Raw genomic sequence first — 44,365 nt, forward strand, 5'->3', positions numbered from 1 at the left:
CATTGGTGCCATCCTCGCCCAAGGCGTAATTCGATGTCTTGATCGGCAGAAAAGGGAACACCGAGTTGCTCAAAAAAGTAGCGAAACTTCCGCCTCGCGCCTTAGCACCAACCCCGGCAGTACTCTGCCGCCACCGTAAACCCACCGACGTAACTCCTGCCCCGCACCTGGCCAGTCCCGCTGATTGACCCGCCGCCGAAGCGTTGAGGCCTGTAACCGACCGGCTCCAAGGTTGAACGTGAAGTCAACGATAGCCGCAAGCCGTCCCTCCGGCTCAATTGCCAGCACCGGACAGTAGCCCAGCGTGGCCTTCAGCGCGTCGGCCATGTCAGCAGCAAGATAGGCCTCGCCCTCTTCAATAGTGATCGGCAGATGCTTGGCATCGCAAAGATGGCCGTAACCGATGGTCCAAAACCCTGCCGGACAGACATACGGATAAGCACGATCAGGGTCTGACTTGGGCACCCGGCAGAACCCCTCGAACCGCTTGGCCAAGTCGATAGCTGCTTGAGGAACCTCAATCACGGCCGAACTTTGTCAAACACGCGACCCAAAAACCAGAAGTTAAGCACCCCGGCCCAGAGCGCCTGGTCGGCTTCAGTCCAGGCGTGCAGAACTGCCGTACCCCAGTCAGCACCGGCAGACAAAGCCGCAGCAAAGGCCGCAGTCTTAGCTGCGCAGTACAGCGCCATGAACCAGTAGGTGATCACTGGGCGCACAGTGCTGGAGAGCGCATCGGCCCAGGCCACCCCAGTTTTCTCGCCCTGAGTGCGCACGGCATCGCGCAGGGTTTCGATTGCGCCGGTGTTCCATGCGCCGTCGGCAGCCGCACCGATCTCGGACATGCGCTGGGCACCACGCAGTTTCTCAAACTCCAACGCTTTGTCCTGCATAGCCAATTCATGGCCACGCTCGCCTTGGCGGTCGAACCATTTCAGGACCTCGGGAGCCAGGCGGAACGCGCCGCCCAGCAATCCACCCAATAGTGTCTCGATCATTGGGGACCCCCCATCAGGCGCAACTTGATGGCAACACCGACCAGAAGCGCGGCCAGCACACCGGTGGTTAGAACCTTGATCGTGGTCTGCCAGGCCGTTCGGCGCGCTTCCCGCCACGCATCGATGAGACCCCGCAGGTCGCGGATGTCGGCGGCGGCGTGGCCGTTTTCAAGGCCAAGGCAGGCCAGTGCGCGCTCGGCTCCGCGTTCGGCAGCGCGGGTGAGCAACTCATCGAGGTCCTCGGGGCGCAGGTTCAGGATGTCAGCGCTGTGGTTGCTGGTGGATTCTTCTGTCATGGGCATCTCCAAAAAGAAAAAGCCCGCACTGGTGTGAACCAGGCGGGCGATTGATGAAACGATTTATTGGCTGACTTAGACTGTTTGCTGCGCTGCAATGATCGGAATCACGCGCCTTACTGGCGGCGACTCCACAGTACTTTTGGCCAGGCCAAAGATGTCTTTGCGCTCCGGAGGCAGATCGCCGTCGATAAAGACCGGCATGCAACCCGTCAGAAACTCAATGGCCGCCGCAAAGAACACCAGGTTGTCCGAATAAGCAGCGTCGCACCCAGCATCCCAAAGCGGTCCTTCCAAAAACATGCAGGAGCCTTTGCACATTTGAAGGACTGGGCAAGACGAGCAGCCTTGGCGCTGGCTCCAGTGAGTGGCGCTTTTCATGCGCACAGCGGACAGGTCTGACAGCTGGCCAATCAGATGGCTTTGGCCATTGGGAGCCAAGGCAGCAGCGCTCACGTTCTGGCAGGTCACGACATTGCCCTTGAGATCCACAGCCAGGTTGTGGCTGCGGTCCATGCCGCACTTTTGTCCCAGCGCAGACGCCGGGCGCTGGTATCGAATCGAATCGATGAAGTCTTGAATCTTCTGGTGGGTGATGTCAAAGCGACTGGCAAGGCCAGTGCGAAGCTCGCCAAATCCTTGCCTGCGAAACTGTGCGTGCTCACCGGTGGTCTTGAAGGTGGCTGCCAGCCCACCTTCATCGTAGGGGTCGATGAAAGCTCCTTCGCCAATCTGAACATCGGCCCCAAAGCGTTCTTGCAGCCACAGTTGCACCGCCGCCCTGCTGGGGTTTTGGCTGCTGATCATCGCGTTGATGCTGATGCGACCCTGCGGATGGAGGCACGCATACAGATCCATGATGGCGGCACGCTGCTCTGGATCATCCAGCGGGTCTGCGCCGCGTGCATGGTAGCCAGGCCCATCGTGGGAGATGCCGACAAAGAAACCCATGCGGTCAAGCCATTCATTGATCTGCGTATTGAGCAGTGAACCATTGGTGATGATGTGAAAACTGGCGGATGGATACAAGTTGCGCAGACGCTCAGCCAAGGGCATCAGCGTCTTGATGTAGACCAGTGGCTCCCCGCCCCAGAACTCAACTTGCTCGGGCGCATGGGTGAGGTTCGCCATAAGTTGGGCGACGAATGCATCCACATCTTGGGGGTTTGATTGCTCCGCATGGGGCACAAATCGCTGACTACAGTAGTTGCACTCGTAGTTGCATGACAAGCCAAGACTGATTTTGAGAGTTTTGATCAGGCCCTTGCGCCCAGGCTGACCCACGCTCACGACAGTGGCGTCCTGGAAGGTCTTCGGCTTGACTTCCAATACCGGGGAGAAATCTCCCCAGGTCAGGCTGCTGGTCTGGTTGTCGTAGCGCAGTTCGCGCTCAGTGTTGTCCGGCGCGATGAGTTTGATCTGAAACTGCGACATCAGAGGTCCTCACTGCGCTGCGCGAAGTATGCCGACTGCAAAGTGCGCATCCGGGTCTTGTGGGCGTGGATGTCGGCGACCGATACAACCTCTCCCATGAACTGGGTAGATGTGTCTTGTGACAGGTTGGTTTGAAATGAATCGAGCCACGTTGGACGTTGATCAGATGGCAGGCTTTGTGCCATCGCCATAACCAGTTGCGACAAGAGGTCGACTTGTTTTTCCAAAGCGGCTAGTGAGTCTTCCGCTTTGACCTGGGATAAGAGTCGCCGCTTGGCTTTGTTTTTGACGCTCAGTGACAAAAGTGCTGATCTTTGCGCGGCCACCCATTGCCGAGGACGCATGAACTCAAGCCCGTCACGAACGATGGGCGTGTGGCTTGCACCCTCGGGAGGAGCCACTATTTGATGGCGCGTGATGAAGAAAATATCCTCGCCATCAAAGGCCACGATGAAAAGGTAGCGTGTGAGATCGGTAACGCCCTTGCGCTCCGCGACACTGGACGCTGCGTCCCTGGCGCTGAACCGCTCAGAATCCCATACCAGTTCGATCTGGTCTTCCAGGCCAAGGTAGCCAACGGCCATATCGGGCTGAGCATAGAGAAGGCGGGCATCCAGCGTGATTGACTGCCCTTTGGAAGAAACCTTCAGACAAACCTCGCTTACGACCTCAAGCGTCAGCGCCTCTGCAAGGGACACTTGGTACTGGGTCGCTTCGAAATCCCCATCGGTTTGAGGCTGCGTAACAACTTGCGCTGCAATATGAATCATAAATTCCCCCTGAAATATTCAGTGGGCCAAGGCATGCGAACCTGGGCCACGATGTGAATGAAGGGCTTTTCGCCCCGGTACGGATGCATGTTGTGCGGAAGGTGCGCCGGAAATATCGCCATCAACCCAGGCCGGGGACACACGTCAAAGGAGTGGCGCATTTCCATCGGCAAGCGCAAGTCCGAGAGATGGCGTGAAGGGTCTTCCATCGTAAAAATCGGGGCAGTGAGGCCATCAGCGTTTTGATTGATGGCTTGCCCGACCAGGCTGGGATTTCCGCTTGGCCAATAGGCCACACCCAGGTCACTCTCACGTGCCTCGGTGTGGGTGTTGATGTGATCAAAGGCGCGCAGCACTACCCCACGCAAGCCCACCTCAATGCCATCTGGCGAGGAGAACCCGCAATAGACCGCTGCAGACTCTTTGATGCGTTGGGTCAGCCACGCAACCGACTCTGATCGGGCTTGATGAAGGTCGTAGAGCCGGAGCTCATGGATCGAACCGGCTTGGGTGTTGCATCCGCTGATGACCACACGTTCAAGTTCAGTGTTGTGGTGATTGACGTCGTCGCCCATGAATTCGGCGAACATCACTGGCGTTGGCCACAGCCATTGCATTGAGCGAGTAGGCCCGCTCATGTCAGCATCCGCAGTTGCAATTGCAATTGCAATTGGTATTTCTGTAAACACGCAGCGTGTTATCCGTGGCTACTTGGATTAGGGCAGTCGTTGTCGTGTATCCAGCAACGCCGTCTCCGATGTTTCCGTTGTACTGAAACGCACTCAAATCTCCAGGTCTGCCACTAACCCCTGCCCACGGAACCCCGCCAGCGCTTGCTGCGTAATTGACGGAGAAATTCGACGGGTTGTAGACGTAGAAATTTGTCCCGTCGTTACCACCCCAAACCCAGGTTGGCTGACCGGATTGCCCCGACCAGTTGTAGGTGCCAGCGCCCGCCGTCGAATTGAGCTTGGATGCGGTAGCTGCGTTACCGGTCACGCTAATCGGCCAGGTGCCCGATGCCCCAGTGCCACCGGGTTGCGGAGGCGTAAAACCGAGTGCGGCAATCACCTGCGCATAGGTTGGCGCTGTGGCATTGATCACGCCCAATGCTGTTCGCGCTGTTGCGGCTGTACCGTCTGAGCCCAGCAAACCAGTGAGATAGTCGTTTAAAGAATCAAGGGCAGTTTTGAACTGCCCTTGAGTTACGGTAGTGCCAGTGAAACTGGCCTTGGATGGAATAGCTGCCATGAATGCCTCCGGTTACTTCCACATGGGCGCGGAGTCTCCTTGGCCCGGCACATAGCCCGGCACAAAGGTGACGATCACGCCGTCTGCGCGTTTGAGATAAATTTTTCCGTCCGCCACGTTGAGTACCAACTCACCCAGCGTGACTTGCGCAGCGGCGGGCACGGCGGCTGCCGTACTGCTGCGCTTGTGCAGGATGGTGTTGGCCATGGTTAGAACGAACCTCCGTCAATCGTGGCGCTGGTGGACAAGGCGTCCGTGATGCCAAAGCCAGAGAGGGTTGTGGGTTTGCCGCTGACGCTGGTCCATGCAGGCGTGACAGTGACAGCCGCACCTATCGCCGTGACCCTGCCTTTTGCATCAACGGTGAAAGGCGACACAGCGGTCGCACTGTTGTTGTACGTGCCAGCGGCCACGCCACTGGCTGCCAAGGTCAGCGCCATGGAAGTTGTGCCTGAGCCGGTGACATCTCCCGAAACGGTGATGTTTTGGTTGGCTGTGATGTAGCCTGGGTTGGTTCCCGCAGTGACTCGTCCGGTGGTATCCACAGTCATGCTGGAATAGGTGCCAGCTGTGACGCCGCTGGCCGTGATCGACAGTGTGCTGCCAGTCTTGGTCAGACCCGTACCGGCAGTGAGTTGGCCCAATCCGTTGAACTGTTGGAACGACAAGTTCGTGGTGCCCAGCGTGATCGGATTCGCTGTGGCAAGCACCCAACCAGATGAGGCGTAGGTCGTACCCTCTTCGATGAAGGAATACATGCCCGCTGTGACCTCACCAGCAGGAGAGTTGTCCGCGTCGCTGGCGCGCGACCAACTGCCAGCGGCCACAACATAAATGCCGTTTTGATTGGCCGTGGTTTGGTCTTTGACCAACACGCGGTCTCCGGCAATCAGGGCAACACCGTCAATAGTCTGCGTACCTGACAAGGTGATGTTGGCCGTGGTGGTCGCACGCACAGACTGTTTGAAGTCCAATCCAGTGATTGCGTTGTCGACATACTGCTTGGTGGCCGCTTGCAAGGCCGCTGTGGGGTCTGCCGCAAGTGTCAATGCGCCAGTGAGCGTGCCACCAGTGAGCGCCAATGCATCGGTAATTCCATAGCCGGACAGCGTAGTCGGTTTGCCGGTCACACTGGTCCAGGCAGGCGTGACTGTGACAGCCGTACCCGTGGCCGTGACCCTACCCTTAGCATCCACGGTGAAAGGCGTGTGGGCAGTGGCGGCATTGTTGTATGTGCCTGCCGTGACTCCACTGCTGGCCAGAGTCAGCGCAATCGCCGTCGTGCCTGAACCTGTGGCATCGCCAGAAACAGTGATATTTTGATTAGCTGTGAGGTAACCTGGATTTGAGCCGCCGGTCACCCGACCCTTGGCGTCCACAGTGACATTTGAGTAACTGCCTGCGCTGACACCACTTGCAGCCAGCGCCAGAATCACTCCGCCAGACAACGTGCCTGTGCCTGTTGCGTCACCGCTGACCGCAAAACTGTCGGCTTTTCTGGCAAAAACGCCCGACCCAGCAGCGGCGGTTACTACGCTGCCGGACTCGCCAATGAACAGCGTCTTGGTCAGTTCTGACCAGGCCAGTTCACCGGTGGCCAGCGTGGGTGGTGTGGCCGTGGTGGCTGATCGTTTGATTTGAATGAGGTTGGGCATAAGGTTCTCCGTTGGTGTTTAGAAATAGCCCGCGTCTAGGGCCAAAGTGGTGGTGTTGGGCAAAGGTCCCGGAGGACCTACAGCGCCTTGGTCTCCCTTGGGGCCTTGAGGTCCAGGAACGGTCAGCGTCACTTCGATTGATGTGCTGACCCATTGCGGCTCCAGGCTCAGGCTGACTTCTGTGGTGGCTGTAATCGTTGTGGTCATGGATCGGCCCCCATTTACTGGCTCACATCGGGCACGACTGGCACGATGAATGTTTCGGTCGATCGCACCGTCCCGCCGCCATGTACTTCCACATCGCAGTACAGATTGGCGGGTGCCGGGAATGTGGCCGACTGCGCCGGATCAACAAGCGAAAGGTAAAAGCGGCCAGGGTTCACGGTCTGGTCAGGGTCAATCGCCGCCGACAGATTGGCAACCAAGCCTCCAACGCTGGTGCGCAGTTGGGATCGAATGGTTTGGTTGGTCAACTGGCTCGGCACACCGTTGATGCGGTAAACGCCAGACAAAGCGAAGGTATCGCCCCGCTTGAACGGGGGCGTTGTTTGTGCAGTCATCTCAATATCCTTGAACGTAGGCGTCCACAGTCCCAGCGGTTGCAGCGCCACTGGCGTTGAAACACTGGATCAGCGGACCCGTGATTGATTTGTCGACCACGCGGGCCGTGGTGGCAGAGCCACCGTCTGAATGCAAAGTGAGACTCACGATCACCACGCTTCGCCAGCCGGTGCCAATCGACAGGCGCGAACCGCCCGAGGCAATCACCACATCGGGCAGGCGAATCGTTTTATCGGGCACATCGATTTGCGCAACCACCGAACCAATCAGGCCCTGCAGATTGCTCTGGTCGACATCGATACGGAATTGGTAGGTCGTTCCTGCGTCAGCCCAAGCCCGACCAGGAAATGGCACATAGGCCACGTCCGAGGACTTCTTCCAAGTGATCTTCCAGGCATACCCACTGACGGTGGCCGCGATAGTCAGACTTCCACTCTCAGTAAATGTGACGCTTCCCGTCCAGAAAATGGCCTGGTACTGAGGTATCAGAAACACGGCTGTGGTGTTGGTCCACAACTGTGCCGTGTCGTTACTCCACATGCGGGATGAATCGGGTGCCACCACCGGCGTCGTGTTGAGCGTGTAGCTTGCAAACACGTTCTCCACCGGCGCGTCACCCAAGTTGCAGGCAATGGCTGTGACGTTCAGGCTTTCATTGCCTGTGGTGTCGACCGCTTTGATCAGAATCTGACCGGCTCCATAGGGAATGGTGACCAGATCCCAGGGCGAAACCGCCAGCAGGCCGGTGTGCAATTCGAGCGCGTCCGACCAGGAACGGCTGCCACCCGGCTGCCAACGCACCCGGTAACCGGCAAGATCGATATCTGAGACTGGCCCCCAGGTGAGGCGCTCGCCGTCCAGGCGCAGCCATGGGACATCTGATGGGGGTGCTGTTTTACCCACCACTTGCACTGTCCCCTGGCTCCATGCTCCGCGTACGCCAATCGAATTGATCGCCCGAATGCGCACGTTGTAACTGGCTCCGTCTTGCACCGGCGACACCCAAGCCACACCCAGTTCGGCAGCAACAATGTCCACCGGCGACCATCCCAAATCGGTCGTAGCTTGGGTCTGTACTTCGACCTGCCCCTTCTGAGCGTAGACCTCGGTAGGTGCGTTCCAGCCCACGCGGATGCGCGAAATGACAGAGCCATCAGCCAGTCGCAGTAATTCAGATGTGCCGGAGGCCAGCGTAAGACCCGACACGGCAGGCACGCTGAACGGGTCCGGCAAATTGGACTGAGCGATGACGGCGGCAGGCAACAAGACCGCTTGCGTGTAAACACTGGCGCTGTATTCGCGGGCCACGACATAGACCTCGTCGTTGTCCTTGATCTCGATCTGCATGATCCGGAACAACTTGGCGCTCCAGCCCGGCGTTGAATGCGTGATCGGCACCACATCCCCCACCTCGCAGCGCAAGCCTTCCTGGAATGCGGAGAACTTCACCACCAAGCCATAGCGGCTTTGGTTCAGGGTCAGCTGACCGATGTTTTGAGCGCGGTAGCTGTTAGCAGTGAACGGCAGGTCGATCTTGGCCTCCAGAATGAGGCCGTTATCGGTGGCACGCAAAGCTGTGGACTCGACCATCGCCAGATCAGGCTGCCACTTCTTGGCTGGGTTATAAAAACCAGCGGTGACCCGGTTGTACTTGGCGCGTTTACCGGCTTGGCTGATGACCCAAGAGCCGGTGATGTTGCTCTCGGTGAACCCAAAGCTCGAGGCTGTGGTGGCCACATCAAGTACCAGCCGGTACTTGCCGCCGCTAAACACCAGCATGCCCCGGCACGCGGTGAGCAAAGCGCGCACATTGTCATACGCGGTCTGGTTCGTGTCGATCGTTCCGTCGCAGGCGTAAGCCGCGTAGTTCACCTGGGCGAGCGTGTGCTGCCCAGACCCTGCTGATGTCAGATCGATGGCCACCCCTGCATGGGCATTGGCCAGCGTGGTGGCGAGTTGGTAGCTGGTGTCAGTTGCCTTGATCGCGTAATAGGTTAATCCCGCTACCAGCGGACTGGGCAAGGTGGCGGTGCTGCTCACTTTGACACCGTCACCGGTGTCGATCGGAATCGGTTGGGAGAAAGTCAGCGCTTCGGTCGTGGTGCTGACCGTGAAAATGTCAGAAAAACTGGGGGCCGTAATCCGCACATCGCAGGCGTTCGCAGCTGCTGCAATGCTCGTGTCATCGATCGCGCTGCTGGCGATGCCTCGCCCGTAGATCGTGTTACTCAGGTAGTCCCGAAGGACGAGTGCTGGGTTGTTGGAATAGCGGGTCTGACCGTCTCGTGGGTCGAACAAGGTTCTGCCGCGCACATCGGCGGTGATCGTGGGCAGGCCAGAGAAAGCGTTGCGGTCGTACTTGAGCTTGACGTACAAGTAGGCGCAGTTGGAAAGTTTGCAGGCACTGGTCCATTTGGGTACATCAGCGGTCAGCGCTGCATCGGCTGCTTCACCCGGCGTACCCAGGTGCTTGGTAACAGTGATCAGGCCATTGAATTTGGCGTCACTTGAAAGCACGTCGTCCAGATACACGTTGTCGATCGCGGTAACTGGTCCTTCTGAGAGCACCAGCACCAGGTGCAGGTATTCGTTGCTGCTTCCGGAGACCTCAATGAACACCCGCGTGCCACCCACCCGGCGGCGACCGTAGATCACTGGGATGGGGTCGACATTGCTCTGGGAGTTGATCAGGATGCCCTGCGCCTGGGCCGAAGACAGCGCAGACTGGGCGCTTGAGGGCGAGTTCGAGCCGATCAGTGACTGCACCGCAAGATTGGCAACACCCCCGGCGACCAGACCGGTTGCACCCCCGATGAAACTGGCGGTGGCAAGCGATGCGCCAAGAACGTCAGCCGCTGCAGCCGTGATGCCCGACTCAATGACCATGCCAAGTACGGCATCGGCCACAACCGCACCCACGGCCTCCGACACCACCGATCCAACGATGGCTCCAATAACGATGCCTGCCATTACCCGAGTTCCCTGTCCCGAACTACCTTGGCGTACATGCGCTCGACGTCCTGGTAGCCCAGGTGTCCAAGCAGGCGACCGAAGTCTTTGGTCTGTTTGACGTGGTAATAAATCTTTTGCACACCCTGGGCTTTGAGGCCCATCTCGGCAAAGCGAAGCAGTTTCAGAACGACACGCCCGGCTCTTACCTCGGGCACGGCATACACGGCGCTGTTGGCGGCGACCAGTGCGTCCTGGTAATGGATGTGGGTCTGCACGATGAATGCGGCGTAGCCCACGATCACGCCATTGCGTTTGGCGATGAAGGTAGCAAGTTTCCCGGCAGCATCGAGTTCGCCGTAGCGAGCCCAGTCGACGTTCAGACGATCGAGATCCTTCTGGCCGACTTCCTCGTACTCGCGTTCGGCCAATGCTTGAAGTTCTTTCGTAGCCATGCCGATTGGGATGCGCGCATACGTGTAGCTCAAAGAGACCCCCACTTGATTTCACGGTTGATGTTGGTCACGAACTGAAACCCCCGGTCACCCGGAAACCAGATCTGCTCTTCCGGGTCGTTGGTGTGTCTGCCCGGCGTGCGTTGGAAATCCACCCATTGCGAGCTGGCTGTCACTGCGATAGTGCAGGTGCCGTTGTTGGGGTCGTCAGAGATCTCCATGCTGTCAATCCGACCATCGAACACCAGCAAGGGGTTGCTGATGATGGCCAAGCGGTAATCCAGAAAACCTTTGTAGATGGCGATGCGCCGGTCGATATAAGGCTTGGACAGTGCAATCGAAATCCAGGTCTGGTCTACTGCCGAGACTTGCACCGTGACATTTGGGATGCTCATGTCACTGGTCTCTGACAGACCGGAGAAACCGAGAAAGTGACCGTTGGCCGTATAGGTATTGGTGCTCCACAACACGTTGATCCAGGCGTCTGTCATGCGGATGGTGCCGTCGTCGAACCAGGTCTCAACCAAGTAGACGGGCTGGTTGCTGGACTTGAGGATCTCGGCGATGAATTCTGAGCTTGCGCCGCGATCCATTAAAAAGCCTCCACCAACTGCAAGCTGAAGTTGTAAATCGACCCCGGAGCTACGGCAGACTCTATCGTGTCGGTGCCCAAAGCCAGCGTAAACGGTACGTTGCGCACGGCAATCACTGCGCCGTCGGCAGGCACTGCCATCAAGGCAGGCTCAATCGCCACGGTTGCTAGGCCAAAGGCATCGGCATTCACATCAGCGGTGACCATGTAGACCTTGGTCTGGCCCGTAACGCCAATGAAGTCACCGGCTTTGAGGGCACCAGTAAGTCCTGCCGTCCAGCCACGCGTAGAAAGACTTCTGCCTTGTTGGTTGGCTCCGTTGATCTGCGGTGTGCCGGTAGCTGCCCCTTGAGGCAGTTTGTGCGCGGGCAGCACAGCGGTGAAGCTGTCCCATTGGCCGCGTTGGGCGACAACAAAGGCCTGAATCGGTGCGAATTGCGCACGGGTCAAACCCACCCAGTCGGCAGTGATCACCCAGCGCTGAGCGCCGTTGGTACGAACACTGCGGCGCAGGTTGTGTGAGATCGACACGCGCGTGGGCTGATAGGACTGAATCTTGATGGCGCTGGGCGCTGGGGTCAGAGGAAAGGTGCCGCTCATGACTTATCCCGTGATCCCATAGCGTCCGCGCATGTTGAGCGCCTGGTTCACGATGCCCACCACCACGGCCTTGTTTTGCACCATGGCGGACTGGAAGCTGCGTGCATCCATGGCACGCACCGAGAAATTGATGTTGATTGGCGCTTGAGCTGTGGCCGTACTGCTGTCGCTGCTGCCGGGCGATGATGTTGTGCCAGCCGCCTTCCCGTTGGGGACGATCGTTCCCGCGCCGTTGGGCACGAACCACTCGGGGCCTTGCTCGCCCACGATGTAGGGCTGGCCACCGGCGACCGGACCGCCATCGGCCTTGAACAAACCCGACAGGAAGTTTCCCGCACTGCTGAACATCCCTGAGAGCGACATGCCGCTGGTCGCTTGCGCCAGTGGTTTCATGATGCTGTTTTGAATTTGTATGCGAATCAGGTCCGCGATGATGGAATTCGCCAGGCTCTTGAAGTCGAGCTTGCCGGTCTGCACAAAGCTCACCAGAGCGTCCTCCATGCCCTTGAACGCATTGGTAAAGAGCCGCTCGGACTGGGCTGCAGCGTTGGATACAGTGTCAATGTAGTTGTTCAGCGCCTTGGTAACGCCCATCTCCCACGAGCGCTCAGCATCCCACCGGGCTTCAATCGCTTTGATCATGACCGCCGTGGATTTGATGGCCTCATCACGCAGGCGCTGCTGGGAATCTGCCGTCAGTTTGGTGCCGCTTTGCTCGGCATCCCAGATCTGCTGCTCGACCGCGAGGAAGTTCTTGCGCTTAACGTTGGCAATCTCCTGCGCCTGAGCGTTCAAGCCAATCAGCTTGGTCTGGAAGATGTACTGATCGTTGGCCTGCTCCAAACTGTAGGTGAAGGCATTGATGCGCTTGGTCTCATCAAACTTTTGCTGGGCATCAAAACGATCATTCACCGCCTGCACCAAAGTGGAAGTCGACTTGATAGCCTCAGAACGAAGACGTTGCTGAGCCTCAGCGGACAGTTTGGTACCGCTCTTTTCTGCATCCCAGATTTGCTGTTCAACAGCCAGGAGATTTTTACGGCCCTCGGTGGCCAGTGCCTGATCGCGGGCATTGAGACCAATCAGCGTGTTCTGAAATTGGTACTGTTCGTTGGCCTGCTCCAGGCTGCGGGTGAAGGTATTGATCTGCTTGGACTCATCGAACTTCTGCTGCGCATCGAAACGCTCATTAACGGCCTGCACCAAGGCGGCTGTGGACTTGGTAGCCTCGTTGCGCAATCTCTGCTGGGCCTCTGAAGACAGCTTGGAGCCGTTCTTTTCTGCATCCCAGATTTGCTGCTCAACGGCCAGGAAGTTCTTGCGACCCTCGGTAGCCAGCGCTTGGTCGCGGGCGTTCAGACCAATGAGGGTATTTTGGAATTCGTATTGCTGGTTGGCCACATCCAGGCTGTGGGCAAAAGCATCGATGCGCTTGCCTTCGTCAATGGACTGGATGCTTGAGACAGTGGCCGTCACCTTGGCCATGTCACCCAGACGGCCTTCCTTGACCGCCAGCAGGCGGCCTTTTTCGATCATGGCCTCGTACTTGCCCAGTTTGTCTTTGATGGATTCGACATTGAGCGAGTCCAGGTACGAATCGAACGGGCTGGTTTTTTCAGGCCGCTGGTCCGGAATGGCAAATGAGCGCTTGGGTGACTCGACGGGCTTTTTCAGACCCGCATCACGCTGGGCAAACTGCTCGTCGAGTTTGGTGAGGAACAGCGGCGCGGTCCAAATCTTGACCATGTCCTCGTTGAAGGACTCGGCGTGGCTCTTGAGGTCTGAGGTCAGCGTTGCAAAGCGGCGCTTGACCGGATCAAGCGACTTCTCACTGATCATCTCTGCACCAATGCCGTCCATGAAAGCCAGCACCGAGACAACGTCCGCTCCAGTGGCTGCGATGGCGTTACCGGCAATTCGCACAATCCGAACGCAAGCGTCGAAGATGTCTATGAAGGCAGCCACAGCACGCAAGCCTTCGCGCGCCCAGGTCTCAATCACATTGTCTTGCTTGAGTTGCTTGGCAGTGTCATTGAGGCGCTCGGTCATGCTGCCTGAAGCCAGCAAGGCATCTGTGAAGTCACGCATCACCGGCAGCAAGGCCGAGGCAATGGTGTTGTAGAGCGACTTTTTTCTGCCCTCCAATCGCACGAGGTTTTTCTCGTACATGTCTGCTTCGGCTGCCATCTCGGACGTGACCTTGGCGTTGAGTTCGCCGATCTCAGCCAAGTCCTGCATGAAGGGGAGCAGTTCAGCGCCTCGCTTGCCCAGCAACATTTGGGCTGTGGCCACCGCCTGGGTGCTGCTGTCCATGGAGTCGAGCTTCTTGGCCAGGTCCAGCATGACTTCGCCTGAGTCGCGCAACTTCCCCGATGAGTCGGTGACCTCAACACCCAAAGCTTTGAACAAGTCCGACTGCTTTTGGCTGCCGCCTGCCGCCTCGAACATGGCTTTGGAGAGCTTTTGCAAGCCTCCGCCGACTTCCTCCAAACTGGTACCGGAGAGTTTGGCCGCCGACTTCAAGCCTGAGAGAGCTTCCACCGTTGCACCGGTCTTCTTAGCCATCTGGTCGAGTTCACCAGCCGACGCAATCGCCCCCTTGATGCCATCGGCAAAGGCGTCAAAGGTATATGCCGCCGCCATTGCCACTACTGCGCCCTTGACCGCCTTCATGGCGGTTTCCGACACATTACCGATGGTGTCCATGGCTTTTTTGGCCATGAACTCCGCCTTATTCAGGTCGGATTCAAAGCGAGCGACATTGGCCTCGAGGCTGACCACGAGACTGGCGAGGGTTGCCATGGGGGATTTATTCCTTTTTACCCAAGAGGGCTGAGATCAAACGGCTGTGCGCCTCAACATCAAAGTGTTCGTCTGCCGCTGCATCGGCATCTTTGGTGGCTGCTGGCTCGGCTGTACGCAGTCCTGGCATGAAGTCATCGGCCTGGTACGGGTCCTGACCTTCGCGGCGGTGCACGTTGGCCAGCGTGGCGCAGACCTGACCAAAACCAAAGTCAGCGCGCATGTCCGGCAGGCCTTCCAGAGAGGCAAACGCCATCCACTCCGCCACCTGCTGCGAACTCAGGCTTGCGAGGAGATGGTCAGGGTGTTGGAATCCAAGGGCAAGGCAAAGTCGGAAGTAGAAACGGCGCTCGGGACGCCGCTGGAGTTTTTTGTGAGTTCCTCCACATCTGCGCCGGACAGGCCATTGAGCTTTTGCGCAATGGCAAACACCCGGTCCAGTGCCGCGCCAGATTTGGCACCGAGCAGATCCACCTCATCGTCGGTGAACAGACGCTGGCCATCTTCATCAATCACAGTCAGCCCCACCAGACGCGCACGCATATTGGTGAGATCAACCTTGCGGTCCTTGCCCTCGCCACGGACCATGCTGGCTTCAAAGGCATCACGCTCGCGACCGGTGAAACTGCGAACACGCACGGAGCCACCCCATTCGGGAACATCGACGTCCTCTGTTTGAAGGTCGTTGGCGCAAAGGATGGCGGTTTTGGAAAGAAGTGTCATAGGAGTCCTTGGAAAAATTAAGCCCAGGTGATCGAGCCGGAAATACGCAGTTCAGCCGAGCGCCGGATCGCCTGGTCCACCGCGCCCTGGCTGTTGAATTTCTTCACGTAGGCGGTGAAGGTTGCCGTGTTGCCGTTGGGCAAAATCAACTTGAAGCTCTTGGCCACACCGGTCACCAGCGCAGTCATCAGAGCCAATTGGCCTGCATCGCTGTTGTCCTGGTCGACCTCGATGGCAAACGCACCCGGATCAAAGAGGCCCAGAATGAATTCCTTGGCCGTCGAGTCAAAGTTGGTTCGCTCAATCTCTGATGCCGAGCCGTCAAAGCCGCTGTAGCTCTTAACGTTGGAAATCTTGGTCCACTGCACAGGGGTTGCCGTGCCGCCGCTGGTGTATGTCGTATAGCCAGTCGCATCCAGTCCAGCGAGGGTCACGATCTTGGTCGTAGGTTCGATGTACTGCACCACGAAGCTGTTGCCGTTGAGTTGCGTGGTGCCAACGACACCAGCGATGGTGATCACATCACCCTTGTTCAATGCGGTGACCGCTGAGAGCGTGACCCGACACGGATTGGTGAGCGAGACGGCGGTGATGGTGAGCGCCGACCCGGTGGTCGTGCCGATACTGACGGTGGAGCCTTGGGCTGAGATGGCGGTGCTGGGCATAGAGTTCTCCTAAAAGTTAGTGCCAGATCGAAAAATCCAAAATCACCCGGTGCAGCAATGCCTCGGGCTCGAATTGGTCTTGCTCAAGGAGCAAGACGTGGGTGATGGGGCTGCTTTTGATGGCTGTTTTGACCGCTTCGGCCAAAGCCAGGGCAGCGGCGTAGGTGGTGTCAAAGCAGTCCACCTGCAGTCGGGTGTTTTCAATGGGCGCGCCGTCGGCCAGGGTGTTTTCTGGTGCGCTGGATACGCGGGCATAGACCACGTAGGGCTTTGACACGTTGTTGGGCGCAACGTTCGGAAACACCCTTCCCCCGGCCACACCTGCGAGGGCCGCGAAAAGGTCTTGCTGAATCATTTTTTGAGTTCGCGTGCGGCTTGCTCGATGCGCTCAGCAAGCCGTGTCTTGATGGCCGTTAGCGCATCGTTTTTCTTCATGTCAAAAGCAGGCCGCAGAAATGGGCGCGCGGACATCTTTACGGTTCCAAATTCAACAAAGCGCCAGTACCAAGCGTCTTGCGAAAGGTTTCCCTTTTTGCCTTGCTTGCGGTACTTCTTGCCATGCCGGACAGTTACGAAGAAGGTCTGCTTGTTCTTGTTTGACAACTCAGGGATTTGTTTCAAAATCACCGAGCGCTTCAAAGTGCCGGGCGGTGACTGGTTGGGTCCCAGATCGCCCGTGGCAACAGGAGCTTGCAACTTGGCTTCATCCCGAATCACTTTGGCACCGGCATAGACCGCTGCACGCAGTCCGTTCTTGGCCACGCGGTCAGGCAATTCTTTCAATGCCTTGGCCAGTGCATCTAGGCCTTCTATCTGAACGCTTTCGTACTTAGCCATCGTCTAGACCCTCAGAGGCCAGTAGCGTGACCACCACGTTTCGCTCTTCATCATTGAGAGATGCGTGGATGTTGAAAACCCGCGATCGGTACAGAGCCCGGTAACCAGCGACCTGACGTGTGTCAGCAAAGATGGCTTGGTAGCGCACAACGATTTGGTGTGAGACCTCGCTTGCCATGCGCTGCGCGCTTTCAAGTTCCCGGCCACTCAAGGGTTGAATCTCAGCCCAAAAGGTGCCTAAGTCAGTCCATGTGCGAACAGGCCCGCCGTAACTGTCCTGCGCCGTGCTTTGGCGCTGCAAAGTAATACGCCGATTCAACTGACCAGAGCGAACCGGATTCATACCGTCACAACCTTGTACGGATCGAGCAGCCCGTCAATGAATGGCAATGGTTCGATGCGTCCGCGCGATAGCGCAGCCACCTCTTCGCGGTGCGCATACAGGCTGCCCACGCGCAGCTTGATCCAACTCTTGATGCCTTCTGGAACTTGCGAAGCAGTACCGTACCCGGCATCAAAGGTGACCGACACCGCGCCGATCTGCGGCAAGCAAATCGGCCATATCTGCCCGAACACCGGGGTGATGCGCGCAGGCTCACAGGCGGCATCTACGGTGTAGGTCAGAGCGGGCATGGTCTGATTTACAGACCCCATGTCCAGGTAATTGATCGACACCACCGATTGCACCGGTGCCTTGGCCAACAAAATCGCATGGCCTGGCAAGGTGAAAGCCTGACCCGCAGGCACACCCATCAGCGACGGTCCGGGGAAGCAGTCGAGCACTTGTCTCCAGCGGGCAGTGGTGAACTGCCTGCCGGTCAGTGTCTCGGCTGCTTGCCGGGCCGCCGTGATGAGTGAGGCGATCAGCATGTCATCCTCGTCAAAGTCCACCCGCAGATGCAGCTTTGCCTCAAGCAGCGACACCGGCTCCTCTGTGGGTGGCGTGACGAGTTGGATGGGCATTTATATGACCTGCACCACAGCCGCTTGGTTGGAAGCATCCGCAGGCGCAAAGCGCGGATTGAGGCCAATCACCTGAGCGGAGGTCTGGCTTGCTGCCACTCCCACCGTCACTGACAGGCGAACAAAGCCAAAGCCGTTCACCGTGTCGAGTTCCTCGGGCTTAACGTTGATCAAGGCCTGCTTGTTGTCACCAGTGGCTTTAACGATCTGAGTGATCGCTTTACCGGTGATGTCCTTTGCACTGGTGCCAGAGCTGTCCAGGGCCTGCTGCAACTTCGCATCCACTGTGGCGCTGGTGCCCAGCACTCCGGTCTGGACCAGAGAGAGAAACCCGTGGTGGTTGGCCACAGAAATCCAGCCCGTGCTGACTGTTCCCGCCGCTTGCGCGGCAGGGTCGATGGTGGCGAGAACGGACAGCAGTTCGCTGCCTTTTGCGTTGGGAAACATAGTTTTCTCCTAAGGTCGGGGGCTGCTTAGCGCGCGCCCAGTTGGATGAAGGGCGACATCGTTGCGCTGCCTTTGGCAGGCGTGATGGGGCTGTTGAGCTTGGACTGGCCGTCCATGCGGAAGGTCGTGCGAAACGCCGTCAGGTCCGCGTCGAAGTACAAGTGCATCGATGTGGCGGTCTGCATGCCACCCGCCTTGGTGATGGTCTGGTAGTACTTGAGGTCCACCAGCAAGATGTCGCCTTGGGCCGAGAAGGTGTTGGCGTGTTGAGAAACAAACACCGGGCGACCAAGCAAGGTTCCGTAGGGCGAGACCTGCAAGCCACCGACGGGCAGGCCCGTGGGGATGTAGATCGGGTAGTTGCCCAAAGTCAGCGTGAACAGCGCTGGCAGTACATCGTTATTCACGATCCATACTGCGTTGGCAAAGCTGCCTGAAGGCAGACGCGCAATCATCTTGGCCAGGTTCTGAGGAACCAGCGTTTGCGTTGCTTGACCAGACTCCTTGGACACGGTGACCGTTGCGCCAGAGCTGAGCGCTCCCACGGGCACACCGTTGCCAGCACCAAAGAGGATGGACTCGTTGGTTTTCCAGCGAATGGACAGGGCAACCTTTTCGGGCAGATAGGTGGTCAGCGCATTGGCGTCGTCCAGCAGTTCGTCCGTGGTGGGGACCAGCGCCATCAGCTTTTTGAGGCGCAAGGTGGCCAGGCCAAGCACCGGCTTGGATGCCACAGCCGAGGCTGCTTCTCCCTGCCAGTAGGCGCGGATTCCGTTGGTGCCCCAGGGCGTGGTCTCGTCCTTGGGGAACGCCATGCTGTTGCCGCTGATCTCGACGTTGTCGGTCATGGGCAGCAAGGAGTCCTCGCCCAAAGAGAGCTTGAAGATTTGCTGGGAGAACTGAGGTGGCACCAAAAAGCCGCCGTCTTGGCCCGAAGCCTCGTTGGCAAAGCTGCCGGGCGCTGCTGCACCACGGCCACCACCAATGAGCAACCGTTCATCGAGCGATTTGCCGGGCTTTTCTGCCTGGTAGACCGCTTGCATAAACTCGCCCGCAGTGCGAAAACCATGCAAAGGATCAGCCTCGCGGTTGTCGGTGACGGTGATGAAAGCGCCAGAGCTTGCCGGGGCGTGGGCCATTTGCGCTTCTTCAGCGATCAGGCTTGCTTCACGGTCGATGGCGTTGCTCGCGGCTTCGATTCGGGTCTTGAGTGCGTCGAAGGTTGTCACCTCCTCATCGCTCAAGTCACGGTTATCCGATGCGGCGCGGTCAGTGAGCGCGCGCGCTTCTTTGACCAGGGTAGATTTGCGAGCCTGCAGCTCGCGCAATTGCTTACTCATTTGGGGTTCTCCAAAATCAATGGACGTAAAAAAACCACCGGGTCTCAATTGACGAGGTGGTTGCTTGGGGTGCGGCCAACGGGCCGCTTCACTTTGCTGGCAGCCCTCTACGGAGTTCTGCCCAGAAAATACTCACATCAGGGCCAGCGAATTCCTCGCCTGGTTGAGCCGTGATGCATTGGGTTTAATTTGCGCGCGCGCATCGCGGCGCATCTTTTTGACGACATCCTCAAAGGTGGCAATGCCGTCGACCATGCTGCTGGCAAGGGCCGCGTCGGCTCCGAGGACCCGACCCTGACCCATGCCATCTCGCACCTGGGAGATAGGCACACCGCGTCCCTTGGCCACAGCCTTGGTGAAAGCGGCGTAGTAGTCATCAACGCGGGATTGCATAAAGCCCTGCGCTTCTTCGTTCAGCGGCGCATATGGATTGCCCTCAACCTTGAACTTGCCCGCCGAGATGAGTGTGGTTTTGACACCGGCCTCATCCATGGCTTTGCTGTAGTCCTGGTGCGCCTGCCACACACCGATGGATCCCACTTCGCCGCCAGGGGTGACATAAAACTCAGATGCCGAACAACCAATCCAGTAGGCAGCCGAGGCAGCCAGGCTATTGGCGATGGCCACGACAGGTTTTTGGGCTCGAGCGCTGACGATCTCATCGGCCAGTTCAGCAACGCCATAAACGCTGCCGCCAGGGCTGTCGATGTCGATCAGGATTTGAGAGACCGTTTCGTCCTGGAGAGCAGCGCGCAGTATGTTTGAAAACTGCTGAGTGCTGGCAGTACCAGGACCGGATACGTCGTCTACCATGTTGCCGCGCTGCGTCACGATGCCGTACAGCGGCAGGACCGCAATGCCGCCGCCAGAGTTGGACACGCTGGATTGGCGACGCGCATCTCTTGCGTTTCGGTCGGCTGCAACGCTATGCATCACCTCATCACTGGCGCGGGCATCTCCCGACCAGCGGGTAATGACCGCAGTGACGGCACTGAGCCGCTCGGGCATCAATGCCCAGGGGGTTGCCAAGTATTCAGCAACCAGCAATTGGTGGTTCATGGTGTCATTCCCAGTGATTTAAGTGATTGGCACAGCTGCGCCTCTTCAACTGATGTACTCGTCTTCGCCCAGGCGTTGACTTGCTCCAATGGCACTGCCAGGGATTGCGCAATCAAGGCAAGATCTTTTTCTTCAACTCGACCGGCCCGAGCGATGCGCCTGGCCCAGCGCTCGGCGCTTGAATCGATCAGTGCACGCAAGCGGGCAGCGGCTTCATCGGAGGGCTCCGTTGCTTCTTGCGCCGGGTCTTCCGCCTGTTCGGTATCAAGCGCCACATCCTCTGCGGTGCTTTCCTCGACCATGTTGAGCGGGCGAAGTGGTTCGTCCAGGCCCTCAAGTGGATTGAGGTTCTCCGCAATGCGTGCTTCGTTGCGGGTGAGCCAGCCGTTCTGAATGCCACTTTGGTAATACGACGCACGGCTTGCGGCATCCCCGCGCATCAGGTTCGCGAAATCAAACTCGACTTCGATGTCGTCACCTTCGAGCAGCAACTCGGACTCGATGCTGGCTTCCCAGCGCTCAGCCCATGGCGTCATGGTGTGCATGACGAACTCCAGACTTTGCTGCTCGATGTTGGAAAAAGTCGCCCGGTCCAGGTCGCCAATCATGTGCGGAGGCACACGAAAGAGTCTGGCCACATCCGTGATCTGAAACTTGCGCAGTTCCAGGAACTGGGCGTCTTTGTTGGTGACGCCCACTTCGTGAAACTTCATGCCGTTTTCCAGCACCAGGACCTTGCCCCGGTTGGCACCGGACTGGGCCTGTTGGTAGGACTCACGAAACACTTTCTTGGCCTCGGAGTCCTTGAAGGAGCCCGGAAACTCAATCCAGCCGCCGGTAGGTTTGGCATCGTTGGCAAAGAAGCGCGCGCCGTAGTCCTGTGCGGCCAGTGCCATCCCGAGGTTTTCTCGGGCAAGCTCAATCGGGCTCATGCCCATCAAGCCATCGGAGGACAGGCCGCGCAGGTGCCAGACCTCGCCACGCGGCAAGATTGACTCAGTGCCAAAGCGATCGGTAAACCGGTATCGGTATTCACCTGATGGCAGCAACTCCAGCCGGATGCGGTCCGGATGCAGCGGCATCAACTCCACCACCTCGCCTTTGGCGTTGGTGATGATCTGGTTGTAGGCGTTGCCACGAAGCGCCAGATGGCCTTGCAGCATCTCGCGCCACTCAAACGGGTTCTGAAAACGGTTGGGTCGCTTGGCAAGTAAACGGTACAGCCAGTGGTCGGTCACCTTGTCTTTGCCACCATCGGCGCGCCGTTGGTAGATGACTAGCGGCAGCGAGGCCAAGGACTCCGACAAAACCCGAACGCAGGCATAGACCGCTGCAAGCCTAAGCGCGCTGTCGGGTGAGACGCGCATGCCGCTGCCAGTGCGAGCGGAGACCGGCTCAAAAAAGAAGTCTCCCCACGGCGAGCGATCGCCCCCGGAGGCGTTGGGACCACGGAAGCGATCAAAGAAGCTTAAAAATCCCATCAGTTCAGAGCAACACCAATTCGTAGTCGGATCCCAGCACCACCGAGTCACCCGGTTTGATCGCGCGCGAAAGCGCCATGATCAGTGCAACGATGCCGTCGATCTTGTTTTCTGCTCGCTCCTTGCGTGGGTAAATGTTGTCTTTGGCGTCCAGGTGGGCCACCACGTTGCTGACCATCCAGCCCAGCACCGGGTCGCCGTCGTGAACCAATTTCTTTTGAAGCACCAGAGCTTCGAGCGTCTTCATCGGCTCTGAGAAATTCAGCACCGTGGGACGCACTTCAATCATGGGCAGACCCTCACTCATCATTCGGGTCGAGAGTTGCGTCGCCTGAAACGGATCAAACGCGACTGCCTGCACCGCAAAGCGCGAGGACAGATCATTCAGATCTGCTTCGATCCAACTGAAATCAATCACATTGCCCGGCGTCACCGTTAGCCGTCCGGTGTGCATCCAACCCGGGTACTGGCTGTTGCCGTTGGCATTGACCGTGTCCTCTGGCAGGTAGTACTTGCCAAAGACAGCGAATGCGTCAGCAATCTCGGGATGGGCAAACACAATTACCAGGGCGGCAATGTCCGTCTTGCTGGCCAGGTCCAGGCCCACCCAGCAGGGCTGGCCCGCAAAGGACTCGATGTCCAGGTCCTGATCAGCGCAGGCGTCCCAGGAGCGCATGTCCATCCATGCGGTGTCGGCATTGACCCACTCGTTCAAGTGTTTGGTCTTGAAGTTGTTCATCGCACTGGGCAACTGCATGGCCTTGGCCTGCAGCGGTCCCAGAATTTCCGGGCGCACCGATATGCCCCAGTTGGGGTTTGCCTTCATCAGCGAGTCTTCGCTGGTCCAGTCGTCCCCATCGTCCAGCCCGTAGACGATGCCAAACTGGCTGTCGTCTTCGAACACGCCATCAAGCAGCCGGGTCACAAAAGTACGCACCTCGTAGCAAATACCTGAGCGGTTGCTGCCTGCAGTGGTGATCACCCACAAAAGCGAGTTGTCTCGCTTGCCGGTACCGGTCTCCACCACGTCATAGACAGTGCGGGTCTTGTGGGCATGCAATTCATCGATACAACCGAAGTGAATGTTCAGGCCGTCAAGCGTTGAACCCTCGGCTGAGAGCGCTTCAAACTTGGAGCCGGTCTGCAGCACGTTCATGTTGTGCGCACCGACGTTGACAGAAAACCTGCTGCGAAAGCCCTGTGACCTGCGCGCCATGGTCTGCGCATCACCAAAAACAATGCGAGCCTGGTCGCGGGTGGTGGCCAAGGAGTAAACCTCGGCACCGCCTTCACCGTCGGCGGCCAGCATGTACAGCGCAAGCGCAGACGACAGGGTCGACTTGGCGTTGCCACGCGGCACCTCGATGTACGAGCGCCGAAAACGGCGATTGCCGTCGGGCTTGACCCAGCCGAACACAGTGGTCAGGATGAACACCTGCCAGGGTTCCAACTTGATCGTCTCACCTGCCAGCGGCCCTTTGACGTGGGGCAGGCGTTCAATGAACGCGCACAGGTTGTCGGCGGGATGGAACTCCCGCCCGTCCTTGTCGGTGAGTTTCGGGTTGAACTGGTAGGGACTTGCCTTGCCCTTGAACTTTGCCAGATCGTTCAACTGCCGTTGGCAGGCCCGCTGGACCCATTTGCAGGTCAGGATGTCACCGGCAACGACTGCTTGCGCATACTTGCGGGCAACGGCGGCGTAGTTATCTGCTGCCAAAGTTCAGTCTCAGCCTGCTATATCTGCCCAAGGATCTAGGTCGATATGGGTGTCTGTGGGTTGTGTGATGCGCGAACGTGAAGCAGGCGTAAATCCCATCTCAACTGCAGCCTTGGTCATGATCTGAGCCTGCTTGTTCGCAATGGCCAGGTAAGGCGACTGCATTGGCACACCAGTGTTCGGAGCTTTGATCAGCAAACCTGTCTTGGTGATTCCGATCTGCGCCTTGCGGTACAGGTCCGCAGCGCAAGACCAGACTTCCAGCACCGACATATCGAGCTTGCGCAGCAAGTGCTCGGGCGCGCTGTCAATGGCATAGCGCCAGGCTTGCTTGGCACCATCTGACATGTACTCGGGCGGCGCAACCAGATCCCCTTGGGGCTGTGGCTCATGCGGGTTGGTCCTGCACTTTTGCAGGGTTCCCCTGAGCTTTTTGATCTCAGTGGGGAGCGGCTTTCTTCCGGCCATTAATCATCCGTTCTGGGGTATCCCCCTAGGTTTCAATTTGCACGCGCAAAAATCTTGGCAGGCGCACGCATCTTTGGCCGCCGTCTGTAGAGATTCAGCCCCCCCCCGGGGGGGTAGTCAGCCGCGCCTGGCGGTCTCACGCGCCGTCTTTCGGTTGTGACATGAGACGCACAGGCCTTGCAGATTGACCCAGTCAAAGCGCTCACCGCCGTCCTTGAGCGGCCTGATGTGGTCAGCAACCTTGGCAGCCACCACCAGACCCGTGCCCTTGCACGCCACACACAACGGGTGTTCACGCAGGAAGGCCGCACGCACCTCACGCCAGCGCACCGACTGGTAGAAGCCCACCTCGGCATCAAAGCCACGCCTGGCACGCCCGTAGTCCCGGTGCACCTGGGTACGGTGTTGATCGCAATAGCCCGGCTTGTCCAGCACCAACGCACAGGCGGGATGTCGGCATGGAGTTGGGGCACTGCGGGGCATAGCGGCTTATTCCCCACTCATTCAAAAAACTAATCGGATTTGATGCGGGTATTGCTTGGCTTCACTTGGGTTCAGAGCGTTCATAGGAACGTCATCAACAACCCAAGGAGCTTTGCAAATGACCTACACCACACAGTTCACCGTCGACGAGGTCGGGTTCATCCAGATCGCGCTCACCAAGGTGCTGGCAGCCGCCGCACGCGGTGAGCTTGACCTCAACCTGCTGGCCCGCGAGGAACTGGCCTCACGCGGCCTTGACACCCAAGGCGAGTGGGTCGGCTTTGACCGCGCCCGCCAGATCCACCAAGTGCGGGGAGCCAAGTGATGGACGCCAAAACATTTGAGCGTCTGCTCAACCAAATCGCCGCAGAGCATCTGCACATCGACACGCTGGCCACCCGCAACAGCGACCGCCTGGACTTTCATGAAGTCAGCGTCTGGGGCCTCAAAGAAGCCCTGCAAGCCGCCTTCACGGCTGGCCAGCAATCTAAACAAACAACCCAACCAAACTGATACCGGAGATCAACATGAAACTCACACCCAGCCAAACCTTGCTTCTCAACGCCGCAGCCCTCCATCCTCAGCATGTGCTGACCGACTTCCCGCCCAAGCTCAAAGGTGGCGCGTTGATCAAGGTGCTGACCAGCCTTGGCAACGAAGGTCTGATCCGGCCCCACAGCAAAGGCGCTTCGGGCTCGACCCGCTTTGCCATCACCGTCGCAGGGTTGCAGGCGATCGGCATTGAGCCACCCGCCAAATCCAAACGCGAAGGTAGCAAGCAGTCGGTGCTCATCGATTTGATGAAACGCCCGGAAGGTGCAACGCTTGCGCAAATGGTGGAGGCCACAGGCTGGCAGGCGCACACCGTGCGCGGCTGCATGGCCGGGGCCTTGAAAAAGAAACTGGGACTGACCATCGACTCTGTCAAGGAGAGCGGTGGTGAGCGGGTCTACAGGGTCTCACCCTCCAGCTCGCTCCCCACAGCATCATCTAAAACCGACTGACCTTGCGGCGCAAGATCCGCAAATGCTGAGCCATCCGATTCACGGGTGGCTTTCTGTCCTGTGAAGTCCTCCCAGCGCTTGACGATCACGTCCACGTACTTGGGGTCCATCTCCATGAGGCGCGCCTGGCGATTGGTTTTCTCGCAGGCAATGAGCGTGGTTCCAGAGCCGCCAAACAAGTCGATCACGATGTCACGCGTCTTGGATGAGTTCTTAATGGCCCGCTCGACCAACTCCACCGGCTTCATCGTCGGATGCAGGTCGTTAACGTGAGGCTTTTTGTAGTTCCAGATATCCGACTGGTCGCGGTCACCGCACCAGAAGTGTTTTGCGCCTTCCTTCCATCCGTAGAGGATGGGCTCGTACTGGCGCTGGTAGTCGGCGCGACCGAGCGTGAAAGTGTTCTTGGCCCAGATCACAAACGTGGACCACTTGCCACCGGCATCAAGCCAGGCCTTTTGCAAGGTGTGCAACTCGGATGAGCTCATACACACGTAGCAGGCACCTTTGGTGACCACCAGCAAGTTGACGCAGGCGTCATACAGGAACTTGTAGAACCCGTCACCGAGCGCATCGTTCATGATGCGACGGTCCTTGCCGCGCATCTTGTCTTTGGCGTTGTTGCCGTAGTCCACGTTGTAGGGTGGATCAGTGAACGCCATGTCGGCGAGCTGACCGTTCATCAGGCGCTCGACATCGGAGAGCACAGTGGAGTCGCCGCACAGCAAACGGTGCTGACCCAGGACCCACACATCGCCTGTTTTGGAGACAGGGTCAACTGGCACATCGGGTACTGCATCGTCTTCCGTCAGACCTGTGGTGTCGCCGTCGCCGTTGAGCAAACGCTCGAGTTCTTCGTCACCAAAGCCCATCAGATCCAGATTGAAGTCAGCCTCATCGAGTTCGGCAATCTCAAGCTTGAGCAACTCTTCGTCCCAGCCAGCGTTGGCAGCGATGCGGTTGTCGGCCAGGATGTAGGCTTTCTTTTGAATTGCGGTAAGGTGACCCAGTTCAATCACGGGCACTTGCGTCAGTGCAAGTTTGCGCGCGGCAGCCAGGCGTCCATGCCCTGCGATCACGCCTTTGTCGCCGTCGGTGAGGATCGGATTGGTGAAGCCAAACTCAGCAATGGAGGCGGCAATCTGTGCCACCTGGTCTTCGCTGTGGGTGCGGGCGTTTCGCGCATACGGGATGAGCGAATCCACCGCGACCATTCGGATCTCGGGTGTCATAGGGAAGCTTTCGGGTTGGTGCGCGGCGTGCAGGTCAACCAGCAAGGGCTGCTTGCAAGCGCGATAAATGCGGGGAAGTGAAGACCCAAACAAAACGCCCACAAGACGGTAACCGTGTGGGCGTAATTTGAGTGATTAGCAGAATGCTACCTCTTCGATATATACGCGTCAATAGGTTATTTGATAATTTAACGCGAGTACCCGTAATGCACCGCCAGCACCCCTAAAGCGCCAACCAAAATGCCCTTGGCCTCGTACTGATTGAGGGTGCGTCCGTTCCACCCCTCCTGGGCAGACCACTCCCTCACGCTCTGACCCAAACCCGCCACATGCCAGACCGCGCAGCCGCCGGGGCTGCCAATTCCACCCACCGCATCAAGCGCCTCGCCCAGGCGCTTTCTGGCCCAGGCACAGCGCTCGGTCATCGTGTCCTGCCAATGACCGCCGGGGATGCGGTCAAGCGGCGGTGAGCCCGCTGAACTTAGCTGCGCAAAGACAAAGGTGCGAGAGAAGTCCTGACCCGCGTCGTGCATCTGCGCCGTGATAGCGCCGTTGCGCATCAAGAGCCCGAGCGAGTCCACGGTCCGGAAATGCTCGGTGCGGTAGCTGGTGCCTTCCTCTGCTTCGCTGACCCACTCACCAACCCGACCGCCGGGCAGACTCACCAGAGCGCCATGGGTCAGTGGCTGTGCGACTTGCTTTTTAGCCATGGCGCACCTCCTTGCCCAAGGCGGGATCCGCACCCTGCGCCAGCGCCCAGTGCAACAGTGCCAGCGCATCCGCTTCGTTGTCGTCGGTAACCGGGTGGCCCAACGCCTTCATGGCAGCAATCACCTCAGCCTTGCCTGCATTGCCTTTGCCGGTGGCATGGCGTTTGATGGTTCCCACCGGAACGCCCTGGTACGGGATCTGGTGGTGCTCGCACCAGGCGGTCAGCGTGGCCAGCAGGCCGCCGTAGACGTGCGCGGCGTCCACACCTAGATGACGGCGCACCTCTTCAAAGTAAACGGCTCCAATGCCCGTTAAATTGGTCTGTGAGCCAGTCTGCGAACCACTCTGTTGGCCACTCAAGGCCAGCATGTCAGCGAGCCACCGGCCAAAGCGCAGGTAGCGCATGCCACCGCCCTCAAAGCGCTGGGACTTGAAGCTCACAAAGCCATGCGCCACGGGGCCGTTGGCCGAGCGCAGCGCCCAGCCGGTGGTGGTGCCCAGGTCCAAGGCGAGGATGACAAGGCGCGGGGTGGATTCGGTATTCATCAGGGATGTCCTCCAAGGGTTCGTACAAGGGTTCTTGTGCGACCTGGAGGAGCGCTGGCACCAAAGCCGTGTCAGGGCGGGTGCGGCTCCCTCATGTCTGTCATTGCCGATTTGTTCAATCGGTTGCGGTTATCAGGGCTGGCAAAAAGTCGTCAACAGGTGACGGGGCTTTCTTCAATACTTCATCTTTCAAAGGTGGAGTCCGGGTCTGGGAGGTACTTATTTCAATACTTCTTCTTTCAATATATATACCTATGTCTCTCTCTACCCACTCTGACCCCACCAGAGCGCACTTTTCGCGCGCGCGAGGGATTTTTTGTGTGTATAGGGCCCCCGAATATTTATTTGTATATAGAGGCACCCCCATTGAAAGAAGGTCGTAATTGAAAGAAGTCGCCGGGAGGGCTTCTTTCAATACTTCATCTTTCAAACGTGGAGTCTGATTAGGCCGTCTACTCATCTGCACCCGCCAACTTGATCCATTGGCTGGGCCTGCCGCCCGTTGGCTTGGCGAACACCTCAACCAGATGGGCGTCCGTCAAGGTGCGCAGCACGCCGTCCCGCTGGCGGTGGTCCATAAACTGGGTGCGCCGGGTGAACTCGCTCTTGGACATGCCAGCAGTTTCCCCGTCGCGCAAGATTTGCAAAGCGCGCTTGTGGTTGGACTCGACCTGGTTTTCTGAGACGCGCGCGCTTGCTTCTCGAATTGTCAGTTCGGCGCAGTGGCGCGAGAGCGCAATCCCCCAGTGCGCATCATGGTCCTCGATCTGCGGCGTCACCGCGTCCCGCGACACAGCGCGGATGAGCGCCAATTTGGTGGCGTTCTCCTCAATGCGCGCCAGGATCGATGAAAAACCGGTGCCTCTCGACAAGCGAAGCTTTATCAGCAACTCGTGGTCAAGTACGCGAAAAGCGTCACGCGCCTGAGCGGTCATCGGGACCACGCGCGGATCGACCAGCACTTCATCAATCGCGCCCACATCCGTGAGGTTGCCGCTCAACTGCCCGCCGCCCTGGTGGATCAGCAGCAGCCGGTCGATCAGGTCTTTCGGTGGATCGATCGTGCCAAAGAGTTCGTTGCTGTCGGGGAAATCGTCCTCGCTCTCCAGAATCAGAAAGCGCGCCAAAGAGCCGTCGGCCACATTGGAAGCTTGCAGCGCTTGCCAGAAGTGAATCGGCGTGGTGGTGCCGTAGATGCAGGCGCAGGGCTGGTGAATGGCACGGTGCGCGTTGTTGAGTTGGTTGCTTGCGTACTCAATGCCAAAGTAAGTCGTGCCTGATGTGGTGTACAGCTCGGTCATCAGGTCCAGGATTTCACACACGTAGCGCGGAGAGCGTTTACGGTCAGCGGCTGCCGACAAAAACATACCGAACTCATCTAGCTGAAAAAGAATGGCGGGCTGACGCTGGATTGCGGTCAAGAGGCCCGAGCCTGATGCGATCTTGTTGCCGCCCAGGTATTGGAGCAACCCGGCCTTGCGAAACAACTCATTGATCACCACGCGGCTGTGGTTCTTGCCTGCGCCGCTCTCGGCGATGCCAACGACGTAGAGGTTCGAGCGCGTGTTGCTCTCGGTGCGGTACTTGCGCCCCATCAGCGCGCCGATGGCACACAGACTTGCTCCCAGCGCCAGCACGGGCTGTGGACGCTTGGCAGTCACGGCCATGAGCGACATCATGTCGGCAATCACGCCGCCCACTTGGTCCCAGCCCGTCGGCAGTGGTTTGGGCGGCGGCAACACCGGAGGCACTCCTGACCCATCAATCGTGATGGGGTTTTGTGTTTGCAGCGTTTGCAACATCTCCTTGGCCGGGTGGTGTCCGTTCATCACAATCTCACCGTTGAGCTGCAGGTCAGCATCCGGAATCCAGCCGTTGTCCAGCGCCAGCTTGTAAATGGTGCCCGCCCCAATGCGCTGAGGCGCAAAACTGGCCCAGCTTTTGGCGGTGGTCTTGACATCGTTTTTGGTGGACGCCGCAGACCAGGACTCAAAGAGAGGCCAGCCTTTCTCAGCGAGTGCCCCTTTGATGGCCATGCCAATGCGCACCCAGCTGTCGTAGTCCAGGTCCTGGTTGGGGATGAACTGAAGCGCGTCTTGCACTGCTTCAAACGTGCCGCGCTGCTCGGGCAAATTGGCAAACGCCACGGGTGACTTCAAACCCACGGCCAAACTTTTGGGGCGCATGGATTCGGGCACCATCTCATACGCCTGGCGCGCAAACTCTCGTGCCTGCGCCTCGGTGATGACTGGCAGTTCCTCAATTTTCAGGTCGGCCAGAGTCTGTACCGGCCACTCGTAGGGTCTGCCCGTATCCGGGTGAATGCCATAGGCAATGAACTGCTGCCCCACACCCAGCACCTCAATCGGCGGGTACTTGAAACCGCTGAAGGGTTGGGCCGCGCGGTACACCAGCAAGCGCTTAGGAGCGTTGCCAATACGAACTGCGGGTGTGTCGCCCAGCAGCCGCTTGGCCAAGCCTTCAATTTGGACTGCGATGTCTTTGGACTGCAGCACATCGATGTCGATGCCAATCACCTTGCCTGCGGCGATACCAATGCCTGCCTCGGGCCAGTCGCCCCAGATGTCGACTTCGTTTTCGGTGGTGTCGCGCTCACAGTGACGGCTCCACTTGGGGTAGTCCTGCCATGCACCCAGGCGAAACATGCCCGGCTTTTTGGTGCTGGGCTGGATCGGCAAGATGGCATAGCCGCGATCTACGAGTGTGGCCCCAAGTTGGGCCATGTAATTGTTTGGATTCATGCGTTCCTTCAAAATGGTGGATCGTCTGCATAGGCAGTGCGAAGTGAGTCTTGAAACGCGGTCACGACCACATCAATCAAGGTTGACCACTCCACTGCGGTGAAACTGGCCAAGTCTGTTTTGGCGAGTGACTCGACGTACTCGCCCCCTGTCTGGCAGGCCGTCGCCAGCGCGTTGGTTTCGTGTTGATTTGGATCTATCATTCCCTTTAGCCTTGCTGCAATGTTTTGACAGCGCCTGGAGCACAACTTCACGCTGGGCGCATCAATACGGATCAAACATGGCGCGAACCCATACCCTCGGGCATCGCGCCTGCAAATGGCGCACATCATTTATGCGCTCGACATCAAAAACGCGCGCCGACGATTTCTGTGTAACGCCCACTTGGGCGCACCGCAATCTGTGAAGGGCACTTAAGCCGCTGCGATACCGCCAGCGCCTCGTCAACACCTCGAGGAAGCGGTAGGCCCGGCGCGCGGTTGGCCCACCAACTGGCTGCCTTCTGGCGCGCATAACCCTGGTGCTCAATGCACACCCACTCGCTGTGGGAACTCAGACCACTCCAGTAATCGACCCGAAGTGACGGCGGTTTGCCCGTCTTGTCGTGCCGGGCATAGCTCACCCGTGTCACCGGCACCCACTCGGGTGGACCGCCAGACAAGATGTCCAAAGTGCTGGCTTTGGCGTCAATCTTGATTTGGGGCTCCGGGAACATATGGCCACAGTCCGGACACTGACGTACCGCCGCATGCACAATGCTGTCGCACTCTGGGCAGGCTTTGGTGGGCGCATCGCCGTCTTCACCCGCTTTGGGCGTCTTGGGCTTGATGGCGTCAATGGGTCCGTGGCGAGCAATGTTTCCCGCAAAGTCCAGTACCAGGCAGTCGGTCTTGCCCTGTGCAAGGCGGCAACCCCGGCCCACGATTTGCACATACAAACCCGCCGACTTGGTCGGGCGCAGCATGGCAATCAGATCTACCGCAGGAGCATTAAAGCCTGTCGTCAGTACATTGGCATTGGTCAGACACTGAATACGCCCGGCCTTGAAATCGTTGATGATGGCCTCGCGCTGGGAACTGGGCGTATCGCCCACAATCGTTTCGCAAGTCACCCCTCTGCTGCGCACCGCATCACGCACGTGGTACGCGTGGTCCACGCCAGCACAAAAGATCAGCCAGCTTTTGCGGTTAGTTGAGTACGAGAAGATTTCATTGACTGCACTTTGTGTGATGGCGTCCTGGTCAATGGCAGCTTCCAAGTCCTTCGGGATGAACTCACCACCGCGCGTGCCCACCGCCGAGAGGTCGATTTGCGTTGCCATGCGCTTGGAGATCAGCGGCGAGAGGTAGTGGTCGTCGATCAACTCACGCACCGAAACTTCATAGGCGATGTCAGTGAAGATCGCTTCATCACCTTCATGCAGCCGTCCAGAGTCCAGGCGGTAGGGCGTGGCCGTCAGGCCAATCACTTTGAGCATCGGGTTCAGGCGCTTTAAACCATCAAGAAATTTGCGGTACATCGTGTTCGAAGAGCGCGGGATCAGGTGCGCTTCATCAATCAGCACCAGATCGCATTGCTGAACGTCGTACACGCGCTTGTGAATGGACTGGATGCCAGCAAACAGAATCTGTGCGCGGATCTCACGCTTTTTAAGGCCAGCGGAATAGATGCCAGCCGGTGCTTGCGGCCAGAGCTTTTTGAGTTCAGCAAAGTTCTGCTCAATCAGCTCACGCACATGCGTCACGATCAGGATGCGCTGATCTGGAAAGGCTTTGAGCACACCTTCGACAAAGGTGGCCATGACCAGTGACTTGCCACCAGCGGTTGGAATCACCACCAGCGGGTTGCCGCTCTCATCTTGGAAGTAGTTGTAGATGCCTTGGATGGCAGCGCTTTGGTAGGGGCGAAGGGAAAAGCTCATGATGGGGATTCCTTTTTCAATTGCGTTTAGGTTTGCGGTTGGGGATTCAGTTGGCGGCGTGCTTGTTCAAACCAGCATCGCGCCAGCGCACTCCGTTGGTAAATTCGTAGTCAACCCAGTCGTCACCCGCATCGACTTGCGATGCAGGAACAAGTGGCGGCAGGTAAAGGTGTTGCTCACAGCCTGTGCGCTGATCAACTTCGGTCAGGCGTTTTTGATGCCGGTCGCAATGCCAACCACCATCCACGGGTGTTGAGTGCAGGCAAGTACGGCAATTGATCGCAGGTGCCACCACGCTGTTGCCGCTTGCGTGGCAAACCGGCGCGTGGTCACACATTCGGCACTGATACCAACTGGGGTCCTCGCTGATGCGCGGCAGTGGGGTTTGGGCGAAGATGATTCGCCGGGCTTTTTCCAGAAGAAGTTCCGCATAGGTGACATCTGCCTCCACACGTTCGACATACAGGTCATCGGTGTCTTTGTTCACAGCCAAGTACATCGCTCGGGTAATGCCCATCAGGTGCATGTAGATCTGCATCTGGGCAAAGTGCTGCGGCTTGGACTCGCGCACCTTCTTGGCCACCAGATCGCCAAAGCTCTTGTTGGAGTGCGTCTTGAACTCCAGCACGTGCCAGGATTTGGGTGCTTCAAGCAAATTGATGGCAAGACCGTCAAGTGAGCCCCCGAAGTGGCCGCCATGGGCCTGCACCCGAAACTGACGCCCGGTCTCGGGATCAACTTCGAGCACAGTTGCACCGGTGCGCCGCAGGTTCAGCACCATTCGGGCTTCCTCCAGTTGACCGGTTTCAAACAAGCGCAACAACCGTCCTGGGTGCTTGCTGCGCGTGACCCACCTAAAGTCGTACCAAAGCGCACGCTCGCATTCCTTGCCAATCAAGGACGCGCCAAGGTGGCTGCGAAACCCGTCACTGGCATCCGCTTCATAACCAGAGAAGATGGCCTCGCGAGTGAGGCTCGTGATGGCGGGTAGTTCAGCCATGGTTTCCCCCTTGGCTGGCGTGCAAGTCACGCGCGCGTTGCACCAGGCCCGCCCACTCCTGGTCATTGCAGTTTTCACGCACCACTTCAATTAATGTGTCTTTGAAGGCATCACGGTGCTTGGGCGCTGCGCGTTTATCAAAGGTCGCAAGATGCGCAGCCACCTGCGCCAGTTCCTGCTGCTTTAAGCGCAGCGCGGTTTTGGCACGGTGGAACCAGGCAGCATCAAGCGTCTTCTTCTCCGACTGCCGCCGGATGTCAGTCGTGGCGATCTGAATACGGATAGAAGCAATCTCGCCTTGCAGCGCCGCCATCCGCTCACGACAGCTCTGCGCCGAGTCCGGCAGGTGCACCGGCTCGGGCGCAGCTTGATGCAATGTGAAGTGTTCGTGCATTGGGACCTCAGGCTTGGCGCTTCCAGGGCAGTCCGTTGGCAGCGGGCGTTGCCGTAGCCACAGTAGGACGCACTGGCGGATTGGCAGGGCCGGTGCTGAAAGTCGGTGCGTTGGCAGCCTGGCCGCCGCGTGGCAGGTAGCGAACTGAGTTGCTCTCGCCGTACATGCCCTTCGGGGGACGCACACGCACATCTGCGATCAAGGGTATGAGGTGCAATTGCTCGGAATTGCTGACCTGCAACTTGCCAACGGCGCGGCAGATGGATGACAGCGTGCGCTGTGCGATTTGCACGGCATCTGCATTGGCGTTGATGAGGTTCAGGCGGTCAAAAAGTTTGCGCCCTGCGTACTGCCCCTCAATGACATCCACCTCAAGGTAGAGGTACTGACCCAGACCGTCCTTGGTTGCGCGCATTTCGCTGGCAACGATTTGGGCCAGGTATTTGCCGGGTGGCAGAACGTCGTAGCCGCTGCTGGGCTCGATTGAGGATGCGTCGAAAGTTTGTCCGAATGAAGCCATGGTGATTTCTCCTATTTCAATTTCAGGTGGTGAGGTTGGTGGGGGTGACTGGGTTGGCGATCAACATGGGCTTGATCACATCGGGCATGGCCTGGGCAAATGACTGCCAGTCCAGTGGCAAGGTCTCTGGCAGGCCATAGCGGTTCTTGGCCAAAAAGGCGGGGCGCTCGGCGGTATGAATCACGCGTTCGCCCGAGCCCATGGCGCGGTTTACTTTTTTGTTGAAGCCGACATCGGCCTTCACGGTGGAGATGCGGTAGTTGGCAAAAAGCACGATGTCCGAGTGCTCCTGCATCAACGCCGCTGCGCGGGTGTGCAACTTGATGACGTACCGGTCGTAAGGGTCGTGCTCCGGCGAGTCAAAACGCTTGATGTCGGTGTGCGCGATTTGCACCACGGTCATGCCACGGTCGTCACGCAGGGCGTTGAGGCCGTCGATGTACTGACGCCACAGGCTCAATGCGGCGACGTAGCCTTTGCCGTACCCGGCGTCTTCGATGGATCCCCAGCCGTTGTCGCGGCACGCCTTGCCCCAAACCAGAGGTTCAAGCCAGTCCACGCTATCGATCACCACGGTTTTGAAGTCATGGTCTTCGGTGTAAAGCGAAGCCAGTGACTCGAGGACTTCTTCAAACGTGCGGGCCAGCGGGAAGTTGGCTGCCGGAATTGTTCCCAGGCCGTCTTCCGTTTGGACGAACACCGGGTTGTTGGCTTCTGCGGCGAAGGTGGTTTTACCAACGCCAGCAACACCATGAATCAGGATGCGGGGTGGCTTGGGCGCATTGGCGCGGGTGAGTTGTGCGAGTGAGATGGCCATCACACCCCCCCACCAAAGTGACTGTCGTTGGCAGCGTCGGGAATGACGCCGGACTTGATTTGCTCGAGCTTGTAGCTGGGCTTGCCCGTTTTGAGCGTGCGTGCAGGCTCAAACAGATCGCGGATGCCGGGTGGCCAGGCGGTGTACTTGGACTCGGCAACTTTGATCTCGATGCCGACGTAGTTCTCTGGGTCCTCGCCCCACTTGCGCAGGGCTTCCACTGCTTCTTTGAGCTTGACCTGGTTGTATTCAGGGCGCTTGGGCAAATCGGCGACGACCAAGTAGCCGTCGACCTCAAAGCGCACCGTACCGGTTGACTTGCCAGCCTCTTGGCGAAGCTGCTGGGCTTGCCCGCCCAATCGGTTGTGCAAGGTTAATTGCAATGCGTTGAGGTACAACGCAGCAGTGTCTTTGGCAGCGGTGACCTGCTTGATCATCCGGTCAAGGTCTGGCAGCGGGAGCTTGTCGAGCTCATTCATGTAAAGCTGGCCTATTTCATCCAGCACGTCGGGTTCGGCAGTCATGGGTTCTCTTTCTTTCAGTGGGGCTTGCGGTTACTGGTGGCCATCTGCGCAATACGCAGTTGGGTACGGATTTCGGGTGGCTTCAGTGGGGAGCTAGATCTCATGGCCAGGTAGCGGTAGTGGTCCTCGCCGACCTTTTGGCTAAACAGGTGCACCAAGCCAAGCTCACAGGCGATCCAGGCGCGGCGGGCCACGGAGTGGATACGGGCGCGGTCTTTGGTGGTCAAGTCGCTGTTGGTCTCTGAGCGGTCCCGCAGCAGCAGGCCCTCGTGGTACTGAATGCAATGACCAACCAGTGCGCTGGCGACCCAGTCACACAGGTTGGTCTCGGACAGTTTTTCAATGGGGATGTAAACAGGCTGCAGCGCTGCGCGGCCAATATCAACACCCAGACCCAAGTGGCTGCGTGAGGTTTCAATCAGGTCGTTTTTGTAAATCATCAAATCTCCGGGCGTGAGTTGGCCTACCACCGCTGCCCAAGGGGGCGCGGAGTTTGCAGGTGTTAAAGGTTTTTACTGAGCGAGGTGACTGTTTTTCTCAGCCACCCCGCGATCGGTCAGGCAGCAGTCCTGATGCCGAACATGCGAAGGTGCATTTCCAGTTCGGTCACACGGCGATAAAAGGTGGCGGTGGACATACCGCAGGCTTTGGATGCCGTCGGGAGGTCCTGGTGCGAAGCAAGCAAGTCCAAAAGTTCAACTTGTTGTTCGCTCATGTGCGCCATCGCTGTCTCCAGGTCGTGGAGAGTGTTGGAGTTTGAAAAGAGATCGTCGTCACCATCAAACCATTGAGATCTGTAATGGGCTTCGCTTGAACCGATCGGCGCGGCATCGTCGTCATTGGCCGCGTCCTGCGTCTCGTTCATACCTTGGCGTGCTCGGCTTATGTTGACTATCTCCAGCGTGTCGACGTCTTCACCCGAGGCAAAGGTCAGGCGCTCTCTGTCTGTCTTGCGCGCTTTGAGAAATTCGGCGGTACGGTGCTCGGACACAAAACCGGTAAACGTTCCGGGGCTGCCCTTATCAGGACAAAATTGAGCTTCACGTTCCAGCAGGTCAAGCAAAATGTCCTGATACAGGTCTTCCCGCTCCGAGGTGCTCAGCTGGGCAGAAACCGCTGCCCTGTATGTGCGGGTCTTGGCTGCATTGATAGCAGCGCGAAAGTACGGGTCGTTGGCCGCGTCACGGGTGAAGCGGGGATCGCGCACACCGGTCGCGCTTGAAGTATTTTTTTGTCCGTCATCGCTTGGCAACATGTCATTTCCTTTTTCGTTTTCGAGTACATGAAGCCATTGGACCGGGGTTACTTCATGAAAGCACCGCAACTGCGGGAACCGCGACCGCAACTGCGGTAGCAGGTTATGTATTTGGATTACTGGTCAAGGCTCTTTTTGGCAGCTGCAAATTTTTCTTGCAGAGTCCGCTCTGTAATTCCCGGTTTCTTGAAATTGGCGAGCATCTGATCGATCAATGACGATTGACTGCTGAAAACCGAATGTGGCTTTCCGGCGGGGGTTTTCATCATGAACAAAGCCAGCATTCCGCCAATGATGTTCAGGTAGGTCGTCTCAGCTCTTAGCCCAAGGTCTTTGGCGGGCTTAGTCTTCTCAGTGAGCTTTGCTTTTTCAAGGACCAGCTCGTCCCGCTCGCTTCTTAACTTACGGTACTCATCTGCCGCTTTTTCAAGTCGCGCCCGCAAACCATCACGCTCAGCCTGCAATGCTTGGTAGGCATCTTTATTGATGGCTGTATGGGTGTTGCGCTCGATCTCGTCAAACAAAAATGCAGGCTTGTCAGACGGGAACTGCGCCGCAATCCAGTCCTTGAGGTGTTGCCGGGAAATGTGACGTCGCTCGGCGGCAACGTGCTCTTCTTTCGGCACGACTTTCCCGTTTTCCCTGCTGCACGGCAGAAGCCCGGTCACGATCGCGTCGTGAATCGCCCGGCACCTCGGCTCCAGACAGTTGATGTAAGGGTGCTTTAGAACGCCCCTTGCGACTTCCGTGGACAGCGCAAGGTGTTCTTCCACTTCTCCTGGCTCGATGCCACACCACAAAGCAGCAGCAACCGGCACGCGGTACACCGTGAAGTAGGACTGGACCGCTTCACAACTGTCGTTTTCCCATGTTTTTTTCATATTTGTCTCTTTTCATTTATGTGCCTGTGGTGGCGCTACGGTTATGTTGACTTGCTGTCCTCGGCGGGCTTTGCGGGTTCCATGTCGCTTGCGCCAATAGCGATGGCACGAGTCTGCAGTTCCCTAAACATGCCCGCCTGAATGCGATCCTTCAGGTTCCATACCACCTTGTGTGGGTTGAAGAGCAATACATAGTGGTGCGCTCCTGTGGGGCCTTCCTTGGCATCAATGAAGCCCAGCTCAACCAGGGAGCGCATGCGGTCTTTCCACGTGCTCAGTGCCCGCTCGCCGGTAAACCCGGACTCAAACGCCAGGGTCATCGGGTTGTCGATGGCCAGCAGCGATTCGTCAAAAGTGCGGCACCACAACACGAAAAAGACCATGCCTGCCGGTTTGTTCTTGGTCAGCGAGTCGATGATGTTCATGATCAAGGGCATCGTGCGGGGGATGGTGGTGAAGCCCTTGACCAGTTTTCGGTTCCAGAGCTTGTCATCGTCCAGGTCAGGCCAGCAGCTATCGCGCAGCGCTTTGGCCTTCTCTTGGCCCTTGGATATCTTTTTGGCGGTTGATAAAGCTGACATTGGGTTTCCTTTGGGTTTTCGATTGCAATGCCCAAATTTTAGGCCAAAATCCTTCAACTCGCTATGATTAAAGCTGCGCTTTTGACACCAAGTGCTCGTCTAATGTTGGCAACTCAGACATTGAGTTAACTTCTTTTGACGCCTCCCGAATCATTAAGATGTGCTAAAAAATGGTTTAAAAATACGGTTTATTCATATAAATCAATGACTTAAAAGAATTTTGCTGTGCTCTACGTACTCCGTGGTCCTGTGATTCTGTGCTCCTTAGTTATCCTGTGCCCGCCCGGGGCGGGCACAGGATGCAGCCCGATCACCCTAATGCGCCCGCAAATCACCCCCGAAACAGCTCAATAGCGCGCGTTTGTGGGCAAAAGCGCCGTCCCCTGAGAAAAACACACCCCTGCGGCGGTATGAACCTACATGACCGCCCCAAAACGCACCCCACCACCAACCACGCCCGCCGAGCCCAGCCCGATGGCCGTCATCGGCGCAATCCTGGCCCAGGGCGCTATTCGCCTTCTGGACCGCCAAAAGCGCGAAGCTCAACTTGCTAACCGTACCGAAGAGAGCGTTCATGCAGGTGTTTTGACTACCAAGGACAACACCCATGAATGACTCACTTGTTGCACGCGTTGCAGCCCTCAAGACCTCGCCCACCCCGGATCTCAAGCAGATGTGGCGGGAAATGTTTCTGACGGAACCACCGCCGTTTAACCGGCGCTTTCTTGAAACGCGTCTGGCTTACCGGATCCAGGAGTTGGCCCTTGGCGGCCTGCGGCGCGAGACCATCAAGCGCCTGGAGAAACTGGGCGAACAACTCGACGGCGGCAAACCGGATGTGCGCCGCCGCCGGACTGACGGCAGGCCCCTTGCCGGAACCCGACTGATTCGCGAGTGGGACGGCCAGCGCCACGAGGTGGTGGTGCACGTCGACGACTTTGAATACGCGGGCCAGCGCTACAAGTCCATCTCGCGCATTGCCATGGTGATCACCGGCACCAACCGAAACGGCTGGACCTTCTTTGGCATGTCTGCTGGAAGGAGCATCTGATGACCGCCACCCCTAAAGTCCTGTGCGCGATCTACACACGCAAGTCCACCGAAGAAGGCTTGGACCAAAACTTCAACTCGCTGGATGCCCAGCACGACGCCTGCGCCAATTACATTGCCAGCCAAAAGTCTGAGGGCTGGATGATGCTCAAGGACCGGTACGACGACGGCGGCTTCTCCGGCGGCACGCTTGAGCGCCCGGCCATTAAGCGCCTGCTCGAAGACGTCCGTAAGGGCCTGGTGAACACCATCGTGGTCTACAAGATCGACCGGCTGTCACGTTCGCTTGCCGACTTTGCCAAGCTAGTCGAACTGTTTGATCAGTACAAGGTGACCTTTGTGTCGGTCACCCAGTCCTTCAACACCACCACCTCCATGGGGCGGTTGACGCTCAACATCCTGCTGTCCTTTGCACAGTTTGAACGTGAACTGTCCGGGGAGCGGGTACGCGACAAGATCGCAGCCTCCCGCAAGCGAGGCATCTGGATGGGCGGTATGCCCGCCTTGGGCTACGACGTGGTGGAGCGCAAGTTGGTGGCCAACCCGCAGGAGTCGGCCATCATCCAAGAGATGTTCTCCCGCTTTGCCGCGACGCCATCAATGTCCACCATCGTCAAAGACCTGCGCAAACGGGGTGTCACCTCTAAGTCGTGGACAACGTCCAAGGGCGTCGAACGCCAAGGCAAGCTGATCACCAAGGGCGCGGTCTACAAGATCTTCAACAACCCGGTCTACATTGGCATTGCGGCCTACAAGGGACAGCACTTCCCCGGCGAGCACGACGGCATCATCACCCAGGAGCTTTGGGACACGGTGCAAACGCACCTTAAAAACGGCACACCCATAAACAAGGGCAGGCTGGCCGGACGTGGCAGCGCGCCGTCCCTACTGCGAGGGTTGCTGTTTTCTGAGCAAGGACGGGCCTTTACGCCTGGCTGGACGCGCAAGCAGCACAAAACCTACCGCTATTACATCAACACCGACTCGATCAAGATCGGCAAGGAAAGCTGCGACATCTGCCGCATCCCCGCCGGTGAGATAGAACAGGTGGTGGTTGAAAAGATGCGCGGCATCTTACGCTCACCCGAGGTGCTGGCCCATGCGGTGCGAGAGGTCAATACGCAGCGCCCCACAGTGGAAGAACGGCATGCCGTTGGCGCATTGCAGTCCATCGACGCGATCTGGGAGGAGTTATTTCCAGCTGAGCAGGCCAAGGTCCTGCACACCCTGGTTGAACGCATCACGGTGCGCAAGGACGGCATCACAATCAAGTGGCACGACAAGGGCTTGAATAACTTGCTGCGCGACACACTTGAACCACAAAAAGAACTGGAGGCGGCATGAGCAACGTGACCGAGGCGGGTTTCACGACCGAGATACCGATGACTTTTCGCAGACGAGGTGGCAAAGCCGTGATCGTGATGCCCGACGGTTCTCGGGCGATCGAGCGGCGTGAGGCCTTGATTGACAACGCCATGGTCAAACTGCTGGCACGTGGCCACCGCTGGCATCGCAAACTATTTGACGGCACCCACGCTTCAATTGAGGACATGGCCAAGTCCGAGAACATCAGCCCATCGTTTGTGAGCCGAATCCTGCGTCTGGCCTACTTGTCACCCACCGTCGTCGAAGCCATCTTGGACGGAAAATACCCAGCGCAACTAACGATGAAAGATCTGATGGAGCCGTTTCCCATGGATTGGGATCGGCAGGCTGAACATTTCCTAAAAGGAATGGACACAATATGAGCAGGCCCTTCAGACTGACTGACTATTTCGTCAAAATTAAAGCATGTCTAGATGCACTCTTTTTCCGCAGTGGGGGCACTTTATTTTTTTTGAGGCCTGCAACTTTAAGAATTGCCTAGCAAGCTTCGCATTGTTTGCATTAACTCTTTTGGTGTTCTCAGCACGAATTATTTTTAGCTCATGGTACAAAATCTTGCTTTCATCGTCACCAATGGATTTATACGACTCATGCTGATTCTTAACGTAATCGAGGTGCTCTTTCAGCTCGTGATCGTTCATCATCGAAATCTCTTCGCGCACGCGCTCTTTGGTCTCACCAATTAAAGATTGAGCTTTGCTGGACCGAACGAATTTAAATGGCATAAAGAGCTTCCTTTAGCTGCTCGCTCCTTGGTTCAATCCAAATAGGACGCAACGCGGCAAGAGCAAAATTTCTGAAAAGAAAGTTTCACTAATTTACAGATTATCTTTTCTCTTTTTACTACCGGACGTCTTAGATGAGCGTTGCGCCTTTAATTGTCCTTCTTGCACAGGGGTGTCCGAAAACAAAGCGCCACTGAATGCATCATGCGAACTCATTTGATCGCCAATAGTGGCCGAAGTTATCAAAGGTTCTATATCAAGATCTGGATTAGCACTGACTTCAACGACACCTTTGGGGTCAATGATTATGGCCGGTTCCGTAGCATTGATGTTCATTTGTTGACCATCAGACTCAGAGTTGGAAATTAACTCGCTCGCCTGTGTATTGATCAGGTTTTCAACAAGAGGCTCCGCCGGAGAGTTGACATCAGACAAAATATTTGTAATAGATTCCTGTTCAAGTGATTCATCCATCGCAGCAGCGGCAGAAGTAGCTGCTGCGGCTGCGGCTGCGGCTGCTATGGCTGCGGCTGCGGCATCAGCTTGAGCTTGAGCTTGAGCTTGAGCCTTGAGCGTATTGGCATGCTGTTCAGCTAGTTCTTGTTGACGCTCAACAACATAATTTCCAACATCAATTGAACATGGTAGTTTTCCGGGTACCAACGAAGAAAATGTGAGAGGTGTACTGGCGTAGGCCAAGGTGGTGACCGCAATGTCATCCATAGCTCGGCCAATCATGTAAGCAGTGTTTGCACCAGCGATCGGCCCACACTCCATGACCACCTCGCCAATGTCCTTGACTAAAGAATGAAGAACCACATCCTTGCCCGAAGCAATTACATCAGCGTAATGGAAAACAACGACTAGTTGAAGAATGGAAACATCAATGCCCAAGCGAGATTTGATAACATCAGAAAGCTTTTGCCCAATGTCGCGGAGCAGCCTATCCTTTAAAACCGGCTCCTTTACTGAGAAATCTTGACGCAACTTTCGAATGACCTCACCCAAACCAAGTTCTTGAGTCCGTGCTTTCTTCTCTTCCTCGCCGACCAGGACGCCAAATACTGAGAAACTGGCTGCCCAGGCAAAAGCATTTGTGGCCCTTAGTTCTGATGCCTTCTCTGCGTTCGGCAAAGATACCTTGCCACTCAAATAATTAGAAATTTGACTAGGTATTAAAGACAAATTTGGTTCGCCAAGGCCCGTAACTTTAACAAGTGTTCGCCCACGGCAGTCTGCCCGTACGTCTTTCTGTATAGACGTCCAAGATTGCCACGCATTCTGAAATATTGCCGGACCAATCTTTGCCTTGGCACGTTGCGCATCCGCTTCTATCAGGCGTGCTCCCCGATCAGAAACAGGTATGAACTCATCTACGGCTTCAATCAACAACCATGTTAGTTCTTGGGAATTTGAAGAAGCTACATCCTGCTGGAAACTCCGAAAGTTTGGCTTAAGCTTTGCCAGAATAAACGCCTGGTCATCATCAATGCTTATATCTGGCGCTCGGTCCATCAACAATGCAAAGCCGTCTATATCCTCACTATCCCTCACGCGAGATACACGACCATTGCAGCGAATCCGACCGACTGCAATCCAATTCAGCCACTCGGGATATGTGGCGACAAACATCCATGCTGAGTGGTCCATATTTAAAAGAAATCCTCTTTATCTGAATTAGATTTTTTCGTCACTTTGACTTCCGTTACCACTGACTTTGGCAAATTAGCCACATGGGGATGGGGCTTATTGCTGTTAAAGGACAAAAACAGATTTTCTCTACTTCTGGTTACGGCAACAAAAAGAACACGCCGATCCAAATCAGGATCATTTTCAAGCGCTCGCTTCCCAACAATCACTGTGTCTGAGTTAAGACTTGGAATAAATACATTCCTAAAATCCAACCCTTTCGAACTGTGAAATGTCATCAGGTAAACGAGAGGCTTCGTGTCACTCTCAGCAAGTGAACCAAAACTATTTCCTAAATATACAAGCGGCGTATCATTTTCGGACCAGTGCTCATTAAATGGTGTGTAATCACGTTTCCCTTTGGAAAATTTAACTCTCGGCGGCGCGTCGGTCTTCAGATGATCTGCGAGTTTCCAAGAAAAGTCTGCGATCGCATCATGCGTGGGGAATAGAATTACGCTTGGATCGCCAGGCCGGGACCGGCGAAGAGCCTCATCCCAAACCCACTCAACCTCGTTGCTCTCTTTTTCAAATGGGATCAGTCGAATTGTCACGTTCGCTGTTTTGACAGCATCGCTTCCCTCTACGATTCTGGCCTTAGGTAGGATAGATAAAGCGACATCTCGAAGTAACTTGGTAAGCCGAAATATTTCCAATAGCTTCCATGCAACGGGTTGAACCGTCCGAACGATATCCTCTTCTTTTGCACCTTCCTCGTATATTCTTTGATCGGAGTCTCCAGCAACGTACATATGCTCAGAAAGAGCTCTTATTCTTGTTAAGTCACCAGGCTTTATATCTTGGACCTCGTCGAGGAAAAC

55 protein-coding genes are annotated in these 44,365 nt (G+C 57.3%); 7 read left to right on the forward strand and 48 right to left on the reverse strand.

The window, feature by feature from the left end; all coding sequences use genetic code 11:
- Positions 1 to 69: 69 nt before the first annotated feature.
- The 30 genes from ACKWJN_RS06080 to ACKWJN_RS06225 all read right to left on the reverse strand — a co-directional run bounded on the left by ACKWJN_RS06080 (position 70) and on the right by ACKWJN_RS06225 (position 24,546).
- Complete coding sequence (locus ACKWJN_RS06080) at positions 70 to 525, reverse strand: lysozyme (protein WP_408595458.1); 456 nt, start codon at positions 523 to 525, stop codon at positions 70 to 72.
- Complete coding sequence (locus ACKWJN_RS06085) at positions 522 to 998, reverse strand: hypothetical protein (protein WP_100173209.1); 477 nt, start codon at positions 996 to 998, stop codon at positions 522 to 524. The genes ACKWJN_RS06080 and ACKWJN_RS06085 overlap by 4 nt, the downstream gene beginning before the upstream one ends.
- Positions 995 to 1,294, reverse strand: coding sequence for a DUF6127 family protein (locus ACKWJN_RS06090; protein ID WP_408595459.1), 300 nt, complete (start codon positions 1,292 to 1,294; stop codon positions 995 to 997). Before ACKWJN_RS06090 ends, ACKWJN_RS06085 begins: the two co-directional genes overlap by 4 nt.
- 75 nt (positions 1,295 to 1,369) lie before the next feature.
- The gene (locus tag ACKWJN_RS06095) at positions 1,370 to 2,728 is read right to left on the reverse strand and encodes an SPASM domain-containing protein (protein WP_408595460.1); all 1,359 of its coding nucleotides are present in this window, start codon (positions 2,726 to 2,728) and stop codon (positions 1,370 to 1,372) included.
- The gene (locus tag ACKWJN_RS06100) at positions 2,728 to 3,498 is read right to left on the reverse strand and encodes a hypothetical protein (RefSeq protein ID WP_408595461.1); all 771 of its coding nucleotides are present in this window, start codon (positions 3,496 to 3,498) and stop codon (positions 2,728 to 2,730) included. The genes ACKWJN_RS06095 and ACKWJN_RS06100 overlap by 1 nt, the downstream gene beginning before the upstream one ends.
- Positions 3,495 to 4,136 carry a hypothetical protein gene (locus ACKWJN_RS06105; RefSeq protein WP_408595462.1) on the reverse strand — a complete coding sequence of 214 codons (642 nt, stop codon included), beginning with the start codon at positions 4,134 to 4,136 and terminating at the stop codon, positions 3,495 to 3,497. The genes ACKWJN_RS06100 and ACKWJN_RS06105 overlap by 4 nt, the downstream gene beginning before the upstream one ends.
- 1 nt (position 4,137) lies before the next feature.
- Positions 4,138 to 4,749 carry a hypothetical protein gene (locus tag ACKWJN_RS06110; RefSeq protein ID WP_408595463.1) on the reverse strand — a complete coding sequence of 204 codons (612 nt, stop codon included), beginning with the start codon at positions 4,747 to 4,749 and terminating at the stop codon, positions 4,138 to 4,140.
- Between the two features lie 12 nt (positions 4,750 to 4,761).
- On the reverse strand, positions 4,762 to 4,956 hold the full coding sequence (locus ACKWJN_RS06115; protein WP_408595464.1) for a hypothetical protein: 195 nt from the start codon (positions 4,954 to 4,956) through the stop codon (positions 4,762 to 4,764).
- 2 nt (positions 4,957 to 4,958) lie between these two features.
- Positions 4,959 to 6,404, reverse strand: a complete 1,446-nt coding sequence (locus tag ACKWJN_RS06120) for a hypothetical protein (RefSeq protein ID WP_408595465.1) — start codon at positions 6,402 to 6,404, stop codon at positions 4,959 to 4,961.
- Positions 6,405 to 6,422: 18 nt separating this feature from the next.
- Positions 6,423 to 6,611: a hypothetical protein gene (locus tag ACKWJN_RS06125; protein ID WP_408595466.1), complete on the reverse strand. Its 189-nt coding sequence runs from the start codon at positions 6,609 to 6,611 to the stop codon at positions 6,423 to 6,425.
- Positions 6,612 to 6,625: 14 nt separating this feature from the next.
- Complete coding sequence (locus ACKWJN_RS06130) at positions 6,626 to 6,964, reverse strand: hypothetical protein (protein WP_408595467.1); 339 nt, start codon at positions 6,962 to 6,964, stop codon at positions 6,626 to 6,628.
- A 1-nt stretch (position 6,965) separates the two neighbouring features.
- Positions 6,966 to 9,935, reverse strand: a complete 2,970-nt coding sequence (locus tag ACKWJN_RS06135) for a phage tail protein (protein WP_408595468.1) — start codon at positions 9,933 to 9,935, stop codon at positions 6,966 to 6,968.
- Positions 9,935 to 10,369 carry a GNAT family N-acetyltransferase gene (locus ACKWJN_RS06140; protein WP_408595469.1) on the reverse strand — a complete coding sequence of 145 codons (435 nt, stop codon included), beginning with the start codon at positions 10,367 to 10,369 and terminating at the stop codon, positions 9,935 to 9,937. The genes ACKWJN_RS06135 and ACKWJN_RS06140 overlap by 1 nt, the downstream gene beginning before the upstream one ends.
- 29 nt (positions 10,370 to 10,398) lie before the next feature.
- Positions 10,399 to 10,962, reverse strand: a complete 564-nt coding sequence (locus tag ACKWJN_RS06145; RefSeq protein WP_408595470.1) for a hypothetical protein — start codon at positions 10,960 to 10,962, stop codon at positions 10,399 to 10,401.
- Positions 10,962 to 11,561: a hypothetical protein gene (locus tag ACKWJN_RS06150; RefSeq protein WP_408595471.1), complete on the reverse strand. Its 600-nt coding sequence runs from the start codon at positions 11,559 to 11,561 to the stop codon at positions 10,962 to 10,964. The genes ACKWJN_RS06145 and ACKWJN_RS06150 overlap by 1 nt, the downstream gene beginning before the upstream one ends.
- Positions 11,562 to 11,564: 3 nt before the next feature.
- Positions 11,565 to 14,363: a phage tail tape measure C-terminal domain-containing protein gene (locus ACKWJN_RS06155; protein WP_408595472.1), complete on the reverse strand. Its 2,799-nt coding sequence runs from the start codon at positions 14,361 to 14,363 to the stop codon at positions 11,565 to 11,567.
- Positions 14,364 to 14,370: 7 nt separating this feature from the next.
- A complete protein-coding gene (locus ACKWJN_RS06160; protein ID WP_408595473.1) occupies positions 14,371 to 14,619 on the reverse strand; it encodes a hypothetical protein in 249 nt (82 codons plus the stop codon).
- A gap of 23 nt (positions 14,620 to 14,642) precedes the next feature.
- Positions 14,643 to 15,086: a hypothetical protein gene (locus tag ACKWJN_RS06165; protein WP_408595474.1), complete on the reverse strand. Its 444-nt coding sequence runs from the start codon at positions 15,084 to 15,086 to the stop codon at positions 14,643 to 14,645.
- A 17-nt stretch (positions 15,087 to 15,103) separates the two neighbouring features.
- Complete coding sequence (locus ACKWJN_RS06170) at positions 15,104 to 15,751, reverse strand: phage tail tube protein (RefSeq protein WP_299510444.1); 648 nt, start codon at positions 15,749 to 15,751, stop codon at positions 15,104 to 15,106.
- Between the two features lie 16 nt (positions 15,752 to 15,767).
- Complete coding sequence (locus ACKWJN_RS06175; protein WP_408595475.1) at positions 15,768 to 16,106, reverse strand: DUF3168 domain-containing protein; 339 nt, start codon at positions 16,104 to 16,106, stop codon at positions 15,768 to 15,770.
- On the reverse strand, positions 16,103 to 16,588 hold the full coding sequence (locus ACKWJN_RS06180) for an HK97-gp10 family putative phage morphogenesis protein (RefSeq protein ID WP_408595476.1): 486 nt from the start codon (positions 16,586 to 16,588) through the stop codon (positions 16,103 to 16,105). Before ACKWJN_RS06180 ends, ACKWJN_RS06175 begins: the two co-directional genes overlap by 4 nt.
- Positions 16,581 to 16,931, reverse strand: a complete 351-nt coding sequence (locus ACKWJN_RS06185; protein ID WP_408595477.1) for a phage head closure protein — start codon at positions 16,929 to 16,931, stop codon at positions 16,581 to 16,583. The genes ACKWJN_RS06180 and ACKWJN_RS06185 overlap by 8 nt, the downstream gene beginning before the upstream one ends.
- Complete coding sequence (locus ACKWJN_RS06190; RefSeq protein ID WP_408595478.1) at positions 16,928 to 17,551, reverse strand: head-tail connector protein; 624 nt, start codon at positions 17,549 to 17,551, stop codon at positions 16,928 to 16,930. The genes ACKWJN_RS06185 and ACKWJN_RS06190 overlap by 4 nt, the downstream gene beginning before the upstream one ends.
- Complete coding sequence (locus tag ACKWJN_RS06195) at positions 17,552 to 17,998, reverse strand: hypothetical protein (protein WP_408595479.1); 447 nt, start codon at positions 17,996 to 17,998, stop codon at positions 17,552 to 17,554. It abuts the gene before it with no gap.
- 26 nt (positions 17,999 to 18,024) lie between these two features.
- Positions 18,025 to 19,338: a phage major capsid protein gene (locus tag ACKWJN_RS06200; protein ID WP_408595480.1), complete on the reverse strand. Its 1,314-nt coding sequence runs from the start codon at positions 19,336 to 19,338 to the stop codon at positions 18,025 to 18,027.
- Positions 19,339 to 19,470: 132 nt separating this feature from the next.
- Positions 19,471 to 20,397: a S49 family peptidase gene (locus ACKWJN_RS06205; RefSeq protein WP_408595481.1), complete on the reverse strand. Its 927-nt coding sequence runs from the start codon at positions 20,395 to 20,397 to the stop codon at positions 19,471 to 19,473.
- Positions 20,394 to 21,878 carry a phage portal protein gene (locus ACKWJN_RS06210; protein WP_408595482.1) on the reverse strand — a complete coding sequence of 495 codons (1,485 nt, stop codon included), beginning with the start codon at positions 21,876 to 21,878 and terminating at the stop codon, positions 20,394 to 20,396. Before ACKWJN_RS06210 ends, ACKWJN_RS06205 begins: the two co-directional genes overlap by 4 nt.
- Before the next feature lie 4 nt (positions 21,879 to 21,882).
- A complete protein-coding gene (locus ACKWJN_RS06215; RefSeq protein ID WP_408595483.1) occupies positions 21,883 to 23,595 on the reverse strand; it encodes a terminase large subunit in 1,713 nt (570 codons plus the stop codon).
- A gap of 9 nt (positions 23,596 to 23,604) precedes the next feature.
- Positions 23,605 to 23,943, reverse strand: coding sequence for a phage terminase small subunit P27 family (locus ACKWJN_RS06220; protein WP_408595484.1), 339 nt, complete (start codon positions 23,941 to 23,943; stop codon positions 23,605 to 23,607).
- Between the two features lie 237 nt (positions 23,944 to 24,180).
- The gene (locus ACKWJN_RS06225; RefSeq protein ID WP_408595485.1) at positions 24,181 to 24,546 is read right to left on the reverse strand and encodes an HNH endonuclease; all 366 of its coding nucleotides are present in this window, start codon (positions 24,544 to 24,546) and stop codon (positions 24,181 to 24,183) included.
- A 118-nt stretch (positions 24,547 to 24,664) separates the two neighbouring features.
- Between ACKWJN_RS06225 and ACKWJN_RS06230 the strand changes: the two genes are divergently transcribed.
- Genes ACKWJN_RS06230 through ACKWJN_RS06240 form a run of 3 tightly spaced genes read left to right on the forward strand, consistent with a single transcriptional unit; the run spans position 24,665 to position 25,550 of the window.
- Positions 24,665 to 24,871 (forward strand): hypothetical protein, encoded by a 207-nt coding sequence (locus tag ACKWJN_RS06230; RefSeq protein ID WP_019425656.1) that lies wholly within the window; start codon positions 24,665 to 24,667, stop codon positions 24,869 to 24,871.
- Positions 24,871 to 25,059, forward strand: a complete 189-nt coding sequence (locus tag ACKWJN_RS06235; protein WP_408595486.1) for a DUF6900 domain-containing protein — start codon at positions 24,871 to 24,873, stop codon at positions 25,057 to 25,059. The genes ACKWJN_RS06230 and ACKWJN_RS06235 overlap by 1 nt, the downstream gene beginning before the upstream one ends.
- A 14-nt stretch (positions 25,060 to 25,073) precedes the next feature.
- Positions 25,074 to 25,550, forward strand: a complete 477-nt coding sequence (locus ACKWJN_RS06240) for a DUF3489 domain-containing protein (protein ID WP_408595487.1) — start codon at positions 25,074 to 25,076, stop codon at positions 25,548 to 25,550.
- Here ACKWJN_RS06240 and ACKWJN_RS06245 read toward each other — a convergent pair.
- From ACKWJN_RS06245 to ACKWJN_RS06315, 15 genes are all read right to left on the reverse strand, one after another.
- Complete coding sequence (locus tag ACKWJN_RS06245; RefSeq protein WP_408595488.1) at positions 25,496 to 26,782, reverse strand: site-specific DNA-methyltransferase; 1,287 nt, start codon at positions 26,780 to 26,782, stop codon at positions 25,496 to 25,498. The genes ACKWJN_RS06240 and ACKWJN_RS06245 overlap by 55 nt on opposite strands.
- Before the next feature lie 188 nt (positions 26,783 to 26,970).
- Positions 26,971 to 27,492 carry a hypothetical protein gene (locus ACKWJN_RS06250; protein WP_408595489.1) on the reverse strand — a complete coding sequence of 174 codons (522 nt, stop codon included), beginning with the start codon at positions 27,490 to 27,492 and terminating at the stop codon, positions 26,971 to 26,973.
- A complete protein-coding gene (locus tag ACKWJN_RS06255; RefSeq protein WP_408595490.1) occupies positions 27,485 to 28,039 on the reverse strand; it encodes a hypothetical protein in 555 nt (184 codons plus the stop codon). The genes ACKWJN_RS06250 and ACKWJN_RS06255 overlap by 8 nt, the downstream gene beginning before the upstream one ends.
- 452 nt (positions 28,040 to 28,491) lie before the next feature.
- On the reverse strand, positions 28,492 to 30,801 hold the full coding sequence (locus tag ACKWJN_RS06260; RefSeq protein ID WP_408595491.1) for a PriCT-2 domain-containing protein: 2,310 nt from the start codon (positions 30,799 to 30,801) through the stop codon (positions 28,492 to 28,494).
- Between the two features lie 8 nt (positions 30,802 to 30,809).
- A complete protein-coding gene (locus tag ACKWJN_RS06265; protein ID WP_408595492.1) occupies positions 30,810 to 31,004 on the reverse strand; it encodes a DUF6511 domain-containing protein in 195 nt (64 codons plus the stop codon).
- 143 nt (positions 31,005 to 31,147) lie between these two features.
- Positions 31,148 to 32,722, reverse strand: coding sequence for a DEAD/DEAH box helicase (locus ACKWJN_RS06270; RefSeq protein ID WP_408595493.1), 1,575 nt, complete (start codon positions 32,720 to 32,722; stop codon positions 31,148 to 31,150).
- A 46-nt stretch (positions 32,723 to 32,768) separates the two neighbouring features.
- Positions 32,769 to 33,800: a PD-(D/E)XK nuclease family protein gene (locus ACKWJN_RS06275; RefSeq protein WP_408595494.1), complete on the reverse strand. Its 1,032-nt coding sequence runs from the start codon at positions 33,798 to 33,800 to the stop codon at positions 32,769 to 32,771.
- Positions 33,715 to 34,116: a hypothetical protein gene (locus ACKWJN_RS06280; protein WP_408595495.1), complete on the reverse strand. Its 402-nt coding sequence runs from the start codon at positions 34,114 to 34,116 to the stop codon at positions 33,715 to 33,717. Before ACKWJN_RS06280 ends, ACKWJN_RS06275 begins: the two co-directional genes overlap by 86 nt.
- 7 nt (positions 34,117 to 34,123) lie before the next feature.
- Entirely contained in the window at positions 34,124 to 34,636 is a 513-nt protein-coding gene (locus ACKWJN_RS06285; RefSeq protein WP_408595496.1) for a DUF669 domain-containing protein, read from the reverse strand.
- A 22-nt stretch (positions 34,637 to 34,658) separates the two neighbouring features.
- Positions 34,659 to 35,453, reverse strand: coding sequence for an ATP-binding protein (locus ACKWJN_RS06290; RefSeq protein ID WP_408595497.1), 795 nt, complete (start codon positions 35,451 to 35,453; stop codon positions 34,659 to 34,661).
- Entirely contained in the window at positions 35,453 to 35,977 is a 525-nt protein-coding gene (locus tag ACKWJN_RS06295) for a hypothetical protein (RefSeq protein WP_408595498.1), read from the reverse strand. Before ACKWJN_RS06295 ends, ACKWJN_RS06290 begins: the two co-directional genes overlap by 1 nt.
- 14 nt (positions 35,978 to 35,991) lie before the next feature.
- Positions 35,992 to 36,417: a hypothetical protein gene (locus ACKWJN_RS06300; protein ID WP_408595499.1), complete on the reverse strand. Its 426-nt coding sequence runs from the start codon at positions 36,415 to 36,417 to the stop codon at positions 35,992 to 35,994.
- Positions 36,418 to 36,533: 116 nt separating this feature from the next.
- On the reverse strand, positions 36,534 to 37,232 hold the full coding sequence (locus ACKWJN_RS06305) for a hypothetical protein (protein WP_408595500.1): 699 nt from the start codon (positions 37,230 to 37,232) through the stop codon (positions 36,534 to 36,536).
- Positions 37,233 to 37,348: 116 nt separating this feature from the next.
- Positions 37,349 to 38,113 carry a hypothetical protein gene (locus ACKWJN_RS06310; protein WP_408595501.1) on the reverse strand — a complete coding sequence of 255 codons (765 nt, stop codon included), beginning with the start codon at positions 38,111 to 38,113 and terminating at the stop codon, positions 37,349 to 37,351.
- 41 nt (positions 38,114 to 38,154) lie between these two features.
- Complete coding sequence (locus ACKWJN_RS06315; protein ID WP_408595502.1) at positions 38,155 to 38,694, reverse strand: hypothetical protein; 540 nt, start codon at positions 38,692 to 38,694, stop codon at positions 38,155 to 38,157.
- A 420-nt stretch (positions 38,695 to 39,114) separates the two neighbouring features.
- Here ACKWJN_RS06315 and ACKWJN_RS06320 point away from each other — a divergent pair, with 420 nt between their 5' ends.
- The 4 genes from ACKWJN_RS06320 to ACKWJN_RS06335 are packed head-to-tail and all read left to right on the forward strand — an operon-like array spanning position 39,115 to position 41,492.
- Positions 39,115 to 39,309, forward strand: coding sequence for a hypothetical protein (locus ACKWJN_RS06320; RefSeq protein ID WP_408595503.1), 195 nt, complete (start codon positions 39,115 to 39,117; stop codon positions 39,307 to 39,309).
- Positions 39,302 to 39,745, forward strand: coding sequence for a DUF2924 domain-containing protein (locus ACKWJN_RS06325; RefSeq protein ID WP_408595504.1), 444 nt, complete (start codon positions 39,302 to 39,304; stop codon positions 39,743 to 39,745). The genes ACKWJN_RS06320 and ACKWJN_RS06325 overlap by 8 nt, the downstream gene beginning before the upstream one ends.
- Positions 39,745 to 41,088, forward strand: coding sequence for a recombinase family protein (locus tag ACKWJN_RS06330; RefSeq protein WP_408595505.1), 1,344 nt, complete (start codon positions 39,745 to 39,747; stop codon positions 41,086 to 41,088). Before ACKWJN_RS06325 ends, ACKWJN_RS06330 begins: the two co-directional genes overlap by 1 nt.
- Positions 41,085 to 41,492, forward strand: coding sequence for a hypothetical protein (locus ACKWJN_RS06335; RefSeq protein ID WP_408595506.1), 408 nt, complete (start codon positions 41,085 to 41,087; stop codon positions 41,490 to 41,492). Before ACKWJN_RS06330 ends, ACKWJN_RS06335 begins: the two co-directional genes overlap by 4 nt.
- Before the next feature lie 36 nt (positions 41,493 to 41,528).
- Here ACKWJN_RS06335 and ACKWJN_RS06340 read toward each other — a convergent pair whose 3' ends face one another.
- The 3 genes from ACKWJN_RS06340 to ACKWJN_RS06350 all read right to left on the reverse strand — a co-directional run.
- Positions 41,529 to 41,855 (reverse strand): hypothetical protein, encoded by a 327-nt coding sequence (locus ACKWJN_RS06340; protein WP_408595507.1) that lies wholly within the window; start codon positions 41,853 to 41,855, stop codon positions 41,529 to 41,531.
- A 93-nt stretch (positions 41,856 to 41,948) separates the two neighbouring features.
- Positions 41,949 to 43,505 carry a hypothetical protein gene (locus ACKWJN_RS06345; RefSeq protein ID WP_408595508.1) on the reverse strand — a complete coding sequence of 519 codons (1,557 nt, stop codon included), beginning with the start codon at positions 43,503 to 43,505 and terminating at the stop codon, positions 41,949 to 41,951.
- Positions 43,506 to 43,507: 2 nt separating this feature from the next.
- Positions 43,508 to 44,365: 3'-5' exonuclease (locus tag ACKWJN_RS06350; RefSeq protein WP_408595509.1), on the reverse strand; the 858-nt coding region annotated here is incomplete at its 5' end.

The organism is Limnohabitans sp. (assembly GCF_046052825.1).
Classification (GTDB): Bacteria; Pseudomonadota; Gammaproteobacteria; order Burkholderiales; family Burkholderiaceae_C; genus Limnohabitans.

Excerpts from the sequence above, each read along its gene's own strand:
- ACKWJN_RS06085 (WP_100173209.1), bottom strand. The coding sequence starts at position 998 with ATGATCGAGACACTATTGGGTGGATTGCTGGGCGGCGCGTTCCGCCTG.
- ACKWJN_RS06090 (WP_408595459.1), bottom strand. The coding sequence starts at position 1,294 with ATGACAGAAGAATCCACCAGCAACCACAGCGCTGACATCCTGAACCTG.
- ACKWJN_RS06095 (WP_408595460.1), bottom strand. The coding sequence starts at position 2,728 with ATGTCGCAGTTTCAGATCAAACTCATCGCGCCGGACAACACTGAGCGC.
- ACKWJN_RS06100 (WP_408595461.1), bottom strand. The coding sequence starts at position 3,498 with ATGATTCATATTGCAGCGCAAGTTGTTACGCAGCCTCAAACCGATGGG.
- ACKWJN_RS06105 (WP_408595462.1), bottom strand. The coding sequence starts at position 4,136 with ATGAGCGGGCCTACTCGCTCAATGCAATGGCTGTGGCCAACGCCAGTG.
- ACKWJN_RS06110 (WP_408595463.1), bottom strand. The coding sequence starts at position 4,749 with ATGGCAGCTATTCCATCCAAGGCCAGTTTCACTGGCACTACCGTAACT.
- ACKWJN_RS06115 (WP_408595464.1), bottom strand. The coding sequence starts at position 4,956 with ATGGCCAACACCATCCTGCACAAGCGCAGCAGTACGGCAGCCGCCGTG.
- ACKWJN_RS06120 (WP_408595465.1), bottom strand. The coding sequence starts at position 6,404 with ATGCCCAACCTCATTCAAATCAAACGATCAGCCACCACGGCCACACCA.
- ACKWJN_RS06125 (WP_408595466.1), bottom strand. The coding sequence starts at position 6,611 with ATGACCACAACGATTACAGCCACCACAGAAGTCAGCCTGAGCCTGGAG.
- ACKWJN_RS06130 (WP_408595467.1), bottom strand. The coding sequence starts at position 6,964 with ATGACTGCACAAACAACGCCCCCGTTCAAGCGGGGCGATACCTTCGCT.
- ACKWJN_RS06135 (WP_408595468.1), bottom strand. The coding sequence starts at position 9,935 with ATGGCAGGCATCGTTATTGGAGCCATCGTTGGATCGGTGGTGTCGGAG.
- ACKWJN_RS06140 (WP_408595469.1), bottom strand. The coding sequence starts at position 10,369 with ATGGCTACGAAAGAACTTCAAGCATTGGCCGAACGCGAGTACGAGGAA.
- ACKWJN_RS06145 (WP_408595470.1), bottom strand. The coding sequence starts at position 10,962 with ATGGATCGCGGCGCAAGCTCAGAATTCATCGCCGAGATCCTCAAGTCC.
- ACKWJN_RS06150 (WP_408595471.1), bottom strand. The coding sequence starts at position 11,561 with ATGAGCGGCACCTTTCCTCTGACCCCAGCGCCCAGCGCCATCAAGATT.
- ACKWJN_RS06155 (WP_408595472.1), bottom strand. The coding sequence starts at position 14,363 with ATGGCAACCCTCGCCAGTCTCGTGGTCAGCCTCGAGGCCAATGTCGCT.
- ACKWJN_RS06160 (WP_408595473.1), bottom strand. The coding sequence starts at position 14,619 with ATGGCGTTTGCCTCTCTGGAAGGCCTGCCGGACATGCGCGCTGACTTT.
- ACKWJN_RS06165 (WP_408595474.1), bottom strand. The coding sequence starts at position 15,086 with ATGACACTTCTTTCCAAAACCGCCATCCTTTGCGCCAACGACCTTCAA.
- ACKWJN_RS06170 (WP_299510444.1), bottom strand. The coding sequence starts at position 15,751 with ATGCCCAGCACCGCCATCTCAGCCCAAGGCTCCACCGTCAGTATCGGC.
- ACKWJN_RS06175 (WP_408595475.1), bottom strand. The coding sequence starts at position 16,106 with ATGATTCAGCAAGACCTTTTCGCGGCCCTCGCAGGTGTGGCCGGGGGA.
- ACKWJN_RS06180 (WP_408595476.1), bottom strand. The coding sequence starts at position 16,588 with ATGGCTAAGTACGAAAGCGTTCAGATAGAAGGCCTAGATGCACTGGCC.
- ACKWJN_RS06185 (WP_408595477.1), bottom strand. The coding sequence starts at position 16,931 with ATGAATCCGGTTCGCTCTGGTCAGTTGAATCGGCGTATTACTTTGCAG.
- ACKWJN_RS06190 (WP_408595478.1), bottom strand. The coding sequence starts at position 17,551 with ATGCCCATCCAACTCGTCACGCCACCCACAGAGGAGCCGGTGTCGCTG.
- ACKWJN_RS06195 (WP_408595479.1), bottom strand. The coding sequence starts at position 17,998 with ATGTTTCCCAACGCAAAAGGCAGCGAACTGCTGTCCGTTCTCGCCACC.
- ACKWJN_RS06200 (WP_408595480.1), bottom strand. The coding sequence starts at position 19,338 with ATGAGTAAGCAATTGCGCGAGCTGCAGGCTCGCAAATCTACCCTGGTC.
- ACKWJN_RS06205 (WP_408595481.1), bottom strand. The coding sequence starts at position 20,397 with ATGAACCACCAATTGCTGGTTGCTGAATACTTGGCAACCCCCTGGGCA.
- ACKWJN_RS06210 (WP_408595482.1), bottom strand. The coding sequence starts at position 21,878 with ATGGGATTTTTAAGCTTCTTTGATCGCTTCCGTGGTCCCAACGCCTCC.
- ACKWJN_RS06220 (WP_408595484.1), bottom strand. The coding sequence starts at position 23,943 with ATGTCAGATGGTGCCAAGCAAGCCTGGCGCTATGCCATTGACAGCGCG.
- ACKWJN_RS06225 (WP_408595485.1), bottom strand. The coding sequence starts at position 24,546 with ATGCCCCGCAGTGCCCCAACTCCATGCCGACATCCCGCCTGTGCGTTG.
- ACKWJN_RS06230 (WP_019425656.1), top strand. The coding sequence starts at position 24,665 with ATGACCTACACCACACAGTTCACCGTCGACGAGGTCGGGTTCATCCAG.
- ACKWJN_RS06235 (WP_408595486.1), top strand. The coding sequence starts at position 24,871 with ATGGACGCCAAAACATTTGAGCGTCTGCTCAACCAAATCGCCGCAGAG.
- ACKWJN_RS06240 (WP_408595487.1), top strand. The coding sequence starts at position 25,074 with ATGAAACTCACACCCAGCCAAACCTTGCTTCTCAACGCCGCAGCCCTC.
- ACKWJN_RS06245 (WP_408595488.1), bottom strand. The coding sequence starts at position 26,782 with ATGACACCCGAGATCCGAATGGTCGCGGTGGATTCGCTCATCCCGTAT.
- ACKWJN_RS06250 (WP_408595489.1), bottom strand. The coding sequence starts at position 27,492 with ATGGCTAAAAAGCAAGTCGCACAGCCACTGACCCATGGCGCTCTGGTG.
- ACKWJN_RS06255 (WP_408595490.1), bottom strand. The coding sequence starts at position 28,039 with ATGAATACCGAATCCACCCCGCGCCTTGTCATCCTCGCCTTGGACCTG.
- ACKWJN_RS06260 (WP_408595491.1), bottom strand. The coding sequence starts at position 30,801 with ATGAATCCAAACAATTACATGGCCCAACTTGGGGCCACACTCGTAGAT.
- ACKWJN_RS06265 (WP_408595492.1), bottom strand. The coding sequence starts at position 31,004 with ATGATAGATCCAAATCAACACGAAACCAACGCGCTGGCGACGGCCTGC.
- ACKWJN_RS06270 (WP_408595493.1), bottom strand. The coding sequence starts at position 32,722 with ATGAGCTTTTCCCTTCGCCCCTACCAAAGCGCTGCCATCCAAGGCATC.
- ACKWJN_RS06280 (WP_408595495.1), bottom strand. The coding sequence starts at position 34,116 with ATGCACGAACACTTCACATTGCATCAAGCTGCGCCCGAGCCGGTGCAC.
- ACKWJN_RS06285 (WP_408595496.1), bottom strand. The coding sequence starts at position 34,636 with ATGGCTTCATTCGGACAAACTTTCGACGCATCCTCAATCGAGCCCAGC.
- ACKWJN_RS06290 (WP_408595497.1), bottom strand. The coding sequence starts at position 35,453 with ATGGCCATCTCACTCGCACAACTCACCCGCGCCAATGCGCCCAAGCCA.
- ACKWJN_RS06295 (WP_408595498.1), bottom strand. The coding sequence starts at position 35,977 with ATGACTGCCGAACCCGACGTGCTGGATGAAATAGGCCAGCTTTACATG.
- ACKWJN_RS06300 (WP_408595499.1), bottom strand. The coding sequence starts at position 36,417 with ATGATTTACAAAAACGACCTGATTGAAACCTCACGCAGCCACTTGGGT.
- ACKWJN_RS06305 (WP_408595500.1), bottom strand. The coding sequence starts at position 37,232 with ATGTTGCCAAGCGATGACGGACAAAAAAATACTTCAAGCGCGACCGGT.
- ACKWJN_RS06310 (WP_408595501.1), bottom strand. The coding sequence starts at position 38,113 with ATGAAAAAAACATGGGAAAACGACAGTTGTGAAGCGGTCCAGTCCTAC.
- ACKWJN_RS06315 (WP_408595502.1), bottom strand. The coding sequence starts at position 38,694 with ATGTCAGCTTTATCAACCGCCAAAAAGATATCCAAGGGCCAAGAGAAG.
- ACKWJN_RS06320 (WP_408595503.1), top strand. The coding sequence starts at position 39,115 with ATGACCGCCCCAAAACGCACCCCACCACCAACCACGCCCGCCGAGCCC.
- ACKWJN_RS06325 (WP_408595504.1), top strand. The coding sequence starts at position 39,302 with ATGAATGACTCACTTGTTGCACGCGTTGCAGCCCTCAAGACCTCGCCC.
- ACKWJN_RS06330 (WP_408595505.1), top strand. The coding sequence starts at position 39,745 with ATGACCGCCACCCCTAAAGTCCTGTGCGCGATCTACACACGCAAGTCC.
- ACKWJN_RS06335 (WP_408595506.1), top strand. The coding sequence starts at position 41,085 with ATGAGCAACGTGACCGAGGCGGGTTTCACGACCGAGATACCGATGACT.
- ACKWJN_RS06340 (WP_408595507.1), bottom strand. The coding sequence starts at position 41,855 with ATGCCATTTAAATTCGTTCGGTCCAGCAAAGCTCAATCTTTAATTGGT.
- ACKWJN_RS06345 (WP_408595508.1), bottom strand. The coding sequence starts at position 43,505 with ATGGACCACTCAGCATGGATGTTTGTCGCCACATATCCCGAGTGGCTG.